Annotated in this window: 56 protein-coding genes (1 of these 56 cut by a window edge); 31 read left to right on the top strand and 25 right to left on the bottom strand. The window is 72.2% G+C overall.

From position 1 onward, the window contains the following. Positions 1-231 precede the first annotated feature (231 nt). The 4 genes from Dsi01nite_RS10380 to Dsi01nite_RS10395 all read right to left on the bottom strand — a co-directional run bounded on the left by Dsi01nite_RS10380 (position 232) and on the right by Dsi01nite_RS10395 (position 4244). Positions 232-1029 carry an alpha/beta hydrolase gene (locus Dsi01nite_RS10380; RefSeq protein ID WP_203845867.1) on the bottom strand — a complete coding sequence of 266 codons (798 nt, stop codon included), beginning with the start codon at positions 1027-1029 and terminating at the stop codon, positions 232-234. Between the two features lie 46 nt (positions 1030-1075). Then, on the bottom strand, positions 1076-1921 hold the full coding sequence (locus Dsi01nite_RS10385; RefSeq protein WP_203845868.1) for an alpha/beta fold hydrolase: 846 nt from the start codon (positions 1919-1921) through the stop codon (positions 1076-1078). A gap of 14 nt (positions 1922-1935) precedes the next feature. Next, positions 1936-2670 (bottom strand): alpha/beta fold hydrolase, encoded by a 735-nt coding sequence (locus Dsi01nite_RS10390; protein ID WP_203845869.1) that lies wholly within the window; start codon positions 2668-2670, stop codon positions 1936-1938. A 101-nt stretch (positions 2671-2771) separates the two neighbouring features. Continuing rightward, a complete protein-coding gene (locus tag Dsi01nite_RS10395; protein WP_203845870.1) occupies positions 2772-4244 on the bottom strand; it encodes an MFS transporter in 1473 nt (490 codons plus the stop codon). 51 nt (positions 4245-4295) lie between these two features. On the opposite strand from Dsi01nite_RS10395, the gene Dsi01nite_RS10400 reads away from it, so the two are divergent. Then, entirely contained in the window at positions 4296-4913 is a 618-nt protein-coding gene (locus tag Dsi01nite_RS10400; RefSeq protein WP_203845871.1) for a TetR/AcrR family transcriptional regulator, read from the top strand. Positions 4914-4945: 32 nt separating this feature from the next. Continuing rightward, the gene (locus Dsi01nite_RS10405) at positions 4946-5875 is read left to right on the top strand and encodes an NAD-dependent epimerase/dehydratase family protein (protein WP_203845872.1); all 930 of its coding nucleotides are present in this window, start codon (positions 4946-4948) and stop codon (positions 5873-5875) included. Here the strand turns inward: Dsi01nite_RS10405 and Dsi01nite_RS10410 are convergent. Then, a complete protein-coding gene (locus Dsi01nite_RS10410) occupies positions 5842-6570 on the bottom strand; it encodes an SDR family oxidoreductase (protein WP_203845873.1) in 729 nt (242 codons plus the stop codon). The genes Dsi01nite_RS10405 and Dsi01nite_RS10410 overlap by 34 nt on opposite strands. A gap of 81 nt (positions 6571-6651) precedes the next feature. On the opposite strand from Dsi01nite_RS10410, the gene Dsi01nite_RS10415 reads away from it, so the two are divergent. Then, positions 6652-7500, top strand: coding sequence for a LysR family transcriptional regulator (locus Dsi01nite_RS10415; protein ID WP_203845874.1), 849 nt, complete (start codon positions 6652-6654; stop codon positions 7498-7500). An 87-nt stretch (positions 7501-7587) separates the two neighbouring features. Here Dsi01nite_RS10415 and Dsi01nite_RS10420 read toward each other — a convergent pair whose 3' ends face one another. From Dsi01nite_RS10420 to Dsi01nite_RS10435, 4 genes are all read right to left on the bottom strand, one after another. Further along, positions 7588-8058, bottom strand: a complete 471-nt coding sequence (locus tag Dsi01nite_RS10420; protein ID WP_203845875.1) for a DUF4429 domain-containing protein — start codon at positions 8056-8058, stop codon at positions 7588-7590. Between the two features lie 281 nt (positions 8059-8339). Continuing rightward, positions 8340-9464: a hypothetical protein gene (locus tag Dsi01nite_RS10425; protein WP_203845876.1), complete on the bottom strand. Its 1125-nt coding sequence runs from the start codon at positions 9462-9464 to the stop codon at positions 8340-8342. Next, positions 9461-10105 (bottom strand): LuxR C-terminal-related transcriptional regulator, encoded by a 645-nt coding sequence (locus Dsi01nite_RS10430; RefSeq protein WP_203845877.1) that lies wholly within the window; start codon positions 10103-10105, stop codon positions 9461-9463. The genes Dsi01nite_RS10425 and Dsi01nite_RS10430 overlap by 4 nt, the downstream gene beginning before the upstream one ends. Next, positions 10057-11388 (bottom strand): sensor histidine kinase, encoded by a 1332-nt coding sequence (locus tag Dsi01nite_RS10435; RefSeq protein WP_239135809.1) that lies wholly within the window; start codon positions 11386-11388, stop codon positions 10057-10059. The genes Dsi01nite_RS10430 and Dsi01nite_RS10435 overlap by 49 nt, the downstream gene beginning before the upstream one ends. A gap of 141 nt (positions 11389-11529) precedes the next feature. Here Dsi01nite_RS10435 and Dsi01nite_RS10440 point away from each other — a divergent pair, with 141 nt between their 5' ends. The 3 genes from Dsi01nite_RS10440 (at position 11530) to Dsi01nite_RS10450 (ending at position 15254) form a co-directional block, all read left to right on the top strand. Further along, positions 11530-13641, top strand: coding sequence for an MMPL family transporter (locus tag Dsi01nite_RS10440; protein WP_203845879.1), 2112 nt, complete (start codon positions 11530-11532; stop codon positions 13639-13641). A gap of 81 nt (positions 13642-13722) precedes the next feature. Beyond that, positions 13723-14775: a hypothetical protein gene (locus tag Dsi01nite_RS10445; RefSeq protein WP_203845880.1), complete on the top strand. Its 1053-nt coding sequence runs from the start codon at positions 13723-13725 to the stop codon at positions 14773-14775. 50 nt (positions 14776-14825) lie between these two features. After that, the gene (locus tag Dsi01nite_RS10450; RefSeq protein ID WP_239135810.1) at positions 14826-15254 is read left to right on the top strand and encodes a protein-tyrosine phosphatase family protein; all 429 of its coding nucleotides are present in this window, start codon (positions 14826-14828) and stop codon (positions 15252-15254) included. Here the strand turns inward: Dsi01nite_RS10450 and Dsi01nite_RS10455 are convergent. Beyond that, positions 15251-15505, bottom strand: coding sequence for a three-helix bundle dimerization domain-containing protein (locus Dsi01nite_RS10455; RefSeq protein ID WP_203845881.1), 255 nt, complete (start codon positions 15503-15505; stop codon positions 15251-15253). The two genes, Dsi01nite_RS10450 and Dsi01nite_RS10455, sit on opposite strands and share 4 nt — an antisense overlap. Before the next feature lie 139 nt (positions 15506-15644). Here Dsi01nite_RS10455 and Dsi01nite_RS10460 point away from each other — a divergent pair, with 139 nt between their 5' ends. From Dsi01nite_RS10460 to Dsi01nite_RS10490, 7 genes are all read left to right on the top strand, one after another. Beyond that, a complete protein-coding gene (locus Dsi01nite_RS10460; protein WP_203845882.1) occupies positions 15645-16091 on the top strand; it encodes a GNAT family N-acetyltransferase in 447 nt (148 codons plus the stop codon). Positions 16092-16187: 96 nt separating this feature from the next. Next, positions 16188-16631 carry a hypothetical protein gene (locus tag Dsi01nite_RS10465; RefSeq protein WP_203845883.1) on the top strand — a complete coding sequence of 148 codons (444 nt, stop codon included), beginning with the start codon at positions 16188-16190 and terminating at the stop codon, positions 16629-16631. A gap of 137 nt (positions 16632-16768) precedes the next feature. Next, positions 16769-17341, top strand: a complete 573-nt coding sequence (locus Dsi01nite_RS10470) for a DUF4240 domain-containing protein (protein ID WP_203845884.1) — start codon at positions 16769-16771, stop codon at positions 17339-17341. 74 nt (positions 17342-17415) lie between these two features. Then, entirely contained in the window at positions 17416-18294 is an 879-nt protein-coding gene (locus Dsi01nite_RS10475; protein ID WP_203845885.1) for a hypothetical protein, read from the top strand. Positions 18295-18469: 175 nt separating this feature from the next. Continuing rightward, positions 18470-19951 carry an arabinofuranosidase catalytic domain-containing protein gene (locus tag Dsi01nite_RS10480; protein WP_203845886.1) on the top strand — a complete coding sequence of 494 codons (1482 nt, stop codon included), beginning with the start codon at positions 18470-18472 and terminating at the stop codon, positions 19949-19951. Positions 19952-20011: 60 nt separating this feature from the next. Continuing rightward, a complete protein-coding gene (locus tag Dsi01nite_RS10485) occupies positions 20012-20536 on the top strand; it encodes a P-loop nucleotide/nucleoside kinase family protein (protein WP_203845887.1) in 525 nt (174 codons plus the stop codon). After that, on the top strand, positions 20533-20736 hold the full coding sequence (locus tag Dsi01nite_RS10490; RefSeq protein WP_203845888.1) for a ClpX C4-type zinc finger protein: 204 nt from the start codon (positions 20533-20535) through the stop codon (positions 20734-20736). The genes Dsi01nite_RS10485 and Dsi01nite_RS10490 overlap by 4 nt, the downstream gene beginning before the upstream one ends. Here Dsi01nite_RS10490 and Dsi01nite_RS10495 read toward each other — a convergent pair. The 4 genes from Dsi01nite_RS10495 to Dsi01nite_RS10510 all read right to left on the bottom strand — a co-directional run bounded on the left by Dsi01nite_RS10495 (position 20722) and on the right by Dsi01nite_RS10510 (position 24002). Next, positions 20722-20913, bottom strand: a complete 192-nt coding sequence (locus Dsi01nite_RS10495; RefSeq protein WP_203845889.1) for a DUF7003 family protein — start codon at positions 20911-20913, stop codon at positions 20722-20724. The two genes, Dsi01nite_RS10490 and Dsi01nite_RS10495, sit on opposite strands and share 15 nt — an antisense overlap. A gap of 15 nt (positions 20914-20928) precedes the next feature. Beyond that, on the bottom strand, positions 20929-21819 hold the full coding sequence (locus Dsi01nite_RS10500) for a carbohydrate ABC transporter permease (protein ID WP_203845890.1): 891 nt from the start codon (positions 21817-21819) through the stop codon (positions 20929-20931). Further along, a complete protein-coding gene (locus Dsi01nite_RS10505; protein ID WP_203845932.1) occupies positions 21816-22700 on the bottom strand; it encodes a carbohydrate ABC transporter permease in 885 nt (294 codons plus the stop codon). The genes Dsi01nite_RS10500 and Dsi01nite_RS10505 overlap by 4 nt, the downstream gene beginning before the upstream one ends. 81 nt (positions 22701-22781) lie before the next feature. Next, positions 22782-24002, bottom strand: a complete 1221-nt coding sequence (locus Dsi01nite_RS10510; protein ID WP_203845933.1) for an ABC transporter substrate-binding protein — start codon at positions 24000-24002, stop codon at positions 22782-22784. A gap of 282 nt (positions 24003-24284) precedes the next feature. Here Dsi01nite_RS10510 and Dsi01nite_RS10515 point away from each other — a divergent pair, with 282 nt between their 5' ends. Further along, complete coding sequence (locus tag Dsi01nite_RS10515) at positions 24285-24851, top strand: GNAT family N-acetyltransferase (RefSeq protein WP_203845891.1); 567 nt, start codon at positions 24285-24287, stop codon at positions 24849-24851. Between the two features lie 10 nt (positions 24852-24861). On the opposite strand, the gene Dsi01nite_RS10520 is transcribed toward Dsi01nite_RS10515, so the two are convergent. Further along, positions 24862-27201, bottom strand: a complete 2340-nt coding sequence (locus Dsi01nite_RS10520) for an Hsp70 family protein (protein WP_203845892.1) — start codon at positions 27199-27201, stop codon at positions 24862-24864. A gap of 101 nt (positions 27202-27302) precedes the next feature. Here Dsi01nite_RS10520 and Dsi01nite_RS10525 point away from each other — a divergent pair, with 101 nt between their 5' ends. Then, entirely contained in the window at positions 27303-27449 is a 147-nt protein-coding gene (locus Dsi01nite_RS10525; RefSeq protein WP_203845893.1) for a hypothetical protein, read from the top strand. 40 nt (positions 27450-27489) lie between these two features. On the opposite strand, the gene Dsi01nite_RS10530 is transcribed toward Dsi01nite_RS10525, so the two are convergent. Then, complete coding sequence (locus Dsi01nite_RS10530) at positions 27490-29037, bottom strand: methyl-accepting chemotaxis protein (RefSeq protein ID WP_239135811.1); 1548 nt, start codon at positions 29035-29037, stop codon at positions 27490-27492. A 148-nt stretch (positions 29038-29185) separates the two neighbouring features. On the opposite strand from Dsi01nite_RS10530, the gene Dsi01nite_RS10535 reads away from it, so the two are divergent. Further along, positions 29186-30715, top strand: coding sequence for a M1 family metallopeptidase (locus Dsi01nite_RS10535; RefSeq protein WP_239135812.1), 1530 nt, complete (start codon positions 29186-29188; stop codon positions 30713-30715). Between the two features lie 37 nt (positions 30716-30752). Here Dsi01nite_RS10535 and Dsi01nite_RS10540 read toward each other — a convergent pair whose 3' ends face one another. Beyond that, positions 30753-31475 carry an SDR family NAD(P)-dependent oxidoreductase gene (locus tag Dsi01nite_RS10540; RefSeq protein WP_203845894.1) on the bottom strand — a complete coding sequence of 241 codons (723 nt, stop codon included), beginning with the start codon at positions 31473-31475 and terminating at the stop codon, positions 30753-30755. 637 nt (positions 31476-32112) lie between these two features. Here Dsi01nite_RS10540 and Dsi01nite_RS10545 point away from each other — a divergent pair. The 3 genes from Dsi01nite_RS10545 (at position 32113) to Dsi01nite_RS10555 (ending at position 33827) form a co-directional block, all read left to right on the top strand. Beyond that, positions 32113-32256 (top strand): hypothetical protein, encoded by a 144-nt coding sequence (locus Dsi01nite_RS10545; protein ID WP_203845895.1) that lies wholly within the window; start codon positions 32113-32115, stop codon positions 32254-32256. 60 nt (positions 32257-32316) lie between these two features. Then, the gene (locus tag Dsi01nite_RS10550; RefSeq protein ID WP_203845896.1) at positions 32317-32919 is read left to right on the top strand and encodes an STM3941 family protein; all 603 of its coding nucleotides are present in this window, start codon (positions 32317-32319) and stop codon (positions 32917-32919) included. Between the two features lie 122 nt (positions 32920-33041). Next, entirely contained in the window at positions 33042-33827 is a 786-nt protein-coding gene (locus Dsi01nite_RS10555; RefSeq protein ID WP_203845897.1) for a hypothetical protein, read from the top strand. A gap of 209 nt (positions 33828-34036) precedes the next feature. On the opposite strand, the gene Dsi01nite_RS10560 is transcribed toward Dsi01nite_RS10555, so the two are convergent. Beyond that, positions 34037-35770, bottom strand: coding sequence for a S8 family serine peptidase (locus Dsi01nite_RS10560; RefSeq protein ID WP_239135813.1), 1734 nt, complete (start codon positions 35768-35770; stop codon positions 34037-34039). Positions 35771-35989: 219 nt separating this feature from the next. On the opposite strand from Dsi01nite_RS10560, the gene Dsi01nite_RS10565 reads away from it, so the two are divergent. Continuing rightward, a complete protein-coding gene (locus Dsi01nite_RS10565) occupies positions 35990-38398 on the top strand; it encodes a SpoIIE family protein phosphatase (protein ID WP_203845898.1) in 2409 nt (802 codons plus the stop codon). An 82-nt stretch (positions 38399-38480) separates the two neighbouring features. Here the strand turns inward: Dsi01nite_RS10565 and Dsi01nite_RS10570 are convergent, their stop codons facing one another. Beyond that, positions 38481-38882 (bottom strand): RidA family protein, encoded by a 402-nt coding sequence (locus Dsi01nite_RS10570; RefSeq protein ID WP_239135814.1) that lies wholly within the window; start codon positions 38880-38882, stop codon positions 38481-38483. Between the two features lie 92 nt (positions 38883-38974). Here Dsi01nite_RS10570 and Dsi01nite_RS10575 point away from each other — a divergent pair, with 92 nt between their 5' ends. Further along, positions 38975-39970, top strand: a complete 996-nt coding sequence (locus Dsi01nite_RS10575; protein ID WP_203845899.1) for a helix-turn-helix transcriptional regulator — start codon at positions 38975-38977, stop codon at positions 39968-39970. 12 nt (positions 39971-39982) lie between these two features. On the opposite strand, the gene Dsi01nite_RS10580 is transcribed toward Dsi01nite_RS10575, so the two are convergent. Next, complete coding sequence (locus Dsi01nite_RS10580; protein WP_203845900.1) at positions 39983-40540, bottom strand: hypothetical protein; 558 nt, start codon at positions 40538-40540, stop codon at positions 39983-39985. Positions 40541-40602: 62 nt separating this feature from the next. After that, positions 40603-42285 carry an MFS transporter gene (locus Dsi01nite_RS10585; protein WP_203845901.1) on the bottom strand — a complete coding sequence of 561 codons (1683 nt, stop codon included), beginning with the start codon at positions 42283-42285 and terminating at the stop codon, positions 40603-40605. A gap of 134 nt (positions 42286-42419) precedes the next feature. Here Dsi01nite_RS10585 and Dsi01nite_RS10590 point away from each other — a divergent pair, with 134 nt between their 5' ends. From Dsi01nite_RS10590 to Dsi01nite_RS10600, 3 genes are read left to right on the top strand one after another with little or no spacing between them, the layout of a single operon-like run. After that, positions 42420-43727 carry an NtaA/DmoA family FMN-dependent monooxygenase gene (locus tag Dsi01nite_RS10590; RefSeq protein ID WP_203845902.1) on the top strand — a complete coding sequence of 436 codons (1308 nt, stop codon included), beginning with the start codon at positions 42420-42422 and terminating at the stop codon, positions 43725-43727. A gap of 38 nt (positions 43728-43765) precedes the next feature. Continuing rightward, entirely contained in the window at positions 43766-43975 is a 210-nt protein-coding gene (locus Dsi01nite_RS10595) for a hypothetical protein (RefSeq protein WP_203845903.1), read from the top strand. Further along, entirely contained in the window at positions 43976-44470 is a 495-nt protein-coding gene (locus Dsi01nite_RS10600; protein ID WP_203845904.1) for a flavin reductase family protein, read from the top strand. Positions 44471-44476: 6 nt separating this feature from the next. Here the strand turns inward: Dsi01nite_RS10600 and Dsi01nite_RS10605 are convergent, their stop codons facing one another. After that, on the bottom strand, positions 44477-44989 hold the full coding sequence (locus Dsi01nite_RS10605) for a hypothetical protein (protein WP_203845905.1): 513 nt from the start codon (positions 44987-44989) through the stop codon (positions 44477-44479). A 70-nt stretch (positions 44990-45059) separates the two neighbouring features. Here Dsi01nite_RS10605 and Dsi01nite_RS10610 point away from each other — a divergent pair, with 70 nt between their 5' ends. The 3 genes from Dsi01nite_RS10610 (at position 45060) to Dsi01nite_RS10620 (ending at position 48776) form a co-directional block, all read left to right on the top strand. Continuing rightward, positions 45060-45923, top strand: coding sequence for a LysR family transcriptional regulator (locus Dsi01nite_RS10610; protein WP_203845906.1), 864 nt, complete (start codon positions 45060-45062; stop codon positions 45921-45923). Positions 45924-46223: 300 nt separating this feature from the next. Further along, positions 46224-47810 carry a pectate lyase family protein gene (locus Dsi01nite_RS10615; protein WP_203845907.1) on the top strand — a complete coding sequence of 529 codons (1587 nt, stop codon included), beginning with the start codon at positions 46224-46226 and terminating at the stop codon, positions 47808-47810. A gap of 549 nt (positions 47811-48359) precedes the next feature. Next, positions 48360-48776, top strand: coding sequence for a hypothetical protein (locus Dsi01nite_RS10620; RefSeq protein WP_203845908.1), 417 nt, complete (start codon positions 48360-48362; stop codon positions 48774-48776). 345 nt (positions 48777-49121) lie between these two features. On the opposite strand, the gene Dsi01nite_RS10625 is transcribed toward Dsi01nite_RS10620, so the two are convergent. Then, positions 49122-50330 (bottom strand): HEAT repeat domain-containing protein, encoded by a 1209-nt coding sequence (locus Dsi01nite_RS10625; RefSeq protein WP_203845909.1) that lies wholly within the window; start codon positions 50328-50330, stop codon positions 49122-49124. A 135-nt stretch (positions 50331-50465) separates the two neighbouring features. Here Dsi01nite_RS10625 and Dsi01nite_RS10630 point away from each other — a divergent pair, with 135 nt between their 5' ends. The 4 genes from Dsi01nite_RS10630 to Dsi01nite_RS10645 all read left to right on the top strand — a co-directional run bounded on the left by Dsi01nite_RS10630 (position 50466) and on the right by Dsi01nite_RS10645 (position 53628). Next, positions 50466-51416: a methylenetetrahydrofolate reductase gene (locus Dsi01nite_RS10630; protein ID WP_239135815.1), complete on the top strand. Its 951-nt coding sequence runs from the start codon at positions 50466-50468 to the stop codon at positions 51414-51416. A gap of 61 nt (positions 51417-51477) precedes the next feature. Continuing rightward, on the top strand, positions 51478-51843 hold the full coding sequence (locus Dsi01nite_RS10635) for a PadR family transcriptional regulator (protein ID WP_203845910.1): 366 nt from the start codon (positions 51478-51480) through the stop codon (positions 51841-51843). Continuing rightward, positions 51840-52784 (top strand): hypothetical protein, encoded by a 945-nt coding sequence (locus Dsi01nite_RS10640; RefSeq protein ID WP_203845911.1) that lies wholly within the window; start codon positions 51840-51842, stop codon positions 52782-52784. The genes Dsi01nite_RS10635 and Dsi01nite_RS10640 overlap by 4 nt, the downstream gene beginning before the upstream one ends. Before the next feature lie 376 nt (positions 52785-53160). Next, positions 53161-53628 carry a hypothetical protein gene (locus tag Dsi01nite_RS10645; RefSeq protein ID WP_203845912.1) on the top strand — a complete coding sequence of 156 codons (468 nt, stop codon included), beginning with the start codon at positions 53161-53163 and terminating at the stop codon, positions 53626-53628. Between the two features lie 8 nt (positions 53629-53636). Here the strand turns inward: Dsi01nite_RS10645 and Dsi01nite_RS10650 are convergent, their stop codons facing one another. Continuing rightward, on the bottom strand, positions 53637-54230 hold the full coding sequence (locus tag Dsi01nite_RS10650) for a hypothetical protein (RefSeq protein WP_203845913.1): 594 nt from the start codon (positions 54228-54230) through the stop codon (positions 53637-53639). Between the two features lie 43 nt (positions 54231-54273). Continuing rightward, positions 54274-54382: the 3' end of a hypothetical protein gene (locus Dsi01nite_RS10655; protein ID WP_203845914.1), read on the bottom strand. The gene runs 461 nt beyond the window's last position; 109 of the gene's 570 nt are visible here — the last part of the coding sequence; its start codon lies beyond the right edge, outside the window — the gene reads right to left on this strand; its stop codon occupies positions 54274-54276.

Below are 54382 nucleotides of genomic sequence, written 5' to 3' on the forward strand. Positions count from 1 at the left end.
GGGCGCCCGCCACGACGTTGACGCCCTCGCCGGCCAGGGCCTGGGTGACGGCGAGTCCGATGCCTTTGCTGGCGCCCGTGACGACCGCGGTCTTCCCGGTCAGGTGCAGTTCCATTCCGAAATCCTCTCGTGGGCCGGCCGACCCCGGCGCCGGTATCGACCAGAAACCGGGGTCGGCCGGTGTTGCTCAGGTGCTCAGGCCAGGAAGGCGCGGCTTCAGTCCGCGGGCCTTCACAGCGCCTGCCCCTTGAGCCAGGCCAGGCTGGCGTCGGCGACGTCGCGCCAGCCGCTGTCGATGGTCAGCGAGTGCGCCCGGTCCGGGAACTCGAGGATCTCGGTGACCGCGCTGGAATGCCGGTACTGCTTGAGGGTGGAGCGGGTGACGGCCTCCGGCACGGTGTGGTCCTTGCCGCCCATGATCAGCAGCAGCGGGCCCCGGGACTCGTTGGCCGTGTCGACCTTGGCCGGTGAGTGCGGATTGAAGTTGGCCGCGGCCGCCTCGAAGAGCGGCTTGCCCGGTGCCGGGATCGTCCACCGCTCGAACAGTTCCTGCGACTCGGCCTCGGAGATGGCGTTGCCGAACGCGAACCGGAACTGCTCGGCGGTCAGCGACACGGCCCGGTGCAGGTTGCCGGGGTTCTTGAACACCGGCAGCGTGGCGCGCAAGGCTGACAGCGGCACCGGCAGCACGCCCTTGATCTGGGCGGCGTCGATCGCGACCGCGGCGGCCGCCCGGTCCTGGCCGAGCAGCTTCTGGGCGATCATGCCGCCGAAGGAGTGTCCGATCAGGATCGGCTTGGTGTCGAGCCGGTCGATGATGCTCGCGTAGTGCTCGACGACGTCGTCGATGCCGTGGTCGGCGATGCCGTCCGGGTTGGCGCGGGTCTCCTCGACCGTGTCCGCGTCGCCGGGCCAGCCCGGCGCGGCCGGTTCGTAGCCCGCGTCGCGGAACAGGTCGATCCACGGCGCCCAGGAGGCGGCGTGCAACCACAGTCCGTGGATGAAGATGACCGGTGTCGGTGTGCTCATGCTGGGCTCCTCGGGTCTGCTGCGGGTGGCGGGAACGGCGTATCGGTCATGAGCCGACCGTCGCGCGGGTGGCGGCACGGACCAGGTCGACGACCACGTCCGGGTGCGTGACGAAGTAGGCGTGTGAACCGCGGGGCACCTCGACCGTGTGCGCACCGGCCCGTTTGGCCATCGCCCGTTGCGACGCCGGTGGGATGGCCTGGTCCGCGCCGGACACCGCGTACCACGACGGGATGCTCCGCCACGCCGGCGGACCGGACGGGGAGCCCAGCGCGGTCAGGGTGACCGGGCGCTGCGTCGCCGCCAGTGCCAGCGCCGTGGCCGGGCCGACCTCGCTGATGAACGCCTTGCGGAACTCCTGCGGCCGGATCGAGAGCTCCACGTCGGTGCCACCGCCCGGGATCGGCACCGGGACGCTGGCAACCACGTCCTGCAGGGTCCCACCGGCACTGAGCGCGAAGGCGCTCTCGCCCTCATCGGGGGCGAACGCGGCGATGTACACCAGCGCCTTGACGTTCGGGTTCCCGGTCGCGGCGTTGGTGATCACCGCGCCGCCGTAGGAGTGTCCGACCAGGATGACCGGGCCGGTGATCGAGGCGAGCACGGCCGCCACGTACGCGGCGTCGCTGGCCAGGGCGCGCAACGGGTTGGCCACCGCGACGACTGGGTAGCCGCCGTCCTGCAGGCGCTGCACCGTGCCGTTCCAGCCGGACGCGTCGGCGAACGCGCCGTGGACCAGCACGACGGTCGGCCGGGTACCGCCGCCGGCGGGCCGGGCGAAGGTTTCGGCCTGCGCGGGCGCGGCCGACGTGACGATGCCGAGACCCGCCGCGGCCGACACGGTGGCCAGGCCGGTCAGGACGGTCCGGCGGGAGGTAGGGGCAGAGTTCATGGTCGGGATTCCTTTCAACGCAGTGTGCGCGCGGCGGTGAGGATCACGTCCGCGACGGCGGTGGGCTGGGACACCATGACGGCGTGGGAGCCGGCCGTCTCGGCGATGTGCGATCCGGCGCGCTGCGCCATGGAGCGCTGCGCGTCCACGTGGATGGCCTGATCGTCGGCGGCCACGAGGTACCAGGACGGCAGCGCCCGCCACGCCGGCTCCCCGGACGCCTCCACGAAGCCCGCCAACGCGATCGGCCGCTGGCTGGCCGCCATCACCGCCGCGGTCGTCGCGGGCACGTCGGCGGCGAAGACCGCCGGGAACTGGGCCCGGTCGATGCTCAGCTCGACCGACGTGTCATCGTGTCCGGTCCGCACCTCGGTCTGCCGCAGCGCCGGCCCCATGAGCGTGTCCGGGAACCGCTCGACGATCGCGGTCAGGCTTTCGCCCGCCTCCGGGGCGAATGCGGTGACGAACACCAGGCCGGCCACATTGCCGAGCTGACCCGCGGCGTTGGTGATCACCGCGCCGCCGTAGCTGTGCCCCACCAGCAGCACCCGGCCCCGCACCTCGGCAGCCACGTCCACCAGATAGCGGGCGTCCGCGGCCAGGCCACGCAGCGGGTTCGCCACCGCCCGCACGTCCAGGCCGGCCGCCAGCAACTGCGCGACGACAGCCGACCAACTCGACGCGTCCGCGAACGCGCCGTGCACCAGGACCACCGTCAGGTCGTCCTCGGCACCCTCAAACTCAGTCATTCCTTGCACCTCCGCATCGATGTCGACCGACCGTAGGCCGCCGCCGATGCAAGATCAGTGACAAAAGAGTGACGACGCCGGCCTGCCCCGGCCGAGGATGGTCAGGAGGCCGGCACGGAGTTCAGGTCCGCGGTGGGCCGAGGGCCGGTGGTTTCGGTGGTCGGGGCGCGGCGGGCGCGGGAGATGCCCCAGGCGACGAGCGCCGCGGCAACCACCGTGAGCGTGAGGCCCGCGACGGTGACCGCCTCCTCGAACTGCCCGGCCTGCCGGGCGGTCCAGCCCGGGGTGGCGATGGCGCCGGTGAACAGGGCGGCGAGGATGGTGCCGGTGATGGCGATGCCCGCGCCGGAGGTGACCTCGGTGGCGGTGTCGACCAGGGCGGCGCCGATCGTGGTGCGGTGCTTCGGCAGGCCGCGCAGCACGTTGACGCCCGCGACGACGCCGACGACGCGCATCCCGGCGGCGACGAGCACGAGGGCGATCGCGACCCAGACGTAGCCGTAGCGGCTCAGCAGGCCGTACACGGCGAGACCGGCGACGACCGCGGCGGCGCTGAGCCAGGCGGCGCGGTCGAGTCCGACGCGTCGCACGAACGGGCCGATGAACGCGCCGCCCGCGACGAGGACGATGACCTGTGGCAGCAGGCCGGCGGCGGCGAGGGCGGGCGGCCAGCCCCAGTCGAGTTGCAGTTGCAGTGTCACCAGGTAGCCGAGGCCGGCCGTCGCGAGTCCGGCGGCGGCCTTGAACGCCAGGCCGCTGGAGACCAGTGGCTGGGCGACGAGCTTGAGGTCCAGCAGCGGGTGTGGCGCGGTGCGTTCGCGCAGGACGAAGAGCGCCGCGGTCGCCGCGGCCGCGGCGCTGGTCGCCCACGGGATCCACGAGCCGGCGCCCTCGTCGACGAACAGCGTGGGCGCGACGAGCGCGAGGACGATCGTCGCCGTGCCCAGCGCCGCGCCGGCGCCGTCGACCGGGTCGCGGTGCAGGTCGGCCGGGTCGTCGGCGGCGATGCCGGCCCGCACGCCGATGAACGCGAGGACCGCGATCGGCACGTTGACCAGCAGCAGGACCTGCCACGGCGCGACGGCGAGCACGAAGCCGCCGGCGGTCGGGCCGACCGCGAGCCCGACCAGGCCGACGGTCGTGATGAGGGTGGTGGCGCGGACGCGCAGGCCGTCCTCGTCGAACAGCCGGAAGGCCAGGGCCATCGATCCCGGGGTCGTCATCGCGGCCGCGACGCCCATCGCCACGCGCACGGCGATGAGCTGTTCCGCGGTGGTGACGAACGCGGTCGCGAGGCTCGCCAGGCCGAGCAGGGCCAGGCCGGCGAGCATGATGCGGCGCCGGCCGTGCCGGTCGGCGAGCGCGCCGAACGCCAGCATCAGCCCGCCGAACACGACCGCGTAGGCGCCCGTGACCCACTGCAGGGCGGTCGTCGAGGCGTGCAGCTCGCGGCCGATGGTGGGCAGCGCGACGTTGAGGATCGAGTTGTCCAGCATCTCGAACAGGAACACCGCGGACAGCCCCGCCAGGGCCACCCAGGCTTCCCGCAACGACAATGGCGTGAGGGTACGCATGCCACTAAGTTAACTCACTAAGCTAAGTCACACAAGGAAGTGGAGGGGTGGATGCCCAGGACCAGCGAGCGCGGCGGGCCGCAGACCCGCGCGAGGATCTCCGAGGTTGCCACCCGGTTGTTCCTCGATCGCGGGTTCGACCCGGTCACGGTCGCCGAGGTGGCCCGGGAGGCCGGGGTCTCCAGCGTGACGGTCTTCAAGCACTTCCCGCGCAAGGAGGACCTCCTGCTGGACCGCACGGTCGACGCCGTGGACCTCCTGCGCGCCGCGGTGCGCGACCGCGCCCCGGGCGTCGACGTGCTCGCGTCCCTGCGCGAGGCAACCCTCCGGCTCCTCGACACCCGGCACGCGCTGTCCGGCGTCGCCGACGGGTCCGTCCCGTTCTTCCGGACCGTCGGGGCGTCGCCCGCGCTGATCGCCCGCGCCCGGGAGATCGCCGCCGAGCTGCAGCAGACCCTCACCGACGAGCTGGATCGGGACCCGGCGTTCGAGGGCGACGCGACGCTGCTCGCCGCGTTCCTCATCGCCGGCTACGGCACCGTGCTGGTGCGGACCGCCCGCCGCCTCACTGAAGGGGAGCCGTCGACGGCCGTGGTGGACGACCACCGCGCGGGCGTCGAGCGACTGTTCCACGCCCTCCGCGACGGCGTCATTTCCGCCCGGTATTGACAAGTGCCGGGTTCCAATGTGGACGATGTGCCGTGCGAATTCTTGTGGTGGGTGGCAGCGGTCTGGTCGGGGCGCACGTCGCGGAGGTGCTCCGCGAGCGAGGGCATGAGGTGAGCACGGTGGCGCGCAGCGCCAATCCGGGCGTCGACCACCTGCTCGACGTCGGGACCGCGACGGTCGAGCAGTGGCGGCCGCTGCTCGCCGGGCACGACGGCGTGGTGTTCGCCGCGCGGACCGACGAGCAGCAGGCGCTGCGCAAACCGATCTATCCGGTGTTCCGGGACGACCTGGTCGAGCCGGTGGTGCGGCTGTTCACCGCGGCCCGCCTCGAGGGGCTCACCCGCGGGGTCGTGATGGGCTCCTACTACACGTACTGGGACCGGCTGCACCCGCAGCTGCGGTTGCCGGAGCGGCACACGTACATCCGCTGCCGGATCGAACAGGCGAAGGAGGCACGGACCGCGGCCGGGGAACTGCCGGTCGCGGTGCTCGAGCTGCCGTTCGTGTTCGGTCGGGCCGGCGACCGGCTGCCGAACTGGGCCGGGCCCCTCGACAAGTGGGCGCGGTCCAAGTCGCCGCTGGTCGTCCCGGTCGGCGGATCCGCGGCGGCGTCGGCGCGCAGCGTGGCCATCGTCGCGGTCGACGCCCTGGAGCAGGGCAGCGGCGAGGACATCCCCGTCGCGGACGAGAACCTCACCTGGGACGCGATGATGGCGCGCGTCGCGGCGGCGGTCGGGCGTCCCCGCCGGGTCCGCCGCCTGCCGGCCGCCGCGCTGCGCGCCTCGGTGCGGCTCGGCGGCGCGTTGCAGGCCCTCGGCCGCAAGGAGTCGGGGATCAACCCGAGCCACATCGCGGACCTGCTGCTCGCCGAGATGTTCATCTCACCCACGACCGGACGGTCCCTCGATCCGTCCGTGGGCGAGACGTTTCACCAGGCGATGACGCCGGCGTCATCGAAGTAGCTACCGGTCGGACCGCCGTCGGGCAGGGTCGCGAGCCGGATCGCGATGGCCGCGCCCTGCTCCGGGGTACGGAAGCCGCGGAACCCGTTGAGGTCCGTGGCGACGTACCCGGGGCAGGCCAGGTTGATCAGGATGTTGGTGTCGCGCAGTTCCTTCGCGTACTGGATCGTGACGGCGTTGAGGAACGTCTTCGACGGCGAGTACGCGGCGGAGATCGGCCCGATGGCCGACTCGCCCGCGGAGACGTCGGTCTGCCGCGTGAGGGAGCCGACGGTGCTGGACATGTTCACGATCCGCGGTGACGGGGCGCGGCGCAGCAGCGGCAGCAGCGCGTTGGTGACCCGGATGACGCCGAAGACGTTGGTCTCCACGGCGATGCGCATGGTGTCGATCCCGACGGCGGTCGGGGTCTGCGGCGTGCCACCGGTCACGGCGGCGTTGTTGACGAGCGCGTCGAGCCGCCCCTGCCCGAGCTGCCGCGCGGCGGCGGCCACGCTCGCGTCGTCGGTGACGTCCAGGGCCACGCCGAACGCGTCGACGCCGGCCGCGCGCAGCTTCTCCACGGCCGCCTCGCGGCGCTGATCGTCGCGGGCGCCGACGCCGACCCGCCAGCCGAGGGCGCCGAGGCCGGCCGCGATCTCGTATCCGATCCCCTTGTTCGCGCCGGTCACCAGCGCGGTCTTCGTTTCGCTCATGCCTTCGATCCTGGCCGCGGCCCAGCCGGCGACCAACACCGTCTGGGTGGGCAGCAATACCTTCCGGGTATCGTTGGGCCGATGGAGACACGGGAGCTGCGGTATTTCGTCGCGGTCGCCGAGGAGCTGCACTTCGGGCGGGCCGCACAACGGCTCGGGATCGCCCAGCCGCCGCTGTCCCGGGCGATCCGGCAGCTCGAACGGCGGCTCGGGGTTGACCTGCTGGCCCGCACCAGCCGCTCGGTGACGCTGACGGAGGCCGGCGCGGTGCTGCTGCGGGAGGGCCGGGCCGCCCTCGACGCCGTCGACGCGGCCGGCCGCAGGACCCGCCGTGCCGCACTCGCCGCGACCGGCGAACCCGGCCTGGTCCTCGTCACCAAGGCCGGCGCGGCGGGCGAACTGCTGGCGAAGCTGCTCGACGCGTACGCGGCCGAACCCGACGCGGTCACCGTCGACGTCGTGCTGTGCGGGCTCGCCCAGCAGGAGCGGCTGCTGCGCGACGGGCGGGCCGACGTGGCGCTGCTGCACCGCCCGTTCGACTCGACCTCCGGGTTCGACGTCGAGGAGCTGGCCACCGAGGGGCAGGTCGCGGTCCTGCCCGCCGGGCACCCGCTGACCACCCGCAGCAGCGTGCTGACCGCGGACGTCACCGGACTGCCGGACCTGCCGCTGCCCCGGTGGCCGTGCCGCGACGGCAGCTACCCGGACGGCCCCGGCCCCGAGGTCCGCGACAACGTGCAGCTGTTCCAGCTGATCGCGCTGCGCCGGGCGGCGGCGATCGTGCCGGAGTCCTGCCGCACCCACCTGCGCCGCGACCTCGCCGCCGTGCCGGTCCTCGACGCTCCACGGGTGACGACGGTGATCGCCTGGCCGCCGCACAGCCGCTCCCGCGCCCTCGCCGGCCTGGTCAACGCCGCCACCCGCCTCTGACCGTGTTCGGGTCGCGTTTGTCGCTCGGGTACGGCATGGCGCCGCGCCTTCAATGACGCCGGGCGGCCGGCCGCCGGCCGTCCCGGGCTACCGGCCGGCAAGCAGCCGGGCCTTCTGCGCCTCGAACTCCTGCTGCGACAGGACTCCCTGCCGCGCCAGCGCGACCAGCTTCTGGAGCTCATCGGCCACGGACACTGGTGCCGCCTGTTGCGGCACAACGTTGTGCCGGGCGGCCAGCGCCCGCTCGACGGCGGCGCGGAGTTCAGCGAACGCGGACATCTGCGCCTTGGTGAAGATCACCGAGTTCTCGTCGCGGCCGGCCTGCTTGGTCTGCGACCCGGCTCGGGACCGGGTGCCACCGACGCCCGCGGTCTCGAACTGAATGAAGCCGTTGACAAGACTGCCGGCAGGTTTCCATTGCACCGACACCACTGCGGCGAGCGGGATCCGCTTCTCGCCCTTCCCGATCGACACCCGAGCACGAAGACCCCTGCGGAGGATGGTGATGTAGGTGCCGTCGAATGCAATTTGTCCGTTGCGTCCCCGAACTTCAGTCACTGCGGTAATTATGCCTTTTCGCTATGGTCCCGGGAACTACCCGCAAGACTGACACGCCTGGTCGAAGTCGCGCGTTGCCCGGTCTCCCCGAACTGCGGGAAACAGCATCTACCTGGTTGATCGGTGGCGTTCCAGAGCCAGTCATCAACCAGGTAGTAGCAAGATCGGCGGTGCTGCCAACTTTTGGTGATCGATGGGGGACGTCCATCACCAACGGCACCGACCCCTGAGGGACGACCGGCAACCGTGATCGAAGTCGCTGGATCGGGGCTCAGCTCGTCTCAGCCGGCTGTTGTGAGGGCCTGGATCGCGGCGCGGTCCACCGGTAGGCCGAGTCCGTCCAGCAGTTCGGTGCGGTCCTGCCGCTGCTCCCGCCAGAGGGTGTCGTTCGCGGCGAGCGCCGACAGATACGCCCGTTGGGCGGCGCCCAGCCGGAGGCGGGCGGGCCGCGGCTGCGGGAAGGCGGCCGCCAGCAACGGGCCCCAGGTGGCGTCGATCGACCACGGGCGCGCTGCCTCGGCGACCCCCAGGGCCGCCGGCAGGAGCAGGTCGAAGTCGCCGGTGCAGCGCAGCGCGGCCTCGACCAGCCGCTCGCTCAGCATCGCGCCGCCGTGCGGGACCGGAGGTTCGTCGCGCAGCCAGCCGTCACAGCCACCCGGCCAGGTCAGCGCATCGGTGACGACGCGCAGCGTCCGGGGGTCGGCGGTCACGGCCGGTGACAGGGCGGCGCAGGTGCGGATCACCGCCGAGGTGTCGTCGAGCAGGTCGCGGGTATCGGCGCCGGCGCCGGCCAGACCCAGCACGCAGTCGATCCGGTGCTCCGGCTCGGCGGTGTCGTCGCCCGCCACAGAAATCAGCCGTTCGAGCGCCGGCTCCGGGTCTGCCAGGCGAGCGCCGGCCAGTCCCATCCAGCACGCCACCGCGTGCAGCGCCGCAGTGCGTTCCGCCGGGTCCGGTGCGTCCAGCCACGGCATCAGGCAGGGAACGACGACGGTGGCCCGGCGCGCGCAGCCGGACCCCCACCGTCGCACGATCACGAAGTCCGGTTCGTCGGCGGGTTCCCAGTACACCTCGAAGGCGTCCACTTCCGGATCGTCCCGCCGCAGGTAGCTGACCATGTCCGGATTCGCCTGGTAGTAGGAGGCCCGCGCCGCCACGTGACCGAGATACGTCAGCAGCTCCACCCGGTCGAGGCGATCGTCGGGCAGCATCCGCGCGATGACTTCGGCGACCGGCGCGGTGACCGGGTACAGCGACCCCTGGTGCAGCACGGCGTTCCACAGGTGCGCCAGCGCGGCCCGGCGGGTGGCCGGGTCGGCGTCGGTCAGGCCGCGCAGGTGCTGTGGTGTGTCGGAAGCCGGCCCGTAGGCGTGCGCCGAACGGTGCCAGGCAACGGCGCCGGTCATTGGTCCAGATAGGTGAGGACGGCCATGACGCGGCGGTTGTCGTCGCTGGACGGGGGCAGGCCGAGTTTGCTGAAGATGCTGTTGATGTGTTTGCTGACGGCCTTCTCCGACACGAACAGGCGGCCGGCGATCGCGGCGTTGGAGCGGCCCTCCGCCATCAGGCCGAGCACCTCGCGTTCGCGGGCGGTGAGGACGTCGAGGGGGCCGGTGTCGGGGCGCCGGGCCAGCAGCAGCGCGATGACCTCCGGGTCCATGACGGTGCCGCCCTCGGCGACCCGCCGGACCGCGTCGATGAACTGCCCGACGTGCGAGACGCGGTCCTTCAGCAGGTAGCCGATGCCGCCGACGCCGGCCGCGAGGAGCTCCCGGGCGTAGAGCTGCTCGACGTGCTGGGAGAGCACCAGGATCGGCAGGCCGGGGACCTGGGCGCGGGCGGCGATCGCGGCCTGCAGGCCCTCGTCGGTGAACGTGGGTGGCAGCCGCACGTCGACGACCGCCACGTCGGGCCGGTGGCCGAGCAGGGCCGGCAGCAGCGCCGGGCCGGTGTCGACGGACGCGACCACCTCGAAGTCGAACGCCTCGAGAATGTGGATCAGGCCGTCCCGGAGGAGGGCGAGGTCCTCGGCGATGACAACTCGCACGGTAGCTCCATCGTCACGGTGGTGGGTCCGCCGGGCGGACTGGCCACGGACATGGTGCCATCAAACGCGGCGAGGCGTCGTTCGATCCCCCGCAGGCCGCTGCCGTCAGACACGGCGCCGCCCCGGCCGTCGTCGCGGACGACCATGAGCAGCCGGCCCTGGTCGTACCCCAGCCGGATCGAGATACGCGAAGCCCGGGCGTGTTTCACGGCGTTGGTGACGGCCTCCGCGATCGCGAAGTAGGCCGCGGACTCCACCGGGGCGAGGGGGCGGCCGGGCAGGGAGATGTCGACGTCGACGGGGAGCGGGACGGTCAGGGCCAGGGCCTGCACCGCGCCGTCGAGGCCGCGTTCGGCCAGCACCGGTGGGTGGATGCCGCGGACCAGGTCACGCAGCTCGGCGAGGGCCATCCCGCTGTGCTCACGGGCCTGCGCCATCAGCCGCAGCGCCGCCTCCGGGTCGCGGGCCAGGAGCTCCTCGGCGAGGCCGATCTTCATGCTGACCGCGACGAGGCGGGCCTGCGCGCCGTCGTGCAGGTCGCGTTCGATCCGGCGCAGCTCGGTGGCCTGGGCGTCGACGGTCTCCGTGCGGGTCTGGGTGAGCCGGTCGACCCGCACGGCGAGCGCGGCGGCCCGGGTCGGGGCGAGCAGCCACTGGCTGACGAGGGCGAACCAGCGCAGCGTGTGCGGGGTGAGTGTCAGCCCGGCGGGCAACAGCACCGCGGCCTGGGGCCAGCTCAGCAGCGCCTCGGCGAGGTTGTCCATGGGCCAGAAGACGCCGTAGCCGTACCAGTCGATCACGAAGTACAGCAGCACCGGCACGCCGAGGATGCCTTCGATCCCGTATGCGATCAGGGCGGCGGGCGCGATCAGCAGCAGCCCGACGAGCTGGATGGACAGCACCAGCCAGGCCAGGTCCCGCCAGGTCGCGGGGTCGGTGACCACCCACCGGTACAGCCGCCAGATGCCCGCCTTCGCGGGGCGGGGCCGGTACGGGACCGGGATCTCGACCCCGGTCCACTGCGCCAGGAGCCGCCGGTCGAGGTCGGCGACGGCGCGGACCCCGAGCGCGACGAGCGGCACCAGGAAGATGCCGACGCCGGCGACCGTGAGGACGGTCGACACCACGAACAGCACGAAGAGGGTGATGTTGGTGGTCAGCGTCCCGATCGCGAGCAGGACGCTGCGCAGGCCGGCGAGCAGCCCACGGGACAACCAGGTCCACACCGGCGGGGTCAGCACCCGGCGGACGGGCTCCGGCAGCCAGGTCGGCAACGGGTTCACCGTCCCATTCTCACCCGGGCACCCCGGAACCCGCGGTGGTGCTAGGACCACCCCGCTTCGGGACATGACACTCCTGACCCGCGGCCCGCCGGTGCGTTGGATCAGAGGCATCGAAAGCCAGTTCCAGGGAGGGAACACCCGATGTCAACACAACGCCTGGCCGGGCTGCCGTCCGGTCGCCGCACCAAGCTGGTGATGCTGGCCCTGTGGGTCGTCATCGCCGCCGTGCTGGGTCCGCTCGCGCTGAAGCTCGCCGACGTGCAGGACAACGACTCGCTCGGGTCGCTGCCGGCCGGCGCGGAGGCGAGCCGGGCCGCGGCCCGGGAGGAGGCCGCGTTCCCCGAGCCGGACGCGCTCGTCGCCGTCGCCGTCTACGTCCGCGAGTCCGGGCTCACCGACGCCGACCGGGCCAAGGTCGACGCCGACCGGGCCGCGTTCGCCGCGCACGCCCTGGGCGGGACGGTCGCCGAGCCGGTGCCCGCCGCGGACGGCAAGGCGCTGCTGCTGACGTTCGCCCTCGCGGGTGACGCCGAGCAGCAGTCCGCGGCCGTCGCGCCGGTCAAGGACCGGCTCGCCGCGCAGGCACCGGACGGGTTGCGCACCGCGCTGACCGGTTCGGCGGGCGCCGAGGACGACTTCGCCGACGCGTTCAAGGGGCTCGACGTCACCCTGCTGCTGGCCACCGTCGCGGCCGTGGCGGTGCTGTTGCTGCTGACCTACCGCAGCCCGGTGCTGTGGGTGATCCCGCTGCTCACCGCCGCGGTCGCCAGCCAGGTCGCCGGCGGTGTGGTGTATCTGCTGGTCAAGCACACCGGGATCACCGTCGACCTGCAGAGCCAGAACATCATGACGATCCTGGCGGTGGGCGTCGGCGTCGACTACGCGTTGCTCATCGTCGCGCGGTACCGCGAAGAACTGCGCCGCCACGAGGACCGGCACGAGGCGATGGGCATCGCGTTGCGGCGGTCGTTCCCGGCGATCTGCGCGTCGGCGGCGACCGTCGCGATCGGGCTGCTGTGCCTGCTCGCCGCCGACCAGCCGGCCACACACGGTCTCGGCCCCGTCGGCGCGATCGCCGTCGTCGCCACGCTGTTCGCGATGACGACGCTGCTGCCCGCGGTGCTGGTGCTGTTCGGGCGCTGGGTGTTCTGGCCGTTCGTGCCGCGGTACACCCCCGGCATCGAGCAGCAGGACGTCGCCGCGGACCACGGCGTCTGGGCCCGGATCGCCCGTCTCGTCGGCGCCCGTCCGCGCACCGTGTGGCTGGCGACCGCCGCCGTGCTCGCCGCGCTCACCTTCGGCGTCACCAACCTCAGCGTCGGCCTGCCGGGCGACGAGACGTTCACCGACGAGGTCGGCTCGATCACCGGGCAGCGCCTCATCGAGCGGCACTACCCCGGCGGCACCCTCTCGCCCGCCGTCGTCATCGCCGCCGCCGGCACCGCGACGCCGGTCGCCGACGCGGCCCGCACGGTTGACGGCGTCGCGACGGTCGGCGAGCCGGAACGCTCCGCCGACGGCCGCTGGGTGCGCATCGAGGCGACGTTCGCCGCCGAGCCGACCAGCCCGGCCGCTCAGGAGGCCCTGCAACGCCTCCGGGACGCCGTGCACGGCGTCCCGGACTCGCAGGTGCTCGTCGGCGGCGACACCGCGTTCGAGGTCGACGGCGACTCGGTCACCAGCCGCGACAACCTGGTCGTCATCCCCCTCGTTCTCGCCGTCATCCTGCTGGTGCTGATGGGTCTGCTGCGGGCCCTCATCGCGCCGCTGGTGCTGCTCGCCAGCGTCGTGCTGTCCTACGCGGCGGCGCTGGGTGCGGCCGGGTTCATCCTGGACGCCATCGGTCATCCGCGGCTGTGGAGCGCGGTGCCGCTGCAGACGTTCCTGTTCATCGTCGCCCTCGGCGTGGACTACACCATCTTCCTCATGACCCGCGCCCGGGAGGAGACCGCGCAGCTCGGCCACCGCAGGGGCGTCCTGCACGCGCTGACCGTCACCGGCGGCGTCATCACCAGCGCCGGCGTGGTCCTGGCCGCCACGTTCGCGGCGTTGAACGTGCTGCCGATGGTGCCGTCGATGCAGATCGGGGTCATCGTCACCGTCGGGGTGCTCATCGACACGCTGCTCGTGCGCAGCCTCCTCGTCCCCGCCCTGGCCGTCCACATCGGACGGTTCGCGTGGTGGCCCGGCCGGCTGTCCCGGGCCACGACCGCCGCTGAGATTCCCGTTTCGCCGCCGGTACCGGTGAGCTGAGTTCCCCCCACACGTCCCCTTCCGCCGCCCGGCGGGAGGGGACGGCCGTGCCGGTGGCAGACTGGCCGTGGAGGTGGGCGGGTGGATCTGACGGCGGGATACACGGACGGCTGGCGCCGGCAGCCGTCGCCGCTGGGCGGCGGGGCGACGTCGGGGCAGTGGTCGGTGATCGCGGCGCTGTGGCTGCTCGCCGAGTGGACCCGCGACGCCACGCCCGGCTGGCGCAGCGAGATCGTCACCGGCACCACCGCCGAACGCACCACCGAGCCGTGGCCGCGGCCACCGGCCGCGGTCGGGGACTTCGACATCCCGGCCGACGGCGCCACGGTCCTGCTCAGCCTGCTCCAGCCCGGCCCGAACCGGCCGTACGAGCCGAACCGCCCGCCGGCGGAGGCGACCGCCGAGGTCCTGGCCCTGCTGGCCGACCGGATCCCGGTCACCGATCCGCGCGGCACGGCCCTGCTCGCGCACCTGGCCGAACAGCTGACCGGGCCCTACGTGGACCTGCTGCGCGTCTCGACCGGCGACGACCTGCAGCTGATCCAGCGCGACTCGAGCGGGCGGACGTTGCGCCTGACCGTGGCGGACGCACCGGTGACCGAGCCACCGCCGGTCATCGCGGCCGACGGCGCCGACGCCGCCCTGCGCACCCGGCTCGCCTGCCTCATCACGCTGCTGAGCGCCCACCTGTGGGTGAACAACAACAACCCGGTGACGTTCCGGGTCTGGCTCGGCCCGCGCGGTGACGCGAACCCGCTCACCGCCGCCGCCGACTGGTGGACCCGCACCCGGGAGGAGGAGCCAGACGAACCGCCGCAGCTGCGGCCGGTCACCGTCGAGGACCTCGACGCCGGCCTGTACACCATCGTCCGCGGCTCCCTGCTGGAACTGTTCGACGGCAGCTGGAGCGGCGTCGAGGAGTGGCCGCACGTCCCACCGGGCCACCTCACCCGGCACCTGTACCGGGACCTGCTCGACCTGCTGCTGACCAGGGTCGGCGGCGCACCTGACCTGCTGTGCACGGGCTACCTGCCGGTGACTGAGATCGAGGACGACGAGGACGACTTCTACGGCACCGTGGTGTTCGTCGGGTCCGCCGACGTCGCCGTCCTCGACCTCGACCTCACCTGCTGATGCGCGCCACCTTGTTCACCGTCGACGTGCCTTTCGGCGGCCTCAGTACCATGGCCAAACCGCGTGGCGGGGACTGGCTCGACGACGAGATGACCGCACTTCGCGCCGCCGGGGTGGACGTCCTGGTCTGCGCGTTGACGGACGACGAGCGCGCCGAGGTCGGCCTCACCGGCGAGCCGGTCGCGGCCCGTGCCGCCGGGCTGGAATTCGTGTCCATCCCGATCCCGGACCGTGCCGTCCCCGACCCGGCCACCGTCCTGCCGGACCTGCGACGGCTCGCCGAGCAGGTCCGCGGCGGCGCGCACGTCGTCACCCACTGCCGGATCGGCATCGGCCGGGCCTCACTGCTCGCGGCCGGCATCCTGGTCCTCAACGGCGTCCCGGCCGAGGAGGCGTGGCGGCTCCTCGAACAGGCCCGCGGGCTCGCCGTCCCCGACACCCCGGAACAGCGCGAGTGGCCCGCCGCCCTGCGGCCCTAGTCTTCGACGATTTCGGGCTCGTGCAGTTCGTATCCGCGTTCACGCAGCTGCTCGATCACCCGCGGCCGGGTGAGCGACAGCACGTGCGTCTCGACCTCGGCGTCGCGGAGCAGGTCAGCGTAGGTGTCCCGGACCAGCTGGTCGACCTCCGCCGGCGGGGCGTCCGGGAACCGTTCGCGCAGGATGTCCGTCTCCCGCCGCAGCGCCGTGTCGATGTCGCCCAGGTGGGCGACCCCGTCGTGACCGGTCATGGTGGCACGTCCTCTCGTTGTCGCGGTGCTCCGGCTCTGTTGCCACCCGGACGTTGCCAGGTCGCCAACGGCGGGCGAACGGACGTTGAACGCGATCGCGGTTTTCTGGGAGCCGGGCGGCGATCGGCAGAATGGGGCGATGACGACGATCCGGCGGTTCGAGGCCGCAGACGCTCCCACGGTCGCCGGCCTCATCGAGCGGTGCCTGCGTGAGGTGAACAGCCGGGACTACTCCGCCGACATCATCGAGCGGATGTGCGCGCACTTCGATCCTTCACGGATCGCGGCGCTCGCCGCCCAGCGGGAGATGTTCGTCGCCGATTCCGGTGGGATCGTCGGCACCGTCTCCCGGGACGGCAACAAGGTGTACACGATGTTCGTGCACCCTGATGCCGCCGGACAAGGGATCGGGCGGTCACTGATGCGGCACATCGAGGCGCTCGCCGCGGCCGAAGGGCACGAGTTCATGGAGACCGGCGCGAGCATCACGGCGCACGAGTTCTATCAGCGACTCGGGTACGTCGACGTGCGCACCTCCGACACCGAGTTCGGCTTCAACTACATCCTCCGCCGCCCGCTGCCGTGACGTTGCCGCGGGCTCGTCTGCCTCCCCCACGATGCCATCGACAACGGGTGAGAAACCCGAGGCCGGCGCAACCTGACGGGCACTACAGTCGCGGGCGTGCAGGATGAGCCGTGGGAGCACTACGAGCGCAGCAGGACCTGGACCGGCTGGTCGTATCCGATCGGGCGGACGCTCGTCGAGGCGGCGCTGCGGAAGGCCGGCGTGCGGCTGCTGTCGCTCGACTTCAGCCAGCCCGGCCACGGCGGAGACAGCACGGTCATCCTCCTGCTGCGGGCCGACCGGTACGCGGACATCGGCGCCACCTATCACCTGACGCGTGGAACGCCCCAACGCCCACGCACCGCCCTCGCGCTCTCGGCGGTTCCCAGCTCGCTGCGACCCCAGGCGGCGGAGGCCCTCACGACCGGCGGCGCGCTGGACGGTGCGTGCGCCTGGCTGGCGAGGGCCGAGAAGGCGGACCCGACCTGGCTCGACAAGGCGCACGACTGGACCGCGTACCTGGACAACGGCGTGCTGCGGGTGGTCGAGGGAGAGCGGTGACCGCTCAAGGTTGCCACCGCCGTGTCCTCACCCGGTGCCCGACCGCCGGGGCGATGACCACGGTCGCACCCAGAGTTCGCCACCTGTTGCCACGCGGGACAGCTGGAACACCGGCGGCACCGGCATAGGGTTCGCCGGTGGATGCGGACGAGTTCTGGGCGCTCATCGAGGCGTCCGCAGGCGACGGCGACGGGCAGGACGAACGCGAGGCGTGGCTGAGTCGACGGCTGCGGCGGGTGCCGCGGGCGGACCTGCTGGACTTCGTCCAGCATCTGGCGGCGACCCGGGAACCGGCCAACACGTACCGGTTGTGGCACGCCGCGGACCTCTTGTGCGGCGGGTACTGCAGCACGGACGGGTTCCACTACTTCCAGATGTGGCTGGTGGGCAACGGCCGTGCCGTGTACGACGCGGCGATCGCCGACCCCGACAGCCTTGCCGCGGCGCCGCAGGTGGCCCCGCTCGCGGCGGAGCCGGAGCGCTACTACCCCGGGTGGGAATCGCTGGAGTATGTCGCCCGGCGCGTGGGCCTGGAACGCGACGACATCGACGGGGACGTCCGTGACGTCGTCACCGCCGAGCGGCAGGTCCGCCTCCGGTTCGACCCGAAACCCGAAGACCTTGACTGGCGCGACCTCGACGAGGCCGCGGTGGCCCGGGCGTACCCACGGCTCTGGGCGCTGTTCGGCGACCGCCGGAAGCGAGACTGACCGCCGGGCCTGAGCACCCTGGCCCACTCCGTCGCTTCAGGTCGTGTTTGCCGGGCGTCTGTACCGTGCATCGCATGTCGATGCGACGCAGGACGATGCTCGTCGCGGGGGTTCTGGCGGTGCTGGCGACGGCCGCGTGCGGGTCGGACGAGCCCGGGGGCAAGGCCGGCAGGGACCTGTTGGACCGGCTCTCGCCGGTGGGCACGCCGACGGCGACGGTCGTGGACCTCGCCCGGGTCCGCAAAGAGCTGGGGCTGCCCGCCGACTTCGGCGGGGCGACCGGCTCACGCGAGGCCGCGCAGCAGCGGTTCGACAGCATCGTGGCGATGGCGTACCCCATCTGGAGCACGCCGCTCAAGTCGGCCGTCCGGGACGCCGTCGACCTCGGCCGGGTCTCCGCCGTGGCGAACAACGGGGTGGGGCGGCAGGCGGTGACCGTGCTCGCGACCGGGCAGAAGCTCGGCGAGATCACGGCGGCGCTGAAGGCGGGCGGCTACACCGAGGACAACGGGGTGTGGCGGGCGCCGGCCGGGAACCGGGTCACCGCCGCGGCCGCGGTCGGGGGTGGCGACGGCTTCCTGGTGACCGGAGCCGACGCTGCCACCGTACGGTCGACCGCACGCGGCGAGGGCACGGGGTTCAAGGGCCGGGTCCGCGAGCTGATCGACCAGCTCGACGCACCGGCGGCCGCGGCCGTCGACTACCCGAGCGGCTGCGTCGACGCGGCCGCCGTCGCCGATGACATCGCCGGGCAGAAGGGTCGCATCATGCTCATCGTCCCGGGCGCGAGCACGGACCGGGTGCGGACGGGCGAGATCCAGTCGTTCACCGTCGACACGTCGAAGGTCGAGGGCGACAAGGTGACCGTGACGCTGACCCATGCGCGGGCCGAGATCACGCCGCTGCAGTTCGTCGGTGGGGAGCGCAGCGTCACCGAGGTCTACGGCTGCTGATCGCCGGCGAGCGGCAGCGGCCTGAACTTGACATCATCTATGTGAGCGATAACACTCATCAATCAGGCGGCCGCCTGCGCCACGGTCTCGACAGCCACCCACCGCCAACGGGATGGCCGTCGGGCATGCGCGCGACATTCCATGTGATCGCTAACATCACCCCGAAAGGCGCACCATGGAGTTCAGGTCTTTGCGGCGCACAGCACTCGCCGCCGCCGCGACGGCGCTCGTCGCCGCGGCGCTGGTCGCCCTGCCCACCACCGCGCAGGCGGCCGGCACGCTGTCCTGCGACATCTACGCCGGCGGCGGCACCCCGTGCGTCGCCGCGCACAGCACCACGCGGGCGCTCTTCGGCTCGTACAACGGCTCGCTCTACCAGGTGCGGCGCTGGTCGGACGGGGCGACGTCGAACATCGGCGTGCTGAGCGCCGGCGGCTACGCCAACGCGGCGGCGCAGGACTCGTTCTGCTCCGGCACGTACTGCACGATCGTGCGCATCTACGATCAGACGTCCCGGCACAACGACCTCACGATCGCTCCCGGCGGCGGCGCCAACCCGACCCCCGACCAGGGCGCGAACGCGGCGGCGCTGCCGGTGACCGCCGGCGGGCACAAGGTCTACGGCGTCTACATCTCGGCCGGCAACGGGTACCGCAACAACGCCACGAACGGCATCGCCACCGGCAGCCAGCCCGAGGGCATGTACATGGTGACCGAAGGCACGCACGTCAACGACCGGTGCTGCTTCGACTACGGCAACGCCGAGACCAACAACCTCGACACCGGCAACGGCGACATGGACGCCATCTACTTCGGCACCCTGTGCTGGTTCCAGCCGTGCGCGGGCGGGCCACGGGTCGCGGCGGACCTGGAGAACGGGCTGTTCGCCGGCGGCAACGGCTCCTGGACCGCCAACACGGGCCGCAGCAGCGCGTTCGTGACGGCGATGCTGAAGAACAACGGCACCACCACCTACGCCATCAAGGACGGCAACGCACAGTCCGGCGGCCTCGCGACCCGCTACGACGGCGGGCTGCCCACCCAGGCGGGCTACCGGCCGATGACCAAGCAGGGCGCGATCATCCTCGGCATCGGCGGCGACAACAGCAACGGCTCGGTCGGCTCGTTCTTCGAGGGCGTCATGACCAGCGGCTACCCGAGCGACGCCACCGAGAACGCGGTCCAGGCCAACGTCGTGGCCGTCGGCTACAGCAAGAGCGTCACATTCCCCGTCAACGGCGCCACGTATCGGCTGACGAACCTCGCCAGCGGCAAGGTCCTCGACGCCGTCAACTGCGGCACCGCCAACGGCACCCAGATCGACGTCTGGCAGGCGCTGGGCAACACGTGCCAGCAGTGGCGCTTCAACAGCGTCGGCGCCAACAAGTGGACCGTGACGAACGTCAACGCCAACAAGGTCCTCGACGCGGTCAACTGCGGCCAGGCGCTCGGCACGGCCACGAACCTGTGGCAGTCGCTCGGCAATCTATGCCAGCAGTGGGCGGTCATCCCGGCCGGCAACGGGCGCTACGAGCTGGTGGTCGAGAACAGCGGCATGGTCCTGGACGACCAGAACTGCGGCACCGCCAACGGCACCAAGGTCCAGCTGTGGATGTGGCTCAACAACACCTGCCAGCTGTGGCAGATCGCCCCGTGATGTGATCACCTTCGTTGTGGCGCGGTACGTTGCCGCGCCACAACGAAACGGGGTGTACCAATGCTGGTGGAGTTCGGTGGACTGCCGGGCACGGGGAAGTCCACCCTCGCGGGGCGGCTCGCGGTCGAGACCGGCGCGGTGTGGGTGCGCGTCGACGAGATCGAGGGCGCGATGCGCCGCAACGGCCTGACCCCCGAGCAGACCGGGGTCGCGGCGTACAGCGTCGCGCATGACGTGGCCGCCAACCACCTGCGGCGCGGGCTGCTGGTGCTCGCCGACGCGGTGAACCCGGTCGCCGAGGCCCGGGCCGGCTGGCGGGACCTCGCCGCCTCGCTGGGCAGCCGCCACCTGGTGGTCGAGACGGTGTGCGCCGACATCGACGAGCACCGGCGCCGGGTGGAGACCAGGGACAATGACCTGCCCGGCTGGGTCCACCCGACGTGGGCGCAGGTGCAGCGGACGATGGCGTCGTACCAGCCGCGCACCGACGACAGGCTCGTCCTGGACACCACCGACCCGCTCGAGGACTCCTACCAGCGGCTGATGGCTGCGGTCCACCTCAGCGTCACTCAGGTGCGGGGATGACCGGGTTCCGCGACATCACCTGCACCCTGTGCGACCGGCACAACCGGGACGTCCACATGGTCGGCGCCCGGGACGGCCTGATCATCTGCTCGGTGTGCGTGGCGCGGTGCGCGGAGATCCTCGACGCCGACACGGGCGTCGAGAGCCCGGCCGGCGGATGGGCGAGCCGGTGGCCGTCGAAGCCATCAGAGGGAACCTGACTCCGGCCAGTTGGACCCAGTGCGTGTTCGGCGGACCACGATGAGGGCCCGGCGCCCGGCGTCACGGTATCCGTGCAGCCGGGCGTCGACGGCGAAGGAGTAGCCGTTGCCGAGGTCCGCGAAGCAGCTGTCGTCGTCCGCGGCGTCGAGCTGCGCCAGGATGCCGGCTTGGTCCACGGCGGGGCAGTGTAGTCAGCTCTTGACGGACCCGGCCATGAGCCCGCCGATGAACCAGCGGCCGAGGACGATGTACACCAGCAGCGTCGGGAGCGAGGCGATGAGGGCGCCGGCCATGGAGGCGGCGTAGTCCGGGGACTGGGCGCCGGCGAGGGCGTTCAGGGCGATGGTGATCGGGCCGTTGCGGGTGTTGGACATGAAGATGGCGAACAGGTAGTCGTTCCACGACGACGTGAACTGCCAGATCACCGTGACCACGAAGCCGGGTGCGGACAGCGGCAGGATCACCGAGCCGAAGGTGCGCAGCATGCCGGCGCCGTCGACGCGGCTGGCCTCGATGAGCTCGACGGGGACGGTGGTGGCGTAGTAGTTGCGGAAGATGAGGGTGCAGATGGGGATGCCGTAGACGCAGTGGACGAACACGAGGGTGGGGATGCCCGGTGGCAGGCCGATCTCGTGGACGATCGAGCGGAGCGGGATCATGACGGCCTGGTACGGGATGAACATGCCGAACAGGATCAGCGTGAAGACGACGTCGGCGCCGGGGAACCGCCAGCGCGACAGCACGAAACCGTTGGCGGCGCCCAGGAGCGAGGAGATGGCCGCGACCGGGATGGCGAGCTCGAAGGTGCGGATGAACGACGGTCGCAGCGACGTCCACGCCTTCTCCCACGAGGCGAACGTCCACTCCTGCGGCAGGTTCCACTGGCCGTTGACGCCGATCTCCCGGCCGGACTTGAGGCTGGTGACGACGAGGACGTATGCCGGCATGAGCACGATGATGAGGAACAGCAGGAGCAGCCCGTAGGTGATGACCCGCGCGAGCGGCGAGCGGCGGTTGATCCGGCCGCCGGACTTGCGGGCCGGCGTGGTGACCGCCTGGTCGCGGGCGATGGTGGCGGTCATGAGCGGCGCTCCACGCGGTTGTTGTAGATCAGGTACGGGATGATGACGACGGCGACGAGCAGCAGCAGGATCATGGAGATCGCGGCGGCCTTGGCGTAGTCGCTGGTGAGCAGCGTCTGCCAGACGTAGACGGCGGGGACCTCGGTGATCCACTGGGCGCCGGAGACGCTCATGATGAGGTCGAACATCTTCATCGACATGTGCCCGAGGATGATCAGCGCCGACAGCGCGGTCGGGGTCAGCTGCGGGAAGATGACGTGCCGGTAGAGCTGGTAGCCGGTGGCGCCGTCCATGGCGGCGGCCTCGCGCAGCTCGGCGGGGATGCCGCGGAACCCGGACAGGAACAGCGCCATGACGTAGCCGGACAGCTGCCAGATCGCGGGCAGTGCCATCGCGGCCATGCCCCAGTCGGGGTCGGTCCACCACGGGTTCTCCAGGAACCCGAGGTGCAGGTCGTGGAAGATGCGGTTGAGGCCGCCGGCCTGGTCGCCGGTGCCGGAGTTCATGAGCCAGCGCCACACGACGCCGGACGCGACGAACGACACGGCCATCGGGAAGAGGTACACGGCGCGGAAGAAGCCCTCACCGCGCACGCCGCGTTCGAGCAGGAACGCCCACAGCAGGCCGAGCAGCAGCGCGCCGAGCATGAACACGGCGGTGAAGACGAGCAGGTTCTTCAACGAGTGCACGAACCGGCCGTTGATGTCCTCGGTGAACAGGTCGATGAAGTTCTGCAGGCCGACGAAGCCCTTGCTGCCGAGGGCGTCGTGCTCGTCGGTCAGCGACAGTTTCGCGGTCCAGCCGATCAGGCCGTACACGAAGACGCCGAGCACGATGAGCGAGGGGGCCAGCAGGATCAGGCCGGGCGCCCAGCGGCGCATCCGGGCGGTGTTCTTGGTGCTCAACGTTCTCCCATCACCGTCGCGCCGGGGCCTTCGGCGGAAGGCCCCGGCGCGAAGTATCTACTTGCCGGCGAACTGCTTGGCCGCGGCGACGAGCGCCTTCTGCAGGCTCGCGACGTCACCGTCGGAGGAGAACTTGCCCTGCGCGGAGCCGACCGCGCCCTGCCAGCCCTGCGAGCAGGCCGAGCCGTGCGGGCACGACGGGACCGGGGTCCCCTTGGCCCAGTCGGCGATCGCGGCCTGCTGGTAGGCCGGGTAATCGGTGGCGACGGAGTCGGTGCGGGCCGGGATCGAGCCCTTCTTCACGTTGAACGCCTTCTGCCCGGCGGCCGAGCCGAGGGTCTTCAGCCAGCACTTGGTGCCTTCGGGGTTCTTGGCGCCCTTCGGCAGCACGAACGAGTCCGCGAGCCACTGGTACGCGTCGCCGTTACCCGGGAACACCGAGTAGCTGTAGTCCTTGAAGTTCTTCGCGTCCAGGTCCGCGGCCTCCCAGTCACCCATGAGCTGGAACGCGGCCTTGCCCTCCATCAGCAGCTTCTCCGCGTCGGTCCAGTCGAACGTGTCGCGGTCCTTGTTGCTGTAGGTCAGCAGCTTCTTGTAGTCGTTGATCGCGTCGGTGACGTCGGCCCCGGCCCAGTCGGTCTTGCCGCTCCACAGGCCGTTGAACTTGTCCGGGCCGAGCCTCGAGATCAGCACCGCCTCGAACAGCATCTGCTGCGTCCAGTCCTTGCCCAGGGCGAGGGGCGTGGCGATGCCCTTGGCCTTCAGGGTGTCGAGCTGGGTGAAGAACTCCGGCATCGTCTTCGCCGGCGCGGTGATGCCCGCGTTGGCCAGGACGGTCTTGTTGGCCCACAGCACGTTGGCGCGGTGGATGTTCGCCGGCACCGAGTAGATCTTCCCGCCGACCGTCAGGCTGTCGACCAGGCCCTTCGGGAACGCCGAGGAAAGGCCCCACTCCTTGTACTGCGCGGAGAGGTCCTCGATCTGGCCGGCCTTGATGTAGTCGGTCAGCTCGGCGCCCGCGTGCGCCTGGAACGTGTCCGGCGGGTCGCTCTGCTGCAGCCGGGAGGCGAGGACCTGCTTGGCGTTGGAACCCGCGCCGCCGGCGACCGCACCGTTGACGAACTCGTATTGCGAACAGTCCGTCTTGAACTGCGCCACCAGGCCGTCCAGGCCCGCCTTCTCACCGCCGTCGGCCCACCACGTGAAGACCTCGACCTTCTTGTTACCGCTACCGCTGGTGCCGCCGTCGCCGTCGTCGGCGCCGCAGCCGCTCGCCATGAGGGCGAGGGCGAGGCCGGCGGCGGTGACGAGCGCACGCGTCTTGACGCGCATGTGTGTCCTCCTGAGCAGGGATGGCACGTGGGGTGTTGAGAGATGTCGGGGTGTGGTTGAACGTGTTTGAGCGTGGTCGAAAGACCTATCCGGACCTTGGTACCGGGCGGGGGGTTCTGTCAACTGAGGGCAATCAAACTGTGATGTGACGGCTCATCGGGGGGACTTCTGCTGAGACTTGACGAAACCCCCTCGATGTTTCGACACGAAGATCCATAGACTCGTGCCGTGCCGGAGCTCGCCTTTCCAGATCCGCCGCTCACCGACGGCGTCGTGCTGTTGCGACCGTGGCGCGACGCCGACGCCGCGCAGCGGTACGAAGGTTTCGCCGACGAGCTGTGCCAGCGCTTCTCCTGGTCGCGGGTCGAGCCGGTGACCGAGGCCGACGTCGCCGGCGCCTACGAGCGCGACGAGCGGGCCCGGCTCGCCGGCGGGTCGCTCAACCTCGCCGTCACCGACGCCGCCCGGCCGGAACGGGTGTGGGGCGCGGCATCGGTGTACGACGTCGCCGCCGCCGAGCAGCGGGCCGCGGTCGGCTACTGGGTGGCGCCGTGGGCCCGTGGACGCGGCGTCGCGACCCGGTCGCTGCGACTGCTGGCCGGGTGGGCGTTCGACGCGCTCGCCGTGCAACGCCTGGAGCTCACCTGTAGCCCGGACAACACGGCCTCGGCCCGGGTCGCGCAGCGCTGCGGATTCGTGCGCGAGGGCGTGCTGCGGTCCCACATCCCCTTCAAGGGCGCCCGCCGCGACACCGTGATCTTCAGCCTGCTCCCCGGCGAGCTCCTGCCCTCATGATCCGGAAGGTTCAGGCCAGCGTCAGCTCGATCGGCACGGTGTTCGCCGGCGTCGGGGCGTCCTTGCCGGACAGGCCCAGGTACAGCAGCTGCAGCACATACCTGCCCGGTTGCAGCGGCGTCCGCACCGTGAACCAGATCCACACGTCCCGCTCGAGCTGGTCCTTGCCGAGGATCTTGACGGTACGGCTCTCCGGCGCGAGCGTGTCACCGTCGGGCTGCTGGAGCCGGAAGTTCACCGGGCGCAGGTCCTGACCGCCGGGGCCGACGTCGCCCAGCGGCCGCACGTCGAATGAGCAGGCCACGAAACGGAAGCCGTCCTTGACCTGCCGGTGTGCGTCGAGGACGCCGTCGCCGCCGAGGAGGTCCGCGCGCAACGTGCACGTCAGCCGGTCGAACTGCAGCTTGCCGACGGTCTTCGTCCCGGCGGGCAGCACCTCGCGCGGCTCGAACGTGGTGGCCGGGGCGCCGTCGCCGAGCGGGACCACGGCCATCGCCTCGTCCGCCTCGCCGATCGTGATGGTGCCGGCCTTGAGGTCGCCGACCTCGCCGGGGTCGATGCTGAACCGGAACCGGCCCGGCGACTGCGTCTTCGCCGGGACCTGACCGGCGTCGTAGAGCTGACCCTTGGTGCGCTGCTGGCTGCCGCTGCTGTAGCTGGCGTAGATGCCGCGCTCCAGCGGTCTGTTCGACAGGTTCTCCACCCGGACCTCGGCGGTGAGGGTGCCGTCGCCGGTACCGCCGGAGGGCGGCTGATAGGTCACCGTGCCGAAGGTGAACTTCGCCGCCGCGTACCAGACGACCTGGGACACGGTGATCGACTGGGTGCCCTTCGGCTGACCCGCCACGGCTGTGGTGCCGCCACCGCTGCCGGGTGTGCGGCTGCCGCCGTCGTCGTCGCGGCTCGTGGTTGCCTGCCGGATGGCGTACCCGGCGCCGACGAGGAGGATGACGGCGGCGACCGCGGCGAGGACCCGGGTCAGCCCGCGCCGCCCGGCCGTTCCGGGCCGGTTCGGCGGCACCCGCCAACCGGCCGCGTCGGCCGACGTCGCGGCCCGCGTGGCCGGGGCGGAAGGCGCGACCGACGCCTGGGTGGACCCGAAGGTCGGCGGCCCGGACGTGGGCGTCACGGTCGGCGGCCCGGACACCGGCATCGCGGGCGGCGGCCCGGACACCGGCATCATCGGCGGTCCGGACACGGGCATCGCGGGCGGTGGTCCGGACACGGGCAGCACCGGCGGTGCGAACGGTGCCGCCGGGGCGGCCATGGCCGGCGGCGTCGCGGGCATGGACGCGGCGGCCGCGGGCAGGCTGCCGTACGCGACGACGAGCTCCGGCTGCTCGATGAGCGTCGGCGCGACCCCGAGCCGCTGGTGCAGCAGCGTCCCGGCGAGAGGGATCCGGCTCGACCCGCCGACGAGGAACAGCCCGGCGATCTGGTCCGCGCGCAACCCGGCGCGCAGCAGCGTCCCGGCGGTCAACGCCACCGTCTGCTCCAGCCACGGCCGGGCCAGCCGCTCGAACTCCTCCCGGGTCACCGGCACGTCGGTGTCGAACACCGGGACCCGGACCGTTGCCGTGGACTGGCGCGACAGTTGCTCCTTGGCGATGCGGGCCTCGTCGTACAGCTGCTGCCGGTGCCGGGGGTCCTGCTCCAGCCGGCTCCACAGCATCGGGTCGCGGGCGGCGAGGGGCCGGCCGATCCAGTCGACGACCGCCGCGTCGAGGTCGACGCCGCCGACCGTGTCGGACCCGTCGGCGCCCAGCACCTGCCAGCCGCCGTCGGGGCGCCGGCCGACGATGCTGGTGTCGAAGGTGCCCGCGCCGAGATCGAAGACGACCAGCGCGTGCCCGGACGGCACCTCGTGGCGCAGGACGGTGGTGAAGTAGACGGCGGCCGCGACCGGCTCTGGGACCAGCGTCACGGTCCCGAACCCGGCGGCCGCGGCGGCCTCCGCCAGCACCTGCCGGCGCGGCGCCGCCCAGGTGGCCGGATGGGTGAGCACGACCCGGGACGGGCTGCCGGCGGCCCGCACCGCCTCCTCCCCGACCCGGCGCAGCAGCGCGGCGAAGACCTCGACGACCTGGAACTCGTCGGTGCCGAGCAGCATCGCGCCGTCGTCGACGCGGCGCTTGGGATGCCGCTCGAGGCGCTCCGGCTCCAGCCGGCCGGCGCGCAGCGCGTCCCGCCCGACGAGCAGCCGGCGGTCGCCGGCGCCGAACACCGCGGACGGCAGCAGCGGGCTGGAGTCGAACAGCAGAGGCTGGTCACGGCCGTCGGGCGACGCGAGGACCGCGACGGTGTGCGAGGTGCCCAGATCGACCCCGAGTGACGTCTGCCACGGCTGCATGGCAGCAAGATATAGGTCGCCGTCAAGCGAAGCGATTGAATCCCGTCGTAGCGGGCAACCAGTCCTGTACGTGCATACGACGACTGCGAGGAGCGGTACCCATGGCTGAGAACACGAAGCAGACCAGCGAGAAGGCCGCCTCCGCGGCCAGCGACGTCCTGCGGGACCCGAAGGCCAGCACCGAGGACAAGCAGGCCGCGGGCAGCGCGCTGTCGCAGAAGGCGCCGAAGGCCGACGCCGGCGAGTGACCGGTGCGAAGGCCCGGCCGGTCCGGCCGGGCCTTCGCCGTCACGACAGACGTTCCAGCAGCTGGGCCATGCGTGCCTGGTCCTCGAGGACCTCGTTGATGCGGGCCTGGACGGTGTCCATCTGACCGATCGTCTCGCTGGTGACGTGGATGCCGTCGGTGACCGACTGGGCGTTGGTCTGGATGCCGGCGATCTGCTCGGCGACCTTCTGCGTGGCCGTGGCCGTCTCCCTGGCCAGGTCCTTGACCTCGCCGGCGACGACCGCGAACCCCTTGCCGACGTCACCGGCGCGGGCGGCCTCGATCGTCGCGTTGAGCGCGAGCAGGTTCGTCTGGTCGGCGATCGACGAGATGATTTTGATGACGTCGCCGATCGCGATCGACGACTCGCTCAACGCCGTGACGTTCGTGGTCATCTCCGAGGCGCGGGCCACCGCCTCCCGGGCGACCCGGGTCGCGTCCTGGCTGGCGGAGCGCAGCCGCGAGATCGAGTCGAGCAGCTGCCGGGCGTTCTCCGCGGCGGTCTCGCCGGCGCGCACGATGTCCAGGCGCTGCGACACGAGCTGCTGCACGTTGCGCAGCGCCGACGCGCGGGACTCGCTGAGCTCGATGTACTCGGTGGTGAAGAAGTCCATCGTGCCGACGACCCGGTCGCCGCTCATGATCGGGAAGCAGATCCCGGACCGGACCCCGGCGCGCTGCGCGGCGGGCGCCCGCACACAGTCGGTCAGCTCCGCCAGGTCACGGACGAACACCAGGTCGCGGGCCTTCCACGCGCGGCCGGACAGCCCGACGCCCTCGGCGAAGCTGGCGGCGAGGGTGACCTTGCGGAACTCCTCACCGGCGGACCCGGACTCGAACTGGAACCGCAGCTCCCGCCCGGTGGCGTCAACCTCCCAGTACGAGCCGTACGCCCACCCGAACGAGCTGCGGACCGAGTCGAGCGCGGCGCGGATGGTGCTCTGCATGTCGTGGGCCCGGCCGAGCGCGGCCACCACGGTGGTCACCGCGAGCCGGTCGTCGGCGAGCTGTTGCAGCTGCACGGAGGCGAGGGCCTGGCTGCGGGCCTGCTCGGCGATGCGGGCGATGGCGTTCCACTTCTCGGTCCGCGGCCCGTCGGCGCGCAGCTCGTGCTGCGAGTAGTACTCGAACACGGCGACGACCTGCCCGGCCTTGACCACCGGAATGACCACCGCGGACACCGCGCCGGCCCGGGTCGCCGTCTCGCAGCGCAGGCAGTCGCGCACCTCGCGGGTGTTGTCGACGTAGATCGGCCGCCGGCCCTGATGGGCGCGCCCGACCAGGCCGCTGGTGACCGTCAGGTTCCGGCCGGCCATGGCCGTCCTCAGCTCGCCGGCGATCGGGCCGGTGTCGAAGCCGAGCCGCAGGTCGCCGTCGGGGCCGGGCAGCCACACCGCGCCGTACATGAACCCGTGCGAGCTCACCAGCGACTCGACGGTGATCCGCCAGGTGGAGGCCTCGTCCGTGGCGCGTTCCAGCGCGGCGATCAACTGTTCCAGCGACTCCACGTCCCGCGGGACCGGCAGGGCGGACTCCTCGGATCGAGCTCGTGCTCGCAACAGGCCCAACGGATCCCCTTGGTTGTGGGCGGAACGACTTTTGCACAGCTCATCGGCACCACCCGACCCAACCTGAGCCGAAAATCGGTGCAACCTCGTCGATGTCTCGGCGGTCCGTCCAGTGACGCTATCCACACGAGACCACGGGGGTACATCGATGGCACGACGTCACAGACACGGTCGCACGCTCGTCGCGGCCGCCATGACCGCCCTGCTCGGCGTCGCACCGGCGGCGCCCGCGGCCGCGGCCGGCCCGGCGACCTTCACACCCGGCGCGCCCGGCATCGGCGACCCGCACCTCCCCCTCGCCGGCAACGGCGGCTACGACGTGGGCCACTACGACCTGGACGTGCGCTACGCGCCCGGCACGGACGAGTTGACCGGCCACGCGACGATCCTCGCCACCGCCACCCAGCACCTGTCCCGCTTCGACCTCGACCTGACCGGCCTGACCGTGGACGCGGTCCGGGTCAACGACCGGCCCGCGACGTGGACCCGCGACGGCGGCGAACTCGTCATCACGCCCTCCCGCGGGCTGCGCAAGGGCCTGCCGTTCAGGGTCGACGTGCGGTACCACGGCGTCCCGGTGCGCTACAGCTTCCCCGACCCGGACCCCACCCAACCGCCGTACGAGTACGGTTTCGTGCGCACCGACGACGGCGCGATCGTCGCCGGCGAACCGGAGTCCGCGGCCCTGTGGTACCCCGTCAACGACCACCCGCGGGACAAGGCGACGTACTCGACGCACCTGACGGTGCCCGACGGGCTCACCGCGATCGGCAACGGCGTCCCGCTCGGATCGTCCACCCATGACGGCTGGACGACGTGGCGGTGGGCGGCGCTCACCCCGATCGCCGCCTACGTCAGCACCATGGCCATCGGCCGGTTCCGCGTCGACCAGCACCTGCACGACGGCCGGCCGACCGTCATCGCCGTCGACGCCGCCGTCGCGCCCGAGGTCGCCGACCCGGTCGTCGGGCGCACCGACGAGATCACCGACTACCTGGAGACGCTGTTCGGCCCGTACCCCTTCGAGTCGAACGGCGCGATCGTCGAGCGGCACGACGCGCTGTGGTTCGCCCTGGAGACCCAGACCCGGCCGATCTACCCGGTCTCGTACTTCACCATGGGCAGCCCCCAGTTCCAGGCCGGCGTCGTCGCGCACGAGCTGACCCACCAGTGGTACGGCGACAGCGTGTCCCTGACCTACTGGTACGACCTGTGGCTCAACGAGGGCTTCGCCACCTACGGCGAGTGGCTGTGGGGCGAGCACGACGGCTACCGCACGGTCCGCGAACGCTTCAACACCTTCTACACGCTGCCGATGGACTCGCCCTTCTGGGCGCCCGCGTACGACCGCGAGGGCGAACAGTACGGGGGCATCTCGGCGTACATGCGCGGCGGCATGACCCTGCACGCGCTGCGGATGAACGTCGGCGACGCCACGTTCTTCGGCATCCTGCGCACCTGGGCCGCCGAACACCGCCACGGCAACGCGACCACCGACCAGTTCATCGCCCTCGCGTCCCGCCTGGCCGGCCGCGACCTGCGCCCGTTCCTGCAGGCCTGGCTCGTCGGCGCGGAGAAGCCCCCGAACCCGGACCCGCTGCCCGCGTCGACCTTCTCCGCGCCGGCGGCGGGTTGCCCGGCAACCGTCCACATCCGCACCGCGCCCTGCGACCGATGACCTTGTGCCCCCGGCCGGCGCGGCCGGGGGCACGCGTTCAGCGGCCCAGGTAGGCGCCGCCGTTGACGTGGACGACCTGGCCGGTGACGTGCCCGGCGGTCGGGGCGGCGAGGAACAGCACCGCGGCGGCGACGTCGCCGGGTGCGCCGGCCCGCCCGTTGCGGGTGGCCGCGACCCGCTGGCCGATCCCGTCGTCGGTCAGCCGGTCGCGGAAGAACTCGGTGGCGAGGATCAGGCCGGGGGCCACGACGTTGGCGGTGATGCCGCGCGGGCCGAGCTCGCTCGCGATCGACGCGGTCCACGCCTCGACGGCCGCCTTGGCCGCACCGTACGACCCGGCGCCCTGCCGGGCCGCGATCGAGCCGACGGTCACGATCCGGGCGTGGTCGGTGAACCGGGGCGCCAGCGCGGCCGTGACGAGCACCGCGGACAGCAGGTTGGCGTCGAGGTTGGCCCGCCAGTTGGCTGCGAGGGCCTCGAGGTCGCCGTCGGCGGGGTCGGGCCGGTCGAAGCTGGTGTTGCCGCCGGCGTTGTTGACCAGGACGTCGACGTGCGCGGGCAGGGCGGGCAGTGCCGCGGCGACCGCGGTCGGGTCGGCGGCGTCGAAGGCGACCGCGGTCGCGCCGATGCGCTGCGCGGCCTCCTTCAGCGGGCCCTCCCGGCGGCCGGTGATGACCACCTGGTCACCCGCCTCGGCGAAGGCCGAGGCGACCGCATAGCCGATCCCCGTCGCGCCGCCGGTGATGATGACCGAACGCATAGATGGCTCCTCAACGTGGACGCAGGTTCAGGTGCTCCCGCAAGGTGCTGCCAGTGTAGGCACAGTGCGGGCCGTCCCCAGGCCGCGACGGTCTCGGGCTGCCGGGACCTGCCGGACCCGGCGCGGGCCGAGCCGCTGCGACGGTGGGGGCGCGGTGCGCGCCGTCACCGTCGATCTCGAGGGACATCCTCGACGCCTCATCTCCGGGCCGACATACTCCTATTAATCCTATCTGGTTAGTAGTATTTTGTCCACGCCGGCGCCCGTTCCCGTGACAAGGGCGACAACAACGACCGTCCGGCGTTGACAGTGCCGCGGCCGCGCTGCTGCACTGTGCCCATGGCACGCACGCCACTGTGGACCCGCGACCACATCGACTTCGGTCGAGTGTGGTCCGCCTCCTGTCCGGCCTGACTCACGCCCCGCTCCCCGGCTTCCCGCCGCAGCGTCCGCACCCATCTTCGTGAGGAACCGTGATGTCGACCCCGCGCGCCCGCAAACGTCCATCCACTGTAGACAAACACCGATACGACTCGGCCTACGTCGTCGTCGCCGTCGCCGTTCCGGGCGGCCACGCCGACGACGTGGCTCCCCCGCTCGTCTTCCGGCTCCAGCCGCGGCACCAGGGCCGGCGGCGATGAGCGGGCCGACCGCGGCGGCCAGGACCGCCGCCGCCCTCCGGTGGCTGCGCTGGCTGGGCGGCCCGGCCGCGCGCCCGGCGCCCGCGTCGGCCCGGCTCCCTCGACCGCGGCCCGCCCCGGCCTACGAGCTGCTCAACTGAGCCAGCGACGGTGCCGCACCTCACTGCACCACGGTGCGGCACCGGGTAGCGTCCGGCAGCGTGGACGAGGCGCTGGTGATCCGCCCCCGCGCCGGCAGGATGCTGCTGACGGTGCTGGGCGCCGCCCTCTTCACTGCCGCCGGCATCGGCATGCTCTGGACCGGCGACCCGTTCACGATGCTCGCCGGGGCACTCTCTGTCGCGTTCTTCGGCGGCGGCACCGTCGCGGTGCTGGCGCGAGGCCTGCGGCACGGCATGTCCCAGGTCACGCTGACCCCCACCGGGATGCGCCTGCACTCCGGCGGCACCGTCGCCTGGACGGACATCGCGGCGGTCGGGTGCACCCGGCCACCGGGACCCCTGGTGTGGATCCGGCTGCGCGATCCGGAGCACTACCTGGCCTCGACCCCGGCGCACGCCAACCGGGCGATGCGCCGGTTCATGCGGCCGTTCGCCGCGATCCTGAGCGTGCCGCTGATCGCGGCCCTGCCACCGGACCAGCACCGGACCATGTGGCGCTACGCCGGCAGGGCCCACTCCCACGCGGACGAGCTGCGGTGGAACCGCGAGACGTTCGGCTGGGACCTCGCCCTGGCGGTCACCTGGCTGGACCGCTCCGGCGAGGAGTTTGTCGAGCTCATCGAGAGATACCGCCATTCTTGAGATCCCCGTCACGGTGTCAGACAGACGATCGTGAGTCCCGCGCTCCGCCACCGCGCCGTTACGGTCCGGACGGCTGCGCCCACCGAATCCAGCGGGCGCACCCCGATTCGGAGGATCCTGCAGTGAAACACATAACTGTCCTGTTCACCCTCGCCCTGGCCGCCGCCGGCCTGAGTGCCTGCGACGCCGAGGTGACGTCCGCCTCGGGGGCGCAGGCGAGGCCCATCGCGTCGTCGCCCGCCGCGCTACCACCCAACGAGGCATTGCTGGCGGCCGTGCAGGCGCTGGACACCACCGCGTACAACTTCAACATCAAGCAGGGCACCAAGACCGGCGGTGGGCGCATCGACCCCGCCGCGAAGTCAGCCACGATGGAGCTGGGCGGCACCGTCGAGCAGTTCACCGTCTCCGTCGCGTACACCGTCATCGCCCCCCAGCTGTGGGTGAAGGCGGACTTCGGCAAGGAGCTCAACCAGCTCTGGGGCCTCCCGGCGAACGTGTGGATGCTGGTCGACCTGGCGAAGGTCGGCTCCACGGCCACGCTGCCGGTGGACAAGGCCGGCGCGCCCAAGCTCGGCGTCACCGAACTGTTCAAGAACGGCCTGGTCGAGGTCAAGCGCACCGACGCCACACACTTCACCGGCACGGTCGACGTGACCGCCGCCGACACCATCCTCGCCCCGACCGACGACGTGCTGAAGAAGGCGGGTGCGAAGGCCAAGGCGGTCCCGTTCACCGCCACCGTGGACGGCCAGGGCCGGCTGACCGCGTTCGCCATCGACGGCGCGTCGATCGACCCGGAGCTCGCGATGCAGCTGACGTTCGCCGGCTTCGGCTCGGTCCTGCCCGTCACCGAACCGGCCGGCGCGACCCCCGCCCCAGACTCGGTCTACCAGCTGTTCAGCTGAGCAGCACCCGGTGCCGCACCAGACCGGCGCGGCACCGGGTGCGCGACTTCCACGCCCGGAACACCTTTCATTGACGCTTGCCGATGCGCGCTGACCTGCCGGGATGTTGTCCTGGCTCGGTGCGTCGGGCTACGCCGCCGACATCCCGGCGCTGCGGCGGATCCACCCCGGCCTGCTGACCCTCGACCGGTGGCTCCGGTCGTGAACCGTCAGCCCCAGTCGCTGGCCGACCAGGTCTGCCCGGACCAGGTCCGGCCCGACCAGGTGCGCCCCGACCAGGTGCGACCGGACCAGGTGCGGCCGTTCCACACCGCGCCGGACCAGGTGCGGCCCGACCACGTCCGGCCGGCCCAGTTGGCGCCCGACCAGGTCCGGCCGGACCAGGTGCGGCCGTTCCAGGTGTCGCCGTCCCAGGCCGCGCCGGTGGTGCAGACCTGCGCCCAGCCGGCCGGGGTCCAGGCCTGGCCCATGATGTCGACCTCGCCGGTGAGCTCGGTGCCGGTGTCGGGATCGGCGACGTGGGCGGTGCCGCGGGACAGCTCCAGCGAGCCGAGACCGGTCGCGGGCAGGAACGCCTGGGTCGAGACGGCCGGGGTCGGCGCCTTGACCGCGGCGGCGACGTCGAGCTGGCCGGCGCCCTGGGCCAGCTCGTCGCCGGCGGGCATCGCGTCGGCGGTGCTCGTCAGCAGCCGCTTGACCTGGTCGGGGGTGAGGCCGGGGCGCTGCTGCAGCAGCAGCGCGGCGGCGCCGGAGACGACTGCGGCGGCCTGGGAGGTGCCGCTGCCGCGGAAGTACCGCTGCGCGGGGTCCTCGGCGATGCGCGCCTGCGGGTAGGCGGCGTCGATGTAGCCGTTCGGCACGCGCAGCGACACCACGGACTTGCCGGGCGCGACCAGGTCGGCGTGGCGGGTCGCGTTGCCGCCGGTGCTGAAGTCGGCGACGACGTCATCGGCGCGGTTGGCGGTGCTGAGCGGGTCGGCCGCACCGACGGCCAGGATGTTCGGGTTCTGCGCCGGCATCCCGACCCGGGTCTCGGTCAGGCCGTCGTTGCCGACGGAGACCACGACCACGATGCCCTTCTTCCAGGCCGCCTCGACCGCGTAGGACAGCGGGTCCAGGCGCGGGTCCTGGGTGGAGTCGGTGCCGAAGGACAGGTTGAGCACCCGGATGTTGAGGCCCGGGTCGTCGCGGTGCGTCACGACCCAGTCGATCGCGGCGATCACCTGGGAGACGTCGACGGCGCCGTCGGCCGCCGCGACCTTCATGTTGATGAGGTGGGCGTCGGGGGCGACCCCGACGAACTGCTTCTTGTCCGCCTCGTTGCCCGCCTTCACGCCGGAGTCGCGGCCGGCGATGATGCCGGCCATGTGGGTGCCGTGGCCGAACGTGTCGAGGTTGCGCAGGGCGGGCGTCTGCGACTCGAAGGACAGGTCCGGGCCGTTGATGACCTTCCCGGGCGCGTCGAGGCCGGCGACCGGCGCGATCCCGGAGTCGATGACGGCGACGCCGATGCCCTGACCGGTGAGCCGGGCGCCGGTGGCGTCCTTGGCCGACCAGACGCTCTGGGCGCCGATCGACTCGGTCAGGCTGAACATCGAGTGCTGGTCCTTGTCCGCCTGCCACTCGTCGCCCTGCAGCCGCACCTCGCCGTCGGGGGTGACCGCGAGGACGCCGTCGGCTGTGCTCAGGGCGGCGACCGCGCCGCCGGGCACCGTGGCGGTGAACGCCCCGACGAGGTCCAGGTGCTGCCCGACCGTGCCGCCGGCGCGGATCACGGCCGCCTCGGCGGCGCCGGTGCCGTCGTGCCGCACGATCACCGGCACCGACGGCGCGGCGGCGGCGGCGTGCGTGGCGCTGGTCGCGGCGGCCGCCGGACCGGCGAGCGGGGCGACGAGCAGACCGGTCGCGGCGGCGGCTGCCAGCAGCATGGAACCTGGACGCATCAAACCTCCATCGTGTTGCGGTGCTTCGAGCGTGCGGCCCCGGATGGGTCGTTCCTGTCGGGTGGTTGGCCGATCCACGCCCCGATCGGCGTAATCACCGCCACAGCACCGGATCCGGCACCCATACCGCACCCTGCGGGCGCTTGTGTTCGACGCCGATCGGGCGATGCGGGATTATGGCCGGACGCCATGGTGGCGCGCTGCGGAGGGAGTGGCTGGGTGGTCGACGACGCGCCGCTGCTGGCGATGCTCGACGACGACCGGCAGGGCTGGGTGCTGGCCCGCGCGGTGCGTGAGGACGGCGTGATGGTCGACTTCGAGCTGGTCTACATCAACGACGCCGGCTGCCGGTTCGTCGGCCGGCCCCGCGAGGAGCTGATCGGCCACCGGTACCGGCAGCTGTGGCCGGACACCGTCCACGACGGGACGCTGCCGCTCTATCGCACCGTGGTGGAGACCCGGGAACCGGTCACGCGCACGGTGTACTACGACCGGGCGACCCTGAGCGGGCACTTCGAGATGCGGATCAGCCCCTACGGCGACGGGTTCGGGGTGCGGTTCGTCGACCTGCGGCAGGTGACCGTCGCGCCGCAGTCCAGCGGCGGCACCCGGCTGTATGACGCCCTCGACGCCGCCTTCGACGGGTTCACGCTGCTGCGTGCGGTGACCGACGAGGCCGGCGCGATCGTCGATTTCGTCTGCGACTACGTCAACCAGCTCGGCGCGAAGCTCATCGGGCGCACCGCCGAGGAGGTCATCGGCCGGAAGCTCAGCGACATCTCCCCCAGTAGCTGGGACGACGGGCTGTTCGACCGGTACCGCGCGGTCGCGGCCACCGGCGAGCCGTGGCGCGAGCTGCGCACGTATCCGCGGATCGGGCAGGTGTGGGAGGTCAAGATAGCCCGGGCCGGTGGCGGCACCCTGGCCGTGGCCGTGTCGTTCCGGGAGGTCACCGACCAGGTCGGGCAGGAGCGGCACCTCGCGGCCGTCGCCGCGAAGGCCGAGCGGGCGGCCGCCCGCGCCACGGAGGCGGCGGCCCGGGCGACGGCGCTGCAGACCGCGACGACCGCCCTGGTCGCGGCGAGCACCACGGCCGAGGTGTATGCGGCGCTCGGCTCGGTGCTGCGCCCGTCCGCCGGTGGCCAGGGGCTGGCGCTGCTCCTGCTGCACGAGCGGCAGCTGCAGCTGCGCTACCACGACGGATACGAGCCCGAGGTGGTCCACCGTCTGCGGGAGCTGCCGCCGGACCATCCGTATCCGGCGACGGCCGTGGCCCGCACCGGGCACCCGCTGTTCCTGACGTCGCTCGCACAGTTCCGGGAGGCGCAGCCCGACCCGGTGACCGCGGTCCCGGCCGGTGCCCGGCAGGCGTGGGCGTTCCTGCCGTTGACGGTGGCCGGCGAGGTCCTCGGCACCCTCGTCGTCGGCTACCGGGACCCGCGCGACTTCGACTACGACGAGCAGGCCACGCTCATGGCCCTCGCCGGGCTCGGCGCCCAGGCGCTGCAGCGGGCGCTGCTCTTCGAGGCGCGCACCACGCTCGCCTCGGCGCTGCAGCGGGCGCTGCTGCCCGCCACCCTGCCGGACGTCCCGGCCATGCGCCACGCCGCCCGGTACCTGCCGTGGACGCACGGCGCCGAAGTCGGCGGCGACTGGTACGACATCATCGACCTCGGCGACGACGCCGTCGGCGTGGTCATCGGTGACGTCGCCGGGCACAGCGCGGCCGCGGCCGCGACCATGGGCCAGGTCCGCAACGCCCTGCGCGCCTACGCCACCGAGCGGCACAACCCGGCCAGCGTCGTGCACCACGTCAACCAGCTGCTGCTGGACATGCATCCGGACACCATCGCCACCTGCTGCTACCTGCAGCTGCACCTCACCGAGGGCACCGCGACGGCGGTCACCGCCGGTCACCCGCCGCCGATGCTGCGCACCGACGACGACGCCTGGTTGCTGCGGCTGCGACCCGGCCCGCCGCTCGGCGTGACCCCGGACGCCGTCTACCTCGACACGACGCTGCTGGTCCCGCCGGCGGCGACGCTGCTGCTCTACACCGACGGTCTGGTCGAGGACCGCCGGCACCCGATCGACCGGGGGCTGCGGGAGCTGCTCGCCGCCCTGCGCGACGCCCCGACCAGCGACCCCGCGCGCACGCTGGACCACCTCCTCGACAGCGGCGTCGGCCCGCAGCCCCGCAGCGACGACGTCGCCGTGCTCTGCCTGACCAGCGACGCCGCCCCCACCGGCCCGCCGGCCGCCCGGCGCCGCTTCCGTGGCGAGGCGATCAGCGCGTCCGCGGCCCGCCGGTTCGCCGCCGACGTCCTCACCGCGTGGGAGCAGCAGCCGCTCATCGACGACGCGCTGCTGCTCCTCGACGAGGTCATCACCAACGCCATCCAGCACACCGTCGGCGACGTGACCGTCCACCTGCGCCTGGAGGAGCACCTGCGGGTCACCGTCCACGACGCCAGCGTGCGGCCGCCGGAGCGCCGCCCGTCACCCGCCGATGACGACAGTGACAACGGCCGCGGCCTGCACATCATCGACCACCTCGCGGCCGCCTGGGGCTCCGAACCCGACCCGGCCGGCGGCAAACGCGTCTGGTTCGACCTGCGCCGCGTCTGAAGCCACGGCCGTCGTCACACCACGGCCGTCGTCACACCACGGCCGTCGTCACACCACGGCCGTCGTCACACCACGGCCGTCGTCACGCCACGGCGGTGCCTTCGAGCTCGACCAACTGGCCCGGGATCGCCAGCCGGGCCACCCCGAGCATCGTGGTGCTCGGCGCCACCCGAGCCGCGCCCAGTCGCGCCGCCAACACGCCGTAGTGCGGGAACAGCTGGTCGACATCGGTGGTGTAGACGTTGAGCCGCACGAGGTTGGCCAGCGACATGCCGGCCTCGCTGAGCACGGCCTCCAGGTTGTCGAGGCTCAGCGCCAGCTGGGCGGCGATGTCACCCTCGTGCTCGGGCTTGCCGTCGGGGCTCATCGAGGTCTGACCGGACAGGTACAGAGTCCGGGTGTGCCCGGAGACGACCTCTCCCTGGTTGAACCCCAGCTCCACCGACCACGTCCACGGGTTGACCGCCGCTCGTTCCACTGCCACTTTCGCTCCATTCGATAGGGCCGTCCCTGACCTCCATGAGCCTGCCAACAAATCACGACATCCTCCGTCACGTATTTCGGTAGAGTTCCCGGATGCGGGCCGATCGGTTGATCTCGTTGGTGTTGCTGCTCCGCCAGCGCGGCCGCCTGACCGCGGACACCCTCGCCCGCGAGCTGGAGGTGTCCACCCGCACGGTGCTGCGCGACATCGAGGCGTTGTCCTCGGCCGGCGTGCCCGTCTACGCCGAACGCGGCCGGCACGGCGGCTTCGCGTTGCTGCCCGGCTTCCAGACCGAGCTCACGGGGCTGAACCACGAGGAGGCCCTGGCCGTGCTGACCGCCGGGTCGAGGCGCGGCGAGCGGGTGTTCGGCCTCGGCTCGGCGCTCGCCTCGGCCGTGCGCAAGGTGGTCGACGCGCTGCCCGAGGGCCATCGGGCCACGGCGAGCGACGCGGCCCAGCGGTTGCTCATCGAGCCGGAGACCGACCTGCTGTCCCGCCGGCCGGTCACCGAGGAGGTGCCCGACACGACCATGATCGAGGTCCGGCGCGCGGTGCTCGCCGGGCACCGGCTCCGCATCCACTACGCGGCCACCGGCCAGCCGCCCCAGTGGCGCACGGTGGACCCGATCGGCCTGGTCACCGTGCGCGACCGGGGATACCTGCTGGCCAGGAGGTCAGGCGAGGACCGCACCTACCGGCTGTCGCGGATGCTGGCGGCCGAGGAGCTGCCCGAACCGGCCCAGCGGCCGAACCAGGTCGATCTGGACCAGGTCTGGCGGGAGCGCTGCGCGCAGTTCCTGTCCAGCGACCACATCGCCGTGCTGGTTCGGGTGCACCCGGCGCGTCGGGAGGACCTGCTGAGCACCGCGGTGGCCGTCCGTGCCGAGGAACCCGACGCGGACGGCTGGCTGCGGCTGGAGGTGACATACCAGGATCTCTGGCACGCCGAGTGGGCGTTGTGGCAGCTCGGCACCAGCGCGGAGGCCCTGACCCCGCAGTCGTTGCGCACGTCCCTGCACCATCGCGCCACGGCGGTCGCCACCCGCTACGGGCATCAGCCCGAAAGCCGTCACCTGTTGCCGAGCTGAGGGGTGCCCGCCTCAGTTGTGCCGGGCCGGGCGGTACCACGGCAGCACGGGACGGCCGGGTGCCGGCAGCAGGCCGTCGCCGGGCCAGAACGGGCCGCCGCGGGCGACGAAGTCGTGCACGCGGCCGGTCAGCTCGGCGACCTCCCGCTGCCGGTCGGCCGGGCCGAGCACGGTGCGCCCGCCGCCGGGGTGGATGACCGTGTGGATGGTCTCGGGGCCGTTGACGAGCACGCTGACGGCGCGGTCCGGCAGGCCGAGGTTCATCGCGTCGCAGCGCTGGGTGCGGGACAGGTGCACGACCGTGTCCACCACGTCCTCCCAGTCGCCGACCTCGCTCCAGCCCCGGCCGCCGTCCAGCTCGTAGGTCAGCGTCGACAGGGGCACCAGGCAGCCCTCGGTGCGGCCGGGGAACTCGGTCAGGCAGCGGTACATGTGACCGCCGTCGGGCTGCGGCACGGCCGGGTGCAGGAGGGTCAGCGCGTGCACGATCGTGCCGTTGATCGGCACCGGGTGCCGCGGCTCGTGGTAGGGCTCGTGGAGGGCGAGGAGGTGCACGTCGCGGACCGGCATCGCGCGAATCTATCGCGCGGCGTCAATCGCTGCGCCGCCGGCCTCCGGCCGGTGCAGCGGCGCTACCGTGCCGCGTCGATCGCCGTGTAGTCGGCCTCCGGCAGGCGCTGGACCGGGATGAGCCCCTCGACCCGGTCGTGCGTGAGGTGCAGCACCTGGTCGGCGTCGACCGCCGCGGCCAGGAGCATCGCGGTCGGCGTGGGGTCGGCGCCGGAGACCAGGATGACCGGGATCGTGCCGGCGTCGATCATCGCGGCGATCGCGGCCGTCTCGTGCGGGTGCGGCGGCGTCTCCGCGACGATGGACAGGATCGTGTGCTTCGGCAGGTGCTGGCGCAGGCCGGCGACGAGCGGCAGGCCGATGCCGGCCCGGCCGGACGGGGCCGGGTCGGCGCAGACGACGGCGAGCTCGTGCCGGGTGGCGAGGGCCGCGAGGACGGCGGTGATGTCGCCCAGATAGGCCCGGATCTGCGGCGCCGCGAGCGACACGACCGTGGTGGCGGACTGCGACGCGACGACCGCCGGCGCCGGGAACGCGACGGCGGCGCCGATCCAGCCGCGGCGGGCGCGGAGGCTGCGGGCGCCGACGATCGCGGCGCTGGCGAGGAGGATCAGCCCCATGGCATAGGAGCCGTCGCCGTCCCGGACCGCGGTCAGCAGCAGCGTCGGGAACAGGCCGACCGCGCTGCCGATGGCGCCGATCACGCCGGTGATGGTCCCGGCCTGGGCGGGCGGGGCGGTGCGGCCGATGAGGGCGAGCACGCTGCCGAACGCGGTGCCCAGCGCGACCGCGACACCGGCCAGGGCCGGTGTCGCGACCCAGACCAGCGGCGGGTCGAAGGCCAGGACCAGCAGCAGCGCCGCGAGGGTGGTGAAGCAGGTGCCGATCACGGTGGTGGGGGCGCGGTGTTGGCACAGCCAGCCGCCGAACGTCCCGGCGGCCGCGGCGACGCCCATGCCGGCCGCGGCGGCGAGCATGGCCGGGGTCCAGTCGATGCCGTACGTGCGGTGCAGGTATGCGGGCAGGTACAGGTCGACGGCGACGATGCCGCCGCACGAGACGCCGTACCAGACGGCGAGGTGACGGGTCACCGGCCGGCGCAGCAGCGCCGTCACCGCCGACCACGCCTCGGCCGGCCGGCGCTTCGGGCCGGGCCCGTCGCGCAGGACCGCGACGGCCAGGAGCGCGTAGGCGAGCAGCACACCGGCCAGGACCAGCAGGCCGGATTCCCGCTCGACGCGCAGCACCGCCCGGGCCGCGACGCCGGCGGCCGCGGCCAGGCACATGCCGGCGGCGAAGACGCTGAGCGCGGTCCCGCGGCGCCCCGGCGGGACGGCGCGCACGACCGCCGCGGCACCGGCCGGGAGGGCCGCGCCGGCGACGCCGATCACGCACGCCACGGCCACCAGCGCCGGCAGCCCGTCCACGGCGGCCAGCGCCAGCACGGCGAGCGCCGCGGCGAGGCTGACCGCGGGCAGCACGATCCTGGCGCCGAGCCGGTCGGCGAGCACACCGGCAGGGATCCGCACGAGGACGCCGACCAGGAGCGGGGCGATGCCGAGCAGGGCCCACGTCGCCGCGTCGAGCCCGTAGCGGTGGGCCAGCTGCGGGCCGATCGGGCCGATCAGCATCCAGGTCCAGTAGTGCAGCACGTATCCGGCGGCCGCCACCGCCAGCGTCCCGGCCGCCCTGGCCCTCGGCGGAGGCGCGTTCCCACCCGCGGGCTCCGCCCGTCGCATCAACATCCGCCCCAGACCCCCAACGCAACGCAGCTACTGATACTCAGCGTCCCCAACGACACAGGGACCTCAACGGTTACGCCGGGTGCTGTGACGGGCGGCATATTTCCATACTTTACCGGTAGGAATATGGTTCGGGAATGACGGCCCGTCCACCCCGCACGCTCGCCACGGTCACCGGCGCCGGCGGCCACCCCGGCACCTATGAACTGGCGCTCGATCCGGCCAGGTCCACCCTCGACACCGCGCGCCGGGTCGCCGAACTGGCCGAGGCGGCCAGGTTCGACGCGCTGTTCGTGCCCGACCTGCTCACCTTCGGCGCGCAGGGCACCATCGGCGCGCAGGAGCCGCTCGTGTACGTCGCCGCGCTGAGCCAGGTGACGACCCGGATCGGGCTGATCGCGACCGTCTCCACGACGTTCCACCACCCGTTCAACCTGGCCCGGCTGTTCGGCACGCTCGACCACGTGAGCAACGGCCGCGCCGCGTGGAACCTCGTCACATCCTCGATCGGCGAGGAGAACTTCGGCCCGGACGGCCTGCCCGGCCCGGAGGAGCGCTACGCCCGCGCGGCGGAGACCCTGGACATCGTCAACGCGCTCTGGGACAGCTGGGACCCCGACGCCCTGCGGCTCGGACCCGACGGCACGGCGATCCTCGATCGGGAGAAGGTGCGCCGGATCGAGCACGTCGGCAGGTTCTTCAGCGTCGCCGGTCCACTGAACATCCCGCCGCTGCCGCAGCGCCGGCCGGTGCAGATCCAGGCCGGGCAGTCCGCGGCGGGCATCGAGCTCGGCGCCCGATACGCCGAGGTGGTCTTCACCGCCCTGTCGACACTGCCGATCGCCCACGAGTTCACCGACCGGATCCGGGCCCGGGCCGCGACCTACGGCCGGCCGGCGGGGCTGCCGCTCATCTTCAGCTCGCTGCACGCCACGTTCGGCTCGACCGAGGCCGAGGCGCTGCGGCGGGTGCGCGACCGGCACGACGCGATCGACTTCGACGCCGGCCGGGCCCTCGTCGCCGACATGCTCGGCGGCGGGGTCGACCTGTCCGAGGCGAAGCTCGACGATCCGCTGCCGGAGAACCTGCTGCCCGACGTGTCGTCGGTGCACCGCCGCCGCGGCCGGGTCGAGATCTTCAGCGGTTACGCCCGCAGTGGGCACACGCTGCGTGAGCTCATCATCGCCGCCCAGGACACCGGGCACTGGGCCGAGGCCGGCACGCCCGAGCAGATCGCCGACGCGGTCGAGGAGCGGTTCCGGGCCGGCGTGCTCGACGTGCTGTCGATCGGCGGCCTGACGGATCCCCATGAGCACGACTTCGTCGTGCACGGCCTGCTGCACGAGCTGCGCAAGCGGCACATCGTCAAGGACGACTACCTCGGCCCCACCCTGCGTGACAACCTCGCGCTGCCACCCCTCCCGGGCCGGTCCGGCGAAAACTAATCCTATTGACATAGTAGGGTTTTTGATAGACTTGGTGCATGCAGCTGAGCCTTCACCTGCCGTTCCAGCTCGCCGTGACGCGGTCCCTGCACCACGCCGCGCGCCTCGCCGCCGCCGGCATCGGTGGGCTCGGCACAGACGTGCCGGACCCGCAGCTGTGGGCCGAGATGGCACCCGACCTCGCGCTGCGCCGGATCTCCCGGCAGGCCGAGGCGCACCACACCGCAGCAACGAAAGGCAGGTCCTAGATGGACACGCACACCGCACCGCACCCCGCCGACCTGCGCCGGGTCTTCGGCGCGTTCCCGACCGGCGTCACGGCCATCGCCGCGTTCGTCGACGGATCGCCGGTCGGGCTGGCCGCGAGCTCGTTCACGTCGGTGTCCCTCGATCCGCCGCTCGCCTCCGTCTGCATCGCCAGGACCTCGACGACCTGGCCGGTCCTGCGCCGGGCCGAGCGCCTCGGCGTCAGCGTCCTCAGCGCCGACCAGGAGCACCTGGGCCGCCAGCTGAGCTCCCGCACCGGCGACCGCTTCACCGGCGCCACCTGGCGGGCCAGCAACTTCGGCGAGATCCTGTTCGACGGCGCGTGCGCCTGGCTCGACTGCAGCATCGACCGCGAGCTGCCCGCCGGCGACCACGACATCGTCCTGCTGCGCATCCACGACCTGCACGCCGACCGCGGCGCCGAGCCGCTGGTGTTCCACCAGAGCAGCTTCGGCCGACTGCACCGGGCCGCCTGACCGTCTTTAGTGGTGCGCTACGCCCAGTGTGTGCAGGATCGCCGCCTCGGCGTCCGCCCAGGTCTCGGTGTGCCGGACCCATTCCGGCGCGGGTGCCGGCTGCCGGCCGAAGAGGTACCGGTGCGCCACCACGCCGCGCAGGGCCTGATGGACGTCGAGCTTGTCGTCGACGAAATGGGTGATCCCCAGCTGCGCGCAGTGCACGGCCTTGTCCGGCCGCTTGAGGCAGAAGCGGATGTGCTCGCGCGGGATGCCGGTCCGCGCTGCGAAGTCGTGGTGGTCGAGCCACTGCCGGGTGTGCCGCTGGACGCGCTCGCCACACTTGGAGACCAGCCACACCTGCTCGAAGCGCGGCACGAGCCGGGCCAGGGCCTCGAAGGCACCGGGCACGGCCGGGGTGGCCAGCATCCGGGCGGTGTCGCCGCTGAAGAACTGGGTGTCGCTGCTGCCGGGGACGACGCCCCCGCCGATGATGACCCGGCCGATGTCGACGCCGAGCCGGATCTGCTGTGTGTTCATGCCTCTCAGATTCGGCCACGGTACCGATAGTGCGGAACTATTCTTCTCACCGCCGCTATAGTCTGCGCCTATGGTGGTCTCCCCGGACGCGCTCGCCTCGTTCGCGGTGTTCGCCGACCATCTGAACTTCACCCACGCCGCCGCGCAGCTGCGCATCTCGCAACCCGCCCTGCACGTGAAAATCACGAAGCTGGCGCGGGAACTGGGGCGGCCGCTGTATCACCGTGCCGGCCGCCGCCTGGTGCTCACCGCGGACGGCGAGGCGGTGGCCCGGTTCGCCCGCGCGCACGACGAGCGGCTGGCGCAGTTCCTGACCGAGTTCGCCGGGCTCGCGCCGCAGCGACCGGTGGTGCTCGCCGCCGGGCAGGGCGCCTACCTGTACCTGCTCGGCGACACGATCCGGGCCGTCCTGGCCGACGAGCCGACCCGGCTGCGCCTCATCAACTGCGACCACCGGCAGATGCTGGCCGCCGTGCGCACCGGGCAGGCGCAGCTCGGGGTGAGCGTGCTCGACGTGCTGCCCGAGGACCTGACCACGGTGGAGCTGGCGACGTTCCCGCAGGTGCTGTTCGTGCCTGCCGGGCACCGGCTGGCACGGCGCCGCTCGGTGAGGTTGCGGGACCTGGCGGGTTCGCGGCTGGTCGTGCCACCGCAGCACCGGCCGCACAGAGTGCTGCTGGAGCAGGCGATGCGGGCGACCGGAGCCGAGTGGACGGTAGCGGTGGAGGCTGAGGGCTGGCCGCTGATCGCGCAGTTCGTCGCGCTCGGGGTGGGGCTCGCCGTGGTGAACGGGTGCGTGCCACCGCCGGCTGGGCTGGTCGCGCGGCCCGTGCAGGATCTGCCGCCGGTCACGTATCACCTGGTGCATCAGCCGGCGGCGCTGACCGATCCGCGGGTGGCGAGCCTGCTGGAGCGGATCCTGTCGCGCGGCTGAAAGTTTCACCGCCCGCCCGGTCGCCCCCCGCCGCTCGGTCCTGCCCGGCCGCTCGGTCCCGCCCGGCTGCTCGGTCCCGCTCCGCCGGCCGGTCGTCCCCTGCCGGCCGGGCCTGCCTCACCGCTCGGCCCTGCCCGCCGGCCGGTCTGGCTCGCTGCGGCGGGAATCCTGCAACAAACCTGCACATCATTGCCCTTGTCGGCGAGGAAAGCGCTTTCCTAGAATCGGGTTCCGTCGATGCAGATCAGCGCCGCTCCCCCGCCTGGGAACCGCCCTCCTGACTGCGCACCGGAGGTTTTCATGAGCCCAACAACCCTGCGCGTCCGACGGCACGCGCTGCGCGCCTCGGTCGCCGCCCTCGCCACGACCGTCGTCGGCGCCGCGATCGGCGTCGCCCTGTCCACCACCGAGGCGTCCGCCGCGACCGGCGGCGTCACCGGCTACGCCACCCAGAACGGCGGCACGACCGGCGGCGCCGGCGGGCAGACGGTCCGCGCCACCACCGGCACCGCCATCCACACCGCGCTGTGCAACCGGGCCAGCAGCAGCACCCCGATCATCATCCAGGTCGAGGGCACCATCAACCACGGCAACACGACCAAGGTCTCGGGCTCCAGCTGCAACACCGCCGCCGACAAGATCGAGCTCAAGGAGATCAGCAACGTCACGATCATCGGCGTCGGCGGCGGCGCGGTCTTCGACCAGCTGGGCATCCACATCCGCGACTCGAGCAACATCATCATCCAGAACGTGACGGTCCGGAACGTGAAGAAGTCCGGCTCCCCCACGTCGAACGGCGGCGACGCCATCGGCATGGAGAGCACCGTGCGCAACGTCTGGGTCGACCACGCGTCACTCGAGGCGTCCGGCGGCGAGTCCGCGGGCTACGACGGCCTGTTCGACCTCAAGGACGACGTGCAGTACGTGACGCTCTCCTACAGCACGTTGAAGAACTCCGGGCGCGGCGGCCTCATCGGCTCCAGCGAGAGCGACCGCGGCAACAGCTTCATCACGTTCCACCACAACAGCTACACCAACATCGACTCCCGCACGCCACTGCTGCGTGGCGGCATCGCACACATCTACAACAACTCCTACGTCAGCCTCAACGAGTCCGGCATCAACTCCCGCGCCGGCGCCCGTGCGCGCATCGACAACAACTACTTCAAGAACTCCAAGGACGTCATCGGTACGTTCTACACCAGCGAAGCCGGATACTGGCAGGTCAGCGGCAACATCTTCGACAACGTGACCTGGTCGGCGAAGGGCACCGACAACAACCCCGCTGGCCCGAACCCGACGTCGAACACCAGCGTCAGCATCCCCTACTCCTTCGCCCTCGACCCGGCCAGCTGCGTGCCCGACGTCGTCAGCCGCACCGCCGGAGCCAACAAGGGCCTGCAGGTGTCCGACGGCAGCTGCACCCCGACCAGCCCCACCGGTGGCCCGACGTCCTCCTCGCCCCGCCCCTCCTCACCCGGCCCGTCCTCGCCGGCCCCGTCCTCGCCCGGCCCGACGTCCGGCGGCACCAACCTCAGCATCGGCGCCGGCTCCGACGGCTCCAGCAAGGCCAGCGGCACCAGCTACGGCGACGTCCGCGACGGCAACCTGAGCACGTACTGGTCCCCGAACGGCACCACCGGGTCCATCTCCATCAAGTGGGGCTCCGCCACCTCCGTCTCCCGGATCAACATCCGTGAGGCCTCGGGGGCCACCGGCCTCATCCGCAACTGGCGCGTCCTCAACGGCGACACCGGCGCGGTCCTCGCCTCCGGCACCGGCGCGGGCGTCATCACCTTCTCCAGCACCTCGACGAAGAAGGTGACCTTCGAGATCACCACCGCAACGGGCACGCCGCGGGTGGCAGAGTTCGAGACCTACGCCTGAGGTTTCCGATCCCGGCGAGGTTTTCCGGTCCGGTGGGCGGGGACACTGTCCCCGCCCACCGGCTTTGCCGTCACGACCGGCTTTGCCGTCACGACCGGCTTTGCCGTCACCACCGGCCTTGCCGTCACGACCGGCTTTGCCGTCACCACCGGCCTTGCCGTCACCACCGGCCTTGCGGTCACCACAGTGGCGCCTGGTCCGGATGCCGGACGATCCGGTGCCGCGCCGCTTCCTCGGCCTCTTCCCCCACCCACGACTCGGGTCCCAGCCCGCACGGTTCAGCACCCGCACCCGTGGACCGATCCCAGGTCGACGGCCGCCCTGCAGCATTGGCGGGGCGGTCAACGCGACTCACCCGCTCGCCCCCGTCCGCACCGGCGCCCACCTCGAAACGCAGCCAACCCGTCGAATGCCCCACCCTCCCCATGATCAAGATTTCGCATCCTCAAGTCCTGACTGTTGCTCCCGGCGGGTCGACCAGCACCGCAACCTCCCCGACCGTCGGCCGCTGTACGCGTTCGCGACGGCCGCCGGATAGCATCGGGCGCCGTGGACGAAGACCGACAGGTGCACCGGGTCAGGCCGTACTACTGGGGTGCCATCTACCTCATGGACACCGCCTGCCAGGAAACATTCGACATCGGCTTCGACGGCGACGGTCCGGTGCACGCCACCGCGTCGCACGCCGCGATCATGGTCACCCACGCCGGCACCGTCGACGAGGACGAGGCGGACGTGACGCTCCTGGTGCGGGTCGCGCCGGCCCGGGTCGCCGGGATGCCGCACGAGGTCGCGTTCGACGTTCCGTCCGGCCTGCTGCACGTGGGCGACGCCGACGGCAGCGACGACATCCCGCTCGACCCGCCGGGCCGGTGGCTGCTGCAGATCGCCGTCGACAATCCCCGCGAGGCCCGCCACGTCGAGATCGTGGCGTCACCACTCCGACCAGCCGCCCCCACGATGTAAGCGGCCCTCTGACGCAGGCGTCACCACCGCACAACCGCCACCACGCCACAACGCAGGTCACTCCATGATGCAGACGGCCCCTCCCACGCAGGCGCCGCCATCACACACCACCACCACACAACCGCCGCCACGCCACGACGCAGGTCACGCCATGACGCAGACGACCCCTCCCACGCAGACGGCCCCTCCCACGCAGGTGCCGCCGCCACACGGCACCGCCACGCCACAACACACGTCGCTCCATGACGCAGACGGCCCTACAACGTCGACCCTGTCACGGCACAACCACCGCCATGACATCGGCAGCGCTCTGGCACAGACGGCGCTACGGCGTAGGCGGCGTCCTCAGTGGCCGGTGACGAAGGTGCGCATGGCTTCGGCGTCGCCGGGGAGACGGTACCCGCCGACCATCGACGAGAAGTTGCCGAACATCGCAAAGCCGTCCAGCTCCCACGTCGTCGGGTTCTCGGCGAGGATCCGCAGGAGCCGTTGCTGGGGCTGGTCCAGGACTGCGAAGGTGACGTCCTCCGCCACAGGCCCGGCCGGGAACGCCCGACGCAGCGCCTCGCCGACGACCGTCAGGGCCGCCACCCCGTCGACAGCCGGAGTCCGGGCCAGGAGAGCGTCGAAGACGGCGCCGGCGTGGCCGCCGTCGAGCTGCCGTAACGCCAGTCCCGCATAACCGCACACGTCGCCTTCGAGGTAGGGAATCTCGCTGCGACCTGGGTCGCCGCCAGCCGTCCAAGCCAGCAGTTCGGCCGCGACCGCAGGCTCGGCGGCGGCGCCGTGCAGCCGGGCGAGCGCGACCGCCGCCGCCCAGCGGACCAGGTCACGGTCGTCGGTGAGGGCGGCCCGGACGATCCGCGCGGCGAACGGGTCGTCGGCGCCGACCTGCCCGAGCGCGACCAATGCCGTGGCGGCCACCGCGGCATCCGGGTCGCCGGCGGCGTACGTCAGCGGGCCCGCGCTGGTGCCGGCATCCTCAGGGAACCAGGACAGCGCATAGGCCGCGGCCACCCGGAGGTCCGACTCGTGCTCCTCCGTCAGCAGTGCGCAATACAACGGGACGCCGGAGCGGACCGCGTCGTAGACGACGAGCTCGACGTCCGCGAACAGCTGCTCCTGCTGCGACTCGTCCGGCGGCACAAGGTTTCGGTAGCTGCCGTCGTCGTCCTCGGCGCCGGACGCGACGGGGGACGCAACCAGCATCCGGTCGCCGCCGACCGCCCGCTCCCGGTAGGACGCGACGGGGAACGAATCGGGCAGCCAGGCTTCGTCATAGCCGATCGCCAGTGAGGCCAGCAGCTCCATGATCTGGGCCCGGTCTGGGGTGCGCGGACTGGCCAGCAGCTCCAGGAGAAAGGGCACGGCATACGCACTGGCCTGATATCGCGTCCCCTGATGAAAGATGTTGCTGTACAACCGGAAGAGCGCCTCTTCGCGTGCTGGAGCATCGACCGAGGCAAGCGCCCGGATGAGGTCTGGGACGTCGGCCGCCGGCCCATATGCGTGCTCCAGCTTCGCCCATGGCACCCCGCTCAATCCTTCCAACATGCCCGGAACCTATCGCGGGGGTACGACACTTTTCCGAGCCTGCGAAGCCCGCACCGGCATCGCGATCGACGGCCGTCCCGGCAGGACCTCGAGCTGTTGCCAGCGGGTGGGGGCGCGGCCTCGTAAGGTGGACGGATGCCTGAATCTGTCCCGACCGGGTCGCGGCCCGGGCTGCACCGCATGCTGGCCGAGGCTCGCCCCGGGGTCCTGCTGTTCAGCCTGACGCCGCCGCGGCGCAACGCGACCGAGGAACGCATCAAGGAGATCGCGGCCGTCACACTGGAGCGCCTCGAGCCGCTCGACCTCGACGGGCTCATCCTGTACGACATCGATGACGAGTCCGATCGCAACCCGGACGAACGGCCCTTTCCCTACCTGCCCACGATGGACCCGGCCCGGTACCACGCCGAGCATCTCGGTGGCTGGGACCGGCCGGCGGTGATCTACCGGTGCGTCGGCAAGTACGACGAGGCAGACCTGGCCGACTGGCTCCGGCACGCCGACGCGGAGCGGGTGCTCGGGGTGTTCGTCGGCGCCTCGACCGGCGACAAGACGGTGCGCACGAACATGCGCCGGGCGCAGGCGCTGCGCCAGGAGGTGCGCCCGGACCTGCCGCTCGGCGGGGTCGTCATCGGCGAGCGGCACACCCGCGGCGGCGACGAGCACCTGCGGATGCTGGCCAAGCAGGAGCGTGGCTGCACGTTCTTCGTGTCGCAGGTCGTCTACGACGTGAACGAGACGAAGAACCTCATCTCCGACTACGTCTACGAATGCCGGTCGCGCGGGACGGCACCCCGGACGGTCGTGTTCACGCTGTCGCTGTGCGGGTCGCTGAAGACCCTGGAGTTCGTCCGCTGGCTCGGTGTCGAGGTGCCCCGGTGGCTGCAGAACTCGATCCGGCACTCCGACGACCCGCTCGCGGAGTCCTACCGGCAGGCCCTCGCCATCGCCCGGGACCTGGTCGACTTCTGCGAGCATCTGGGCATGCCGTACGGGTTCAACGTGGAGAGCGTCTCGATCCGCAGGGCGGAGATCGAGGCCACCATCAAGCTCGCCGCCGACGTCGCCGGGATCCTGGGGCGATGACCCGACTCTCGAAGGGGTCACTTCGTAGCGAAGATATCTTCGTGTGCGATATATTGGCCGCATGCGGGAACCGACCTTCCTCATCCTGACCGCGCTGGCACGCGCGCCGATGCATGGCTATGGGCTGATCCAGGAGGTAGCCGAGCTGTCCGGGGGCACGCTCGAACTGCGACCCGGCACGCTGTATGGCGCCCTCGACCGACTCACCGACGACGGGCTGGTCTCGCTCGACCGGCAGGAGATCGTCGACGGCCGCGCCCGCAAGTACTACCGCCTCACCGATCACGGCGACGCCGCGCTGCGGGTGGAGACCGAGCGCCTGCGCCGCAGCGTGGAAGCGGCGACCCGGCGGCTGGCACTGCGACCGGCGTTCCCCGCCGGCCCGTCCGTCACCGGTGGCCCGGCGATCGCGGGGGGTGTCGCATGAGCGACGAGCTTCGCGACCGGTACCGCACGCTGCTGCGCTGCTACCCGTCCGCCTATCGGGCCGAGCGCGGCGACGAGATCCTCGACACGTACCTCGACCTCGCCAGGCCAGGGCAAGACCGGCCGCGCGCCGCCGACGTGATCGACCTGGTCCGCGGCGGCGCCCGCCAGCACCTGCGCGCCCGCCACGCGCTCGGGCTCGCCGACTCGGTGCCGTTCGCCGCACAACTCGCGCTGATGACCGGCGCCACGCTCGCCGCGCTGTGGCTCGGCACCGCGGAGCTGATCACCATCCCGGACGGCGTCATATGGCATCCGCTGGGGCCGTTCGTGACGTTCGGCGCCGCCGCCTGGATCGCCTGGCTGCTCGCGCCGCTCGCCGCCCTGTTCGGCCTCGGCCGGCCCGCGGTCGCCCTGGCACTGCTCACGACGGTGGCGGTCGTCCCGATCGCCGCGCTGACTGAGTACGCACGGCCGCCGCTGTTCGTGCTGGTGCCACACGTCGCGCTCGGCCTCGTCGCACTGCGTGTGCCCACCCGGCGCTGGTCACGCCTCACCGCGGCCGGACTCGCACTGGCCGGGGTGACGGCGTGGCTGGCGGTGGCGTATGGGCCGGCCACGCACTACTACGCGCTGCTCCGCGTGACGCAGAACGCCGGGGTCATCCTGGCACTGATCGTCGCGGTCTCGGGCGTGGTGTTCAGCGTCCGCCGGGACTCCCGCCGCTGGTGGCCGGCGCTGATCCTGCTCTGCCCGGTGCTGTTGCTCGTCATGACGGTGTCCGCGTCGGGAAACCCGCAGCCGTGGCCGACCTGGGGTGTAGCGGTGGTGTCGGCCGGAGTCGCGGTGGTGACCGCTGCGGCCGCACTGCCGGCGACGCTTTGGCTGCGGAGCCAGCTGTGGCGGGACCCGCACGGCGGCTGCCCCACCTGCCGCCGCTGACCGTGCACGGCACACGAGACGGTGCGCGGCGCAAGAGACGGTGCGCGGCACACGAGACCGCGCCCGGCACACGAGACGGTGCGCGGCGCAAGAGACCGCGCGCGGCACACGAGACCGCGCCCGGCACACGAGACCGCGCGGCACGAGAGACCGCGCGCGGCACACGAGACCGTGCGGCACGAGAGACCGCGCGGCACGAGAGACCGAGCGCGGCGCGCGCTGCACCACTAAGGCCGCCAGCCGTGTGCGGCGCGCGCAGCGCCACCAGCGTCGACCCACGGTTCGCGGCACGCGACCGGCGCGGGTCGGTGCAGCACCGCCTGCGGCCGCTGGCGGGTCCACCGGACCTGTGCGCGGCATCGCTACAGTCGGCTGCGTGACCGACGAACCTTCAGACCTCGATCTGGATGTGCTCGCCGGTCTCGTGCTCGCCGCGGACCTGGCGCCGTGGCCGGGCGGCCCGGTGTGGGGCAAGGTGCGCGTGCTCCTGACCGTGGTGGTCGGGCTGGCCCTGGAGATCGACAGCGGCGCCGAGTTCAGCGGCGCGCTGGTCATCACAAGGCTGGACAACGGCGCGACGGTGCAGTTGACAGGGTCGCGCTGGGAGGACGATCGGCTGCTGGCCTACGTCCGGCTGCAGCTCGCCGAGCTGACCGTGGGCGAGTTCCTGGACCGGTGGGGCGTCGACCCCGCCGCCCTGCGAGGCGGATCCGGCCCGCGAGGCGAGTCCGGTCCGAAGGACTGGCCTGGCCCACAGGACGGGTCCGGGTCACAGGACGGGTCCGGGTCACAGGACGGGTCCGGGTCACAGGACGGGTCCGGGTCACAGGACGGGTCGGCGTAGGTCTGCGGTCAGACGGTCAGCAGGCGGTCGAGCAGTTGGTGGTACTGCAGGACGGTGTCGCGCATGCCCTCGGTGCTGTCCGATGACCGGGCGCCGGCGCGTTCGAGCTGTTCCTCGCGGTTGTGGACGCTGTCGGCCAGGGACTGCACCGCCTCGTCCACGAGTTGGCGCGCCTCGGTGACGCTGCCGCGCGGGTCCTCCACGAAGTGGGTCTGCACGTCGTGCCAGCGGTGCCGGAACTCGTCGGCCTTGGTGGTGTCCCAGATTCCGGCGCCCTGCGGGATGCCGGTGTCCTGCGCGGTGCCGGTGCCCTGCGTCATGCCGGACTCCGGCGAGGTGGTCTGCTGTGCCTGCACCGGTCCGGACTGCGTCGTCGGCGCGTCGGTGCCGGCGCGAACCTGTTCCGCTCCGGTCGCGCCCTGCGGGGTGTCGAACGTCTCCGGCGCCTGCCGGGGCTGCTGAGCCTGGGTCGACTGCGGCGTCTCAAACGTCTCGGGCTGCTGTGGCTGCTGGGGTCCGGTCGGCTGCGGCGTCTCGGGCTGTGCCACCCCGGACGCGTAGTAGGGCTGCCGGCTTCCGCCTGGATCGGTCGAATCACGCATCGCGATCGCGCCTTCCTGGGAGTTCTAGCCTGTCCGTGCTTCCTCAGCCGTGCCGTGGCATCGGCCGGCCGCCGCCCGACGTGTCGCCGAGTAGTTCGGCGAACAGCGAGCGGTAGTGCATCAGTGCCTGGCGGAGCTGCTCCGTCGACGCC

It is taken from the genome of Dactylosporangium siamense (assembly GCF_016862795.1).
Lineage (GTDB): Bacteria > Actinomycetota > Actinomycetes > Mycobacteriales > Micromonosporaceae > Dactylosporangium > Dactylosporangium siamense.

Excerpts from the sequence above, each read along its gene's own strand:
- Dsi01nite_RS10380 (WP_203845867.1), bottom strand. The coding sequence starts at position 1,029 with ATGAGCACACCGACACCGGTCATCTTCATCCACGGACTGTGGTTGCAC.
- Dsi01nite_RS10385 (WP_203845868.1), bottom strand. The coding sequence starts at position 1,921 with ATGAACTCTGCCCCTACCTCCCGCCGGACCGTCCTGACCGGCCTGGCC.
- Dsi01nite_RS10390 (WP_203845869.1), bottom strand. The coding sequence starts at position 2,670 with ATGACTGAGTTTGAGGGTGCCGAGGACGACCTGACGGTGGTCCTGGTG.
- Dsi01nite_RS10395 (WP_203845870.1), bottom strand. The coding sequence starts at position 4,244 with ATGCGTACCCTCACGCCATTGTCGTTGCGGGAAGCCTGGGTGGCCCTG.
- Dsi01nite_RS10400 (WP_203845871.1), top strand. The coding sequence starts at position 4,296 with ATGCCCAGGACCAGCGAGCGCGGCGGGCCGCAGACCCGCGCGAGGATC.
- Dsi01nite_RS10410 (WP_203845873.1), bottom strand. The coding sequence starts at position 6,570 with ATGAGCGAAACGAAGACCGCGCTGGTGACCGGCGCGAACAAGGGGATC.
- Dsi01nite_RS10415 (WP_203845874.1), top strand. The coding sequence starts at position 6,652 with ATGGAGACACGGGAGCTGCGGTATTTCGTCGCGGTCGCCGAGGAGCTG.
- Dsi01nite_RS10425 (WP_203845876.1), bottom strand. The coding sequence starts at position 9,464 with ATGACCGGCGCCGTTGCCTGGCACCGTTCGGCGCACGCCTACGGGCCG.
- Dsi01nite_RS10440 (WP_203845879.1), top strand. The coding sequence starts at position 11,530 with ATGTCAACACAACGCCTGGCCGGGCTGCCGTCCGGTCGCCGCACCAAG.
- Dsi01nite_RS10450 (WP_239135810.1), top strand. The coding sequence starts at position 14,826 with ATGGCCAAACCGCGTGGCGGGGACTGGCTCGACGACGAGATGACCGCA.
- Dsi01nite_RS10455 (WP_203845881.1), bottom strand. The coding sequence starts at position 15,505 with ATGACCGGTCACGACGGGGTCGCCCACCTGGGCGACATCGACACGGCG.
- Dsi01nite_RS10460 (WP_203845882.1), top strand. The coding sequence starts at position 15,645 with ATGACGACGATCCGGCGGTTCGAGGCCGCAGACGCTCCCACGGTCGCC.
- Dsi01nite_RS10475 (WP_203845885.1), top strand. The coding sequence starts at position 17,416 with ATGTCGATGCGACGCAGGACGATGCTCGTCGCGGGGGTTCTGGCGGTG.
- Dsi01nite_RS10480 (WP_203845886.1), top strand. The coding sequence starts at position 18,470 with ATGGAGTTCAGGTCTTTGCGGCGCACAGCACTCGCCGCCGCCGCGACG.
- Dsi01nite_RS10485 (WP_203845887.1), top strand. The coding sequence starts at position 20,012 with ATGCTGGTGGAGTTCGGTGGACTGCCGGGCACGGGGAAGTCCACCCTC.
- Dsi01nite_RS10490 (WP_203845888.1), top strand. The coding sequence starts at position 20,533 with ATGACCGGGTTCCGCGACATCACCTGCACCCTGTGCGACCGGCACAAC.
- Dsi01nite_RS10500 (WP_203845890.1), bottom strand. The coding sequence starts at position 21,819 with ATGACCGCCACCATCGCCCGCGACCAGGCGGTCACCACGCCGGCCCGC.
- Dsi01nite_RS10505 (WP_203845932.1), bottom strand. The coding sequence starts at position 22,700 with ATGCGCCGCTGGGCGCCCGGCCTGATCCTGCTGGCCCCCTCGCTCATC.
- Dsi01nite_RS10510 (WP_203845933.1), bottom strand. The coding sequence starts at position 24,002 with ATGGCGAGCGGCTGCGGCGCCGACGACGGCGACGGCGGCACCAGCGGT.
- Dsi01nite_RS10520 (WP_203845892.1), bottom strand. The coding sequence starts at position 27,201 with ATGCAGCCGTGGCAGACGTCACTCGGGGTCGATCTGGGCACCTCGCAC.
- Dsi01nite_RS10525 (WP_203845893.1), top strand. The coding sequence starts at position 27,303 with ATGGCTGAGAACACGAAGCAGACCAGCGAGAAGGCCGCCTCCGCGGCC.
- Dsi01nite_RS10535 (WP_239135812.1), top strand. The coding sequence starts at position 29,186 with ATGGCACGACGTCACAGACACGGTCGCACGCTCGTCGCGGCCGCCATG.
- Dsi01nite_RS10540 (WP_203845894.1), bottom strand. The coding sequence starts at position 31,475 with ATGCGTTCGGTCATCATCACCGGCGGCGCGACGGGGATCGGCTATGCG.
- Dsi01nite_RS10545 (WP_203845895.1), top strand. The coding sequence starts at position 32,113 with ATGAGCGGGCCGACCGCGGCGGCCAGGACCGCCGCCGCCCTCCGGTGG.
- Dsi01nite_RS10560 (WP_239135813.1), bottom strand. The coding sequence starts at position 35,770 with ATGCGTCCAGGTTCCATGCTGCTGGCAGCCGCCGCCGCGACCGGTCTG.
- Dsi01nite_RS10575 (WP_203845899.1), top strand. The coding sequence starts at position 38,975 with ATGCGGGCCGATCGGTTGATCTCGTTGGTGTTGCTGCTCCGCCAGCGC.
- Dsi01nite_RS10580 (WP_203845900.1), bottom strand. The coding sequence starts at position 40,540 with ATGCCGGTCCGCGACGTGCACCTCCTCGCCCTCCACGAGCCCTACCAC.
- Dsi01nite_RS10585 (WP_203845901.1), bottom strand. The coding sequence starts at position 42,285 with ATGTTGATGCGACGGGCGGAGCCCGCGGGTGGGAACGCGCCTCCGCCG.
- Dsi01nite_RS10590 (WP_203845902.1), top strand. The coding sequence starts at position 42,420 with ATGACGGCCCGTCCACCCCGCACGCTCGCCACGGTCACCGGCGCCGGC.
- Dsi01nite_RS10595 (WP_203845903.1), top strand. The coding sequence starts at position 43,766 with ATGCAGCTGAGCCTTCACCTGCCGTTCCAGCTCGCCGTGACGCGGTCC.
- Dsi01nite_RS10600 (WP_203845904.1), top strand. The coding sequence starts at position 43,976 with ATGGACACGCACACCGCACCGCACCCCGCCGACCTGCGCCGGGTCTTC.
- Dsi01nite_RS10605 (WP_203845905.1), bottom strand. The coding sequence starts at position 44,989 with ATGAACACACAGCAGATCCGGCTCGGCGTCGACATCGGCCGGGTCATC.
- Dsi01nite_RS10610 (WP_203845906.1), top strand. The coding sequence starts at position 45,060 with ATGGTGGTCTCCCCGGACGCGCTCGCCTCGTTCGCGGTGTTCGCCGAC.
- Dsi01nite_RS10615 (WP_203845907.1), top strand. The coding sequence starts at position 46,224 with ATGAGCCCAACAACCCTGCGCGTCCGACGGCACGCGCTGCGCGCCTCG.
- Dsi01nite_RS10625 (WP_203845909.1), bottom strand. The coding sequence starts at position 50,330 with ATGTTGGAAGGATTGAGCGGGGTGCCATGGGCGAAGCTGGAGCACGCA.
- Dsi01nite_RS10630 (WP_239135815.1), top strand. The coding sequence starts at position 50,466 with ATGCCTGAATCTGTCCCGACCGGGTCGCGGCCCGGGCTGCACCGCATG.
- Dsi01nite_RS10635 (WP_203845910.1), top strand. The coding sequence starts at position 51,478 with ATGCGGGAACCGACCTTCCTCATCCTGACCGCGCTGGCACGCGCGCCG.
- Dsi01nite_RS10640 (WP_203845911.1), top strand. The coding sequence starts at position 51,840 with ATGAGCGACGAGCTTCGCGACCGGTACCGCACGCTGCTGCGCTGCTAC.
- Dsi01nite_RS10650 (WP_203845913.1), bottom strand. The coding sequence starts at position 54,230 with ATGCGTGATTCGACCGATCCAGGCGGAAGCCGGCAGCCCTACTACGCG.